The sequence below is a fragment of the Nocardia sp. NPDC058666 genome, from assembly GCF_042714895.1.
Classification (GTDB): Bacteria; Actinomycetota; Actinomycetes; order Mycobacteriales; family Mycobacteriaceae; genus Nocardia.
Genome location: NZ_JBHXRY010000015.1, coordinates 1 through 45,850 on the forward strand (window position 1 = coordinate 1; position 45,850 = coordinate 45,850).

Here is a 45,850-nt window from a genome sequence, read left to right on the forward strand (position 1 = left end):
GCAAAACGCTCGACTGGGATACCCCAGCCGAGCGTCTGCGTGATCTACTCACCGTCTAACACCAGCGGTGTTGCGACGACCCCTAGAAATCGCCGAAAACGGTACGGGCGGTTTTGTGTTGAAGGGGGGATCAGCCCAGGCGCTCCTTGAGGGCCTCGAACTCGTCGCGGACGCCCGAGGGGAGCTTGTCGCCGACGAACTCGAACCATTCCTCGATCGACGGGATCTCCTTGCGCCACTCGTCGGCGTTCACCGACAGGGCCTCGTCGACGTCGGCGGCGTTCACGTCGAGGCCGTCCAGGTCGAGGTCGGCGGCGGCGGGGACGTGGCCCACGGCGGTGGCGGCGGCGTTCGAGGTGCCCTCGATGCGGCCGACGATCCACTCCAGCACGCGGGAGTTCTCACCGAATCCGGGCCACAGGAAGCGGCCGTCGTCGCCACGACGGAACCAGTTGACGTAGAAGATCTTCGGCAGCTTGTTCGCGTCGGCGTTCTTGCCGAGGTCGATCCAGTGGTTGAGGTAGTCGCCCACGTGGTAGCCCAGGAACGGCAGCATGGCCATCGGGTCGCGACGGATGGTGCCGACGGTGCCCTCGGCGGCGGCGGTCTGCTCCGAGCCCATGGTGGCGCCCATGAACACGCCGTGCTCCCAGCCGAACGACTCGGTCACCAGCGGGACGGTGGTCTTGCGGCGGCCGCCGAACAGGATGGCCGAGATCGGCACGCCCTGCGGGTCGTCCCACTCGGGGGCCAGGGTCGGGCACTGCGACATCGGGGTGCAGTAGCGCGAGTTCGGGTGCGCGGCGTGCGTACCGGACTCGGGGGTCCAGTCGTTGCCCTTCCAGTCGATGAGGTGCTGGGGGTCGCCTTCGAGACCCTCCCACCACACATCGTTGTCGTCGGTGTTGGCGACGTTGGTGTAGACGGTGTTGCCCGCGTCGATGGTGGCCATCGCGTTGGGGTTGGAGCTGTGGTTGGTGCCGGGCGCGACGCCGAAGAAACCGAACTCCGGGTTCACGGCGTACAGCTGGCCGTCCTTGCCGAAACGCATCCAGGCGATGTCGTCGCCCAGGGTCTCCGCGCGCCAGCCGGGGATGGTCGGCTGGATCATCGCGAGGTTGGTCTTGCCACAGGCCGACGGGAACGCGGCGGCGATGTAGTAGTTCTTGTTCTCGGGCGAGATCAGCTTCAGGATCAGCATGTGCTCGGCCAGCCAGCCCTCGTCGTGCGCCATCGCCGAGGCGATCCGCAGCGAGTAGCACTTCTTGCCCAGCAGCGCGTTGCCGCCGTAACCCGAACCGAAGGACCAGATCTCACGATCCTCGGGGAAGTGGGTGATGTACTTGGTGTCGCTGCACGGCCACGGCACATCGGCCTGGCCCTCGGCCAGCGGCGCGCCCACGGAGTGCAGCGCCTTCACGAACGGGCGGTCGGTGCCCAGCTTCTCCAGCGCGGCGGCACCCATGCGGGTCATCACGCGCATCGAGACGACCACGTACTCGGAGTCGGTGAGCTCCACGCCAAGCTTGGGATCCTCGGCGCCGAGCGGGCCCATGCAGAACGGCACCACGTACATGGTGCGGCCCTTCATCGAGCCGCGGTACAGCTCGGTCATGGTGGCGCGCATCTCGGTGGGGTCGACCCAGTTGTTGGTCGGACCGGCGTCGGCCTCGGTCTTGGAGCAGATGTAGGTGCGCGATTCGACGCGGGCCACATCGGAGGGATCGGACAGCGCGAGGAAGGAGTTGGGCTTCTTCTCCTCGTTGAGCTGCTTGAACGTGCCCGCCTCGACCAGCTGCGTGGTCAGGCGATCCCATTCCGCGTCGGAGCCGTCTGCCCAGACCACGCGGTCGGGCTGAGTGAGCTCTGCGACTTCCTGTACCCAGGCGAGCAGTTCACTGTGCTCGGTCGGCGCCTTGCCGTCGGATCCACGAAGACCAGGAATGGTCGCTGAGGTCATGAAAACTCTCCTGAGATGGGCGGTTGTTCGATCCATCGATCGCCACCATGGGCGGGTTTAGGCGTCCGCAGTGACCAGCCGGCGCACAACCCCGATTTCACGGCTGAGGAAGGCCGCACACGGACATCAGGCCGCGCATCGACTGGCAAGAGCGGACGCCCAGGTTCCTACCCCAAGGTTAACGCGATATGACCACCGATACGGCATCGGGCTCCCTAATGGGTACCCACGAGTCAGTTGGCCAATCCCGCGCTCATCTCTGATCCAGCGTGGCGAGGTCGCGCTCGCACGCGGACAGCTGCGCCGGACGCTGGGCCACCAGGTTGCGAGTGAGCATGTCGAGCTCGGTGACGCGCTGGTCCACAGCCACCGCGCGGGCCGTCGATTCGCGCACCACGTGCTCGGCCAACTCAGCCTCCGCGTCCACCAATACCCCCGCGACACGCTGTTCCAGCTGGGCTTTGATGTTGACCAGCGCCTCGGACACCCACTGGGCCATGTGGTTGCGCTCGGCGAGTTGGCCGCGAGCGCGCACGACCCACGCGGCCGCGCCGGCGCCGAGCAGCAGGGTGACGGGGACGCTGGCCACGTCGAGCGCGGGCACCAGCGACAGCGGCGCCACGATCAGTCGACCGAGACCGACACCGGCCGAAGCACCGAGCGCGATCATGAGGTGATCTTCAACACCGCGGTGCCTTTTGTCCGGATCGGGACCGACTCGCGGGGCCGGATCGCGGCGCACGGTGGTCGGGGCGGCCGTGCCGATGCGGCGGGCGGCTTCGATCACCCGCTGGTCGATCACCGCATCAACCGAAACCGACAATTCGCCCGCCGCTTGCTGGAGACGCTGCGGGTAGGCGCGCAGCTCGGCCCGATCGCAGCGGTCGAGTTCGGCGCGCGAACGGGTGTGCAGCGCGCGGACCATCGAACCGACCTCGGTGGTCAGGTCAACGCGCGCGAGCTGGACCTGACTGCGCACCGCGGCCAGACCGGTCTGACGGCCGCCGTCGCGTTCGGCGAGCAGGCCGATGCGTTCCTCGCGCAGGCGGGCGGTGTCGGTGCCCGATCGCAGGGCGGTGATCTGTTCGTCGATCCTGGCCCTGGTGTCAGCGAGCACCCGCGCGCGCACGGCCGCTCGACGTTGCGAGCCGTCGACGGGTCCGTGCGCGGTGGCCGCGGCGAGGGCGGCGTGCAGGCCTGCCACGCCGGAGCGGTCGAGTAGGGCCGAGTCGTCGGCGGCGCGGGCGGCGGCGGCCATGCGGGCGGAGACGGCGACGATGTCGAGGTCGGTGATGCCGCGTGCGGCGAGGAGTTGGAGGTTGCGTTCGCGGGTTGTGCGCCAGTCTTGATAAGCGTGAAAGCCGTTCATGGCGAGCAGGATTGGTCGATTTGCGGTGCGGAGACGGTCGATCAGGACGAACATGTCGGCGCCGAGGACACTGCCCGCGTCGAACACGATCAGGGCCGCGGCGGGGTCGGTGGCGCGAGTTAGATCCGTGCCGCGCACGGGATCAGCGCCGCGCGTGGGGTCAGTGCCTCGGGTGGGATCGGACAGAACGATATGAGGTTCGAAGCGGGCGAGTTCCGTGCGAAGCAAGGTCGTGTTGGCGTCATCGGGGGCATAGAAATCGACGCTGGTCCCCGAACCCGCCGATGCCATCGCCCGAAGCAACGCCGCACCCTGCGGATTCCACCGATCGATCACGGCAGCTACGGCCGACGGAAGCGCCCCTGCGTCGTCGACTCGATCCGCCGGCGGGGCCCCCGCGATCCCATCGCCGGCACGCCCCCCACCAGCCGGAACCTCAGAGTCCCGCACTGCTCATCCGCTCCCAAGCCCGCACATAACCGTTGTGAACCCGCAGCGCCGCCCGCCGAGCAGCAGGCGGCATATCGCTGGACACCACGGCCCGCCACCGCGTCGCCCGCGACAACGCCTCATCGGCATCAGCAGGCGCGGGCGACGGATATCCTGCGGCCAGATGCGAAACCTGCGGGCACGCCAACCCCGCACACAACCCGGCCCACAACGCCTCGTCACCGGCCAGATACTGCTGGATCAGTTCGCGAGCGCGCCCACCGTCACCGGGCACCGCGCGAGCCGCCAATCGAACCAACTCGTCGAGCAGTTCACCCCCGCGCACAGCCTCCACCTGCTCATATCGCCGATGAACCAGCTTGTGCAGCGGATCGATCCCACTGGCGGAATGCAGAATCTGGATGATCGCCGAAGCGGGCAGGTCCGGATCGGCGCGCAACGCCGACAACGCGCAATCCACGCCGTACAGATCCCAGTGGGCGATCAACCGCCGCCGCGCGTCCTGGTCGGACCCACTGCCGATGAACAGGTCGGCCGCCAGCACCGACGGCACATCGGGGCCAACGGCGAGCCTGCGCAGATCGCTGAGATCGGCGGCATCCACCGCGCCCGCCCTGGTCCGCGCGGCCACCGACGCCACAATCGGCACCACCGGCATCCGCAATTCCTGCGCGAGTCGCTGCGCCGCGCCCACCGCTTCACTCCACCGCGCACCGACCGCGTCGGCCTTGTTCAACACCACGATCCCGCGCCCGGCGGGCACCGCGGCCAGCAATCGATGGTCCGCGGCCTGCGGCGAACCGGCCAGCACGTAGATCACCAGGTCACCGTCGAGAACGGGATCGGGCTGCTCGGGCTGGTCCACCGGCTCGGTCTCCTGCGCCGACAGCAACGCCAGCGCGTCCAACACGGTGGTTCGCCCGCTCAGCGCGCGCCCGGTGATCTGGATGTGCAGCTGACGACGGCGACGCGCGGCCGCCGCGGCCACCTGTGCGGCGATCGCGCGATCACCGCCGCGACCGGTACCGAGGCGCGAGATCAGCTCGTCGAGCTGGTCCGCGGGACGTGTGTGCGCGAAATCGGTGGCTGTCGACATTGTGCCCACCCCCTTGTCGTGAGGGCATTCTGTCAGACGGAAAGGGTCGCCGAACCTTCTGCCGACCTGCCCGATCAGCGGTGCGACCAACTCGCCTGTGGCGTAACTCCACGCATGCTGGACAATGGACGACGTGAACGACGCCCCCGACCACGCCGAGCCGACCAGCCACAAGCTGTCGGAGATGCCGCACGACGCGGGCCGACGCTCGCTCACCGGCTCCCGGCTGTATCCCCGCGTCACGAGCTTCCGCACGCGGCGGGGCGCGCTGACGCCGAACCAGCAGACTTCGTGGGACCGCACCTGGCCGGTGATCGGCCGCAACGTGTCCAACGAGCCCGTCGACGCCGACGCCTGGTTCGGGCGCGAAGCCCCACTGGTCATCGAGATCGGCACCGGCACCGGCACGGCCACCGCCGCGATGGCCAAGGCCGAACCGCACCTGAACCTGATCGGCATCGAGGTCTACGAACCGGGTCTGGCCCAGCTGGTGCAGCAGATCGAACGTGAAGACATCGACAACATCCGGTTGCTACGCGGCGACGCCGTGGACGTACTGGAGAATATGGTTGCTCCCGAGTCGCTGATCGGGGTTCGCGTGTTCTTCCCTGATCCGTGGCCCAAGGCACGTCACCACAAGCGCAGGCTGCTGCAAGCGCCGACATTCGCGCTGATCGCCAGCAGACTCAAGCCCGGCGGTGTGTTGCACGTGGCCACCGACCACGCGGATTACGCGGAGCACATTCTCGAAGTAGGCTCCAAGGAACCGCTGTTGACCGGCCTGAACGACACCACCGGTGGCGACAGCGCCGCCAACCGCACCACCGCGCCGATCGGTTTCGAACGGCCCGTCACCAAGTTCGAGGACAAAGGCCTGCGTGCCGGTAGTGCCATCAACGAGTTCATATGGGGGAAGATCGACAGATGAGCGTGAGTGAGATCGCCCCCGAGATGCCGGTGCCCGCCCAGGCAGGCTCCGGATCCGAGGCGCCCGGCGGTGCCGATGTGCGACGTGTCCTGCTGGTCTGGGACGCGCCGAACCTCGACATGGGCCTCGGCGCCATCCTCGGTGGACGTCCCACCGCCGCTTATCGCCCCCGTTTCGACGCGCTGGGCCGCTGGCTGCTGGCCCGCACGGCCGAGATCTCGGTCGGGACCAAGGGCCGCATCGAAGCCGAAGCCACGGTGTTCACCAATATCGCGCCCGGCACCGCCGACGTGGTCCGCCCGTGGGTGGAAGCGCTGCGCAATGTCGGTTTCGCAGTGTTCGCCAAGCCCAAGATCGACGAAGACTCCGATGTCGACGCCGACATGCTCGCCCACATCGCCGCGCGTCAACGCGACGGCGGGCTGGCCGGAATCATGGTCGCCTCGGCCGACGGTCAAGCCTTCCGCGAACCGCTCGAGGCCATCGCGGCCAAAGGAATCCCAGCTCAAGTGCTGGGTTTCCGTGAGCACGCGAGTTGGGCGGTCACTTCCGATACCCTCGGGTTCGTCGATCTCGAAGACATCCCGGGCGTATTCCGGGAACCGCTGCCGCGGGTGAGTCTCGAATCGCTGCCCGACGAGGGCGCATGGCTGCAGCCGTTCCGGCCGCTGTCCGCGCTACTCACTTCTCGCCCCGGTCAAGGAGTCGCTTAAGTGTTCACCCGCTGGGGCGATCTGGTCTATCGGTTCCGTTTCGCCGTCATCGTTGTTGTCGGTGGGGCGATGTTGGCGTTGGGCGCGTACGGCATGGGGCTGGGTCCCCGCCTCTCCCAGAGCGGTTGGTTCGATCCGGGCTCGGAGTCGGTGGTGGGCGCGCAGCTCGCCGATGGCTCCTACGGACGTGACCATCTGTCCGACGTGATCGTCATGTACAACGCCCCAGAGGGCAAAACGATCGACGACCCCGAGTTCAGCCAGAAGGTCGTCGGCAGTCTGACCACCGTCATGGCCGAGCATCCCCAGCAACTCGCCAAGATCAACGGCACCTACTGGAAGGTGGGTGACGCGGCCTCCGCGCCGTCGATCTTCGGGTCGAAGGACAAGAAGCACGCCTTCGCGTCGCTGGCCATCGCCGGTGACAACGACACCGTCATGATGGACAACTACCGCGCGTTGCAGGGCGTGTTCGACATTCCCGGCGTCGACGTGGAAGTTTCCGGCCTGCAGCCGCTCGCGGTCACTCTGACCGACACCCTCGCGCACGACTCCAAGCGGATGGAGGTGTTGGCCTTCCCCGCGGTGGCGGTCCTGCTGTTCTTCATCTTCGGTGGCATCGTCGCGGCCGCGCTGCCGCTGATCATCGGTGGTCTGACGATTCTCGGTGCCACCGGCATCGTGATGGCGCTGACCAACTTCACCGAGGTCAACTTCTTCGTCACCGGTGTCGTCTCGATGATCGGCCTCGGCCTGGCAATCGACTACGGGCTGTTCATCGTCAGCCGGTTCCGCGAGGAACTGGCCGAGGGCTACGACACCAGAGCCGCCGTCCGTCGATCGGTCATGACGGCCGGGCGAACAGTCGTGTTCTCCGCCACGATGATCATCGCCAGCGTCGGCGGCATCCTGATCTTCCCGCAGGCCTTCCTGCGGTCGGTCGCCTACGGCACCATCGCGGCGGTCTCCCTGGCGGCGCTGACCGCGATCACGATTCTGCCCGCGATGCTGGCCATCCTCGGCCCGCGCGTGGACAGCCTCGGTCTCAAGCGGTTCCGCAAGACCAAGACCGCGGAGCAGGTCGAGAACGGCTTCTGGGGCAACCTGACCCGCTGGGTCATGCGGCATCCGCTCAAGATCGCCATCCCGATCGTCATCGGCCTGCTGCTGCTGATCATCCCGGTTAAGGACCTGACCTTCGGCGGCATCAACGAGAAGTACCTGCCGCCCGACAACGAGACCCGTTCCGCGCTCGAACACTTCTACGAGGTCTTCCCGCAGAAGAAGACCGACCCGATCCAGCTGGTCTTCGTCTCGAGCGACACCAACGCCATCGGCAAGGTCTGGAAGGAAGCCAACCAGGCTCCCGGGCTGGTCAGCCCGTTCGAAGTGCCGGGCCGGTCGCCGACCAACCCTGAGGTGTTCCGCACCTCGGCGACCCTGGTCGACCCCACCAACAACGCCGAGCCCACGATCGACTACCTGCGCTCGATCGAAGTTCCCGACGGCGTCACGATGTACGTGACGGGTCAGCCCGCGCTCATGGCCGACAGCATCGACACGCTGATGGAACTGATGCCGTGGATGATCCTGCTCGTCCTGGCCACCACCACGATCCTGATGTTCTTGACGTTCGGTTCACTGGTGCTGCCGATCAAGGCCGCATTGATGAGCGCGCTGGGCCTCGGCTCGACGCTGGGCATCCTGACCTGGATCTTCGTCGACGGTCACGGCGCCGAGCTATTGAACTTCACACCACAGCCGATCAGCGCGCCCGTGCTGATGCTGATCATCGCGATCATCTACGGCTTGTCGACTGACTATGAGGTCTTCCTGCTGTCCCGGATGGTGGAAGCGCGCGCCCAAGGTGCGTCGACCACCGAAGCTGTGCGGATCGGTACCGCTCAAACCGGGCGGATCATCACCGCCGCCGCCCTGATCCTGCTGGTGGTGACCGGCGCGTTCGCGTTCTCCGACATGGTGATGATGCAGTACATCGCCTACGGCATGATCGCGGCGCTGGTGATCGACGCCACCGTGCTGCGCATGTTGCTGGTCCCCGCGATCATGAAGCTGCTCGGCGACGACTGCTGGTGGGCGCCGAAGTGGATGAAGCGCATCCAGGAGAAGATCGGCCTCGGCGAACCCATCCTCGATGACGAACGCCCCGGCAACAGCAGCGCGGTCGACCTGGTGAAGACCACGCCGATCACCGACCCGCCGACCATGCAGATGACCGCGGTCCCCGACTCCAAACTGGCCCGCACCCCCCGCAGGCCGCGCACGGTCGCCGAGATCGAGGCCGACGCCCCGACCCAGCGGATGGACAAGGTCGTCGACGCCGACAGCGCCGAACCGACCCGCCCCCGCCTGCCGAAATCCCCCGACCCGACGCGCCCCCGCGCCTCGATGCTGTCCTCGGGCGAACCGACCCGCGAACTGCCGGTGGTGAAGCCGGGCACAAAGCCCGACGACGCCCCCGCGAAGGACGCCGGCCTCGACCTGCCGAAGTACGACTCCGGCGAGGCAACCCAGATCCTCCCGATCGTCAAGGCCGATGCGGTGAATCCCACTGCGGGACAAGCCGATTCGCACGGTGGACATCGCGGCGATTCGCCCGCAGATACCTTCGGTGGATCCCATGGCGATTCGTCCGCTGACACATTCGGCGGGCCCGGCCGCGATTCATCCGCAGATACCTTCGGCGGGCCGCGCCGTGATCCTTCCGCTGAGACATTCGGCGGGTCCGGTAGCGATTCGACCTCGGACTCGTCGACGGACAACGACCGCGGCTACTCGGGCCCCAGCTTCGGCACACCCCCCGACCTGGGCGACCCCGAAACCGGCCCCGGTGGAGCCACCCGCCCCACCAACAGCGTCGGCCACTCGAGCGCGGGATTCAGCAACGGATCCCCTCTCGACGACACCCGCTTCGGCTCGTCGCGTGACAGCTCCGACGGTGCGACCCCGAACTCCCACGGGTACACCGACTTCGGAACCGCGGGCAACGCATCCGGCGTCACCGGACCGAGCTTCGGCACTGACCTCGGGAACTCGGACAACACACCCCGCGTATCCGGTCCGAGCTTCGGGACCGACGCCGGTTTCGGGAACTCCTCTGGCGTAACCGGGCCGAGCTTCGGAACGTCGGGCGATGCGCCTCGCACCTCGGGGGCGAGCTTCGGGACTCCTGCCGACACCGCGCCGAGTGCAGGCTTCGAAGCCCCTTCGATCTCCCGGCCCGCTCCGGCGGCAGACGGCGGATCCGGGCTCGATCTGTCCACCGGCATCCCCGGTGTCACGCCGCGCGGTTCCGAGCGGGTACAGCCCCCTTCGGGGTACACCCCCGGCGTGATCGGTGAGACGCCGCAGGTCTCGACGCCGCACGAGTCCGGTGATGACGCCGGATTCCGCGCGCCCGCAACGGATTTGCCGCAGCGACCCAGCATCGTGCCGCCCGCGCGACCGAGTTCGGCAACTCCGCCGCACGGCACCGTCACCCCGCCCGCGCCGAGCATCGTCAACCAGCAACCGAGCAGGCTGACCCCACCGCAGCCGGTCGATCCCCCTGCCGATGACGACACTCCGCCCAGCGGAACGTTCACCGGATTCAACCCCGTGACCGCGTCGAACTTCCGACCGATCGCACCGGCGTCCACCCCCGAGCCGACCACCCCCGCCGACTCGCACACCACGTCGCGGGACGTTTTCGGCACCTCGGTCCCCGTGGAACCGCAGCAACCGCCTGCCCCGTGGAACAACGGCATGACGGGCCCCGGCACCCCCCGCGGCTACACCACCCCCGAACCCGACGGCGGTGCACGGTTCGCCTCGACCACCGAGAACGGCCACGCCCGTCCCTCGGACGATCACCCGGTCGACATCGCCAGCGCACCGAATCCAGCTGTTCCCCAGTCGAATTCGCCCCGCGCGACGGAGGTGGCCCGCCCGCAGGTCGCGCCGACAGGATTCACCGCCGTCACCCCGAACGACAGCACGGATTCGGACGACACCGCAGCACAGGCATCCACCCGGATCCCTGCTTCGCGTCACTCGTCCGACCGTGACGAGCCGTTCACCGCGGATCAGGATGCGACCGAAACCCCCGGCCAGTGGCAGGCCCCCTCCGGCTTCACCGCCGTCCCCTCCCGGACCGCGTCGCCATCGGAGCCCACCGCTGCACCGTCGCAAGCACCGGAAACCCCTGCGGAATCCGCCACTGCGTCGACCGAATCCAGTTCCCCCGCACCCGAATCGGGCGAACCCGCAGCGGACACCCGCAACGAGATCGAGAACTGGATGGCCCAACTACGCTCCTCCCGCCGCGGCACCCCCGCCGACGAGGGCCGCCACCACGGTGGCGAGGGGCGCACGGTCAGCGTGAACGAACTCCTCCGCCGCCGCGAGGACAACACCGAATAATCCCAAAGCACCACGAACACAACGAAACCCACGGCCATCGAGTGCCGTGGGTTTCGTCGTTCGAGGATCCGTCTCGATCAGGCGCCGGGGCGCGGTGGCGCGGCGTCCGCGAAGGCGCGTGCGTAGCGAGTCCCGGTGAGCAGCAACAGGATTCCGACCACCAGGAACGCCGCCACGCGGACCAGCCCCGACAGTGTGGCGAGGTCGAACAGGAACAGTTTCGCCAGGGCCGCCGCGGCGACGAGCAACCCGGAAACCAGGCACACCTTCGCCACCGCGGGCGATGCGGACAGTCGCCGCAACCCGTAGAACAGCGACGCGGTAGCCACCACCATCCACACAATCGTCGCGATGCTGTGCCCGACCACGAATCCGTCTGCCCCACCGAGAGTTACACCCAGCGAAACCGCGGCGACCAGCACGTAATAAAGCCCCGCAACACTCACCGCGAACCACACTCCCGTGACCAGCACGGCATCATCGAACCGCGGCAACCGAGGCACAGTCCACGCCACCATCGCCGCCACACCCAACCCGACCACAGCAGCCACCGCCGTAGAAACATCGAGCTCCCGATCCGCAAACCTTTGCACCGCAAGCGTCTCCGGCGTAGCGATCGCCAACATCACCAACCCACCGAGCAACGCGAACGCCACCCCGATCCCAGCCGCCACCCGCGTACGACTGACCGCCCCCACCGCAAGAAACGCGAGCCCGACCACAAACAAGGCCGTCGGCAAAAACCGAGGACTACCACCGGTAGCAACAGTGCACGTCTGCAACAACGCCACAGCCCCGGTCAACCCCGCAACCAACGCCGTATGCCCCGCAATCCGCAACCGCCCCACGGTGCCGGCAGTCTCGGCAGTCCCCGAACCGGGGACTGCCATGCCTGCCCGACCGGGATCCGCCATGTTCACCGAACCGGGACCCGCGGTACTCGCCGGACCGGAGGCTGCCGTACTCGCAAAGCCGTGAGCTGCGGCGTTCGCACCGACATCCGTAATCGACGACGATGCCCCGCCATTCGTCGGTGAGTCCACGGGCGCCGCAGCACCAGGCCCCGCGGCTGCACCGAAGACCACTGCAACGTCTGTTGAACCGCCCATGCCGGCGTGCCGAGAGATCAAGGCGGTGGACGCGAGGCCGAGCAGGATGGCGGCGAGTACGCCGGTGATGGACGCACTTACCACACGGTCGAACAACATCGCGGCAGCGAGCACGGGAAGCGCCGTGAGCGCGATCGTGATGCTCGCGGTGATGTCACCGGGCCTGCAGCGCACCGACAGCAGTGCCCCGACCAACCCGACCACCGCGCACGCGATCGCCGCGACCAACAGCCCTCGCTGGTGCTGCGCCTGTTCCCCGGAGATCGCCCCTTCGATCCCGCTCAACGCCACGAACACCAGAATCGCGAGCACCACAGGCAAGGTCCGCGCGATGTGCAGCACCGGCCAGTTCCTGCGCATCTGCACCGGAACCCCCGCGGCCTGCAACACCACCAGGAACGCGACCAACATCAACTCGGTGGTCAACGCCGGCGACAACACCGCCGCCCCCACGACAACCCCCACGGCCAACGGCTGCGACTGCCACCGCAGAGCGATCCCCACCCCCACCAACGCAACCACCAGGGCCGCCGCAAGCCCCACCCCACCCGGAACCCACCGGTAATACCCCGTCACCGCAACAACATCCAGATACAGCCCAGCGATACCGGTGGCCACCAAGGCGATCCCACCGACCCGACCACCAGGCCGCCCGAACACCCGCCACCCAGCACCAACCAATCCCACCGAAAGCGCAGCCCCCGCAACAACTCTCGCCACCGGCCCGAAGAACCCAGCCTGCGCAGCCAACACCAAAAGCATCAACACCCCCACCAAGGTCACCCCCACCCCCGCCACCGCCAAAACCCGAGAAATCACCCCTTCCCGCTGCCACCACGGAGTCCGAACCCCCCGCCCCGGCCCGCGCCCAACCCCCACCGGCGGCACCGGCCTCATCGGCGGTACCGCCCCCATCTGCCCCATCGGCGTCACCGGCCGACCACCGGGGGCATACCCCCACCCCGACCCAACCGGCCGCCCTGCTGACATCCCCGCTGGCGCAGGGACCCCACCCAGCCCGTAACCCGGGGCCTGCCCACCAGACGCAGGCACCCCACCCGGCCCGTAACCCGGGCCCTGCCCACCAGGCACGGCCCAACCTCCCGGCCCATTCCCCGGAGCGAACCCAGGAACAGGCTGCCCCACCTCACCGCGTGCACCTACCGCCCAGCCGCCACGAGCCCCGCTAGGAGCTGGTTGGCCAACCCCGACCTGCCCACCGACCCCGGTCGCAGACGGTTCCGCAGGACCAGACACCGGCTGACCCATCGCAGAATCACCCTCTGCAGGCCGACGCCAACCGGATTCCGAGCCCGGATCAGAACCCTCGCCACTCGCAGACCCCTCCCCCGACGATTCAGCGCGGCCCCGCCCAGCCACCTCCCCCGACGACCCCACATCCCCAGCCCGCGACCCCACCTCCGCCCGCAACTGCGCGGCCAGCAGATCCAAATCGCCGCCCACCTGACTCATGTGCGCGCCGAGCGCGGTGAACTCTCCGGAGAGCCGCGCAACCAGCGCGGGATCGATGGCAGTACTCATAACTCCATAGTCGACCCCCACCCACCACCGAACATGAGTAGAAACCCCCGGTCGCGCCCAGTTCCTACCCGAATCCCGGCCTATCCCCCGAGAAACCGCCGCCACTGCACCATCAGCGGATACTTCGCCGTCACCGACCCGAACCGAATCCGCCCGTGCACCACCAGATGCAACGGCCCGATCGGCGGCCCCGTCCGCACCTTGTTGTTGACCGAGGACCCCACCAGATCGAGTCCGTTCAGATCAACAGTCGCCGCAGCGGGCACCAGCAAAGTCAGCCCGGTGCAGTAGTCGTCAACCTGGATCTCCACGATCTGCGTCTGCATCACCGCTTCGGTGAAATCCAGCGTCACCCCCGACATCAGGTTGTTCAGGTGCAGCACCGGCGGCACCTGCCACGGCCCACGGCGATGCACCCCCGATAACCGACTTCGAATCGCACCGGGATTACTCCCCCCGGACGGCACCGGAACGGGCCGAGGTCGAGGCATCGCGGCAGGCTGCGGCGCCCCCGCTACCCGCATTCCGGGCAGATCGACCAGCACCGCATTGAGCTCACCCCGGGTTTTGGCGGCGAGCGCGGTATCCATCCGCTCGGTGAACTCCCCGAGCGACAACATCCCGAGCCCGACGGCACGCTGCAGCAACTGCCCCACATGCTCACGCTCGGCGTCGGACACGCGTAACTCCCGGTCGCTGACGGGACCTGCCGCCGCGACACCGGGTTTGAAGAGGGATTCTGAACCGCCCATGCCATCGAGGGTAGCCACGAACAGCACCCCTGCACATCAGGGCAAACCCCTATTCCAGCCCCTGCTCGATCGCATACCGCGTCAACTCCACCCGATTGGCCAGCTGCAACTTCCGCAACGTCGCCTGCACGTGGTTCTCCACGGTCCGATGCGACAAACTCAACCGCGTAGCGATCTGCTTGGCCGATAACCCCTTGGCCACCATCCGCAACACCTCCGTCTCCCGCTCGGTCAACGAGGGCCGATGCGGCTGATCAGCGGCAACAGGCGCGGTCGCCATCCGCCGATACTCCCCGAGCACCAACCCGGCCAAACCGGGCGTGAACACCGGCTGACCTGCGGCAGTAGCGGTAACAGCATCGATCAACTCAGCCGCCGAAGCACTCTTGACCAGATACCCGCTGGCCCCGGCCTTGATCGCGTCGAGCACATCGTCCCGCTCGGCCGAAGCCGACAGCACCAGCACCCGACTCCCCGGCGAAACCCGCAACACCTCGGCGGTAGCCGCAGCCCCGTTCCCATCGGTGAGCTGCATATCCATCAACACCACATCCGGCTGCACCGCCGCCGCCCTGCGACCGGCCGTACCGACCCCATCAGCGGTAGCGAGCACCTCGAACCCCGCCTCGGCGAGATCGCGAGAAACACCCTCTCGCCACATCGGATGGTCGTCGACCACCATCACGGTAATCACCGGCATCGCCCAACTCCTCTGCTCAGCGCGCCGGTTGGCGCGGAATCCGGAATTCCCACTCGGTACCGTCCCCGTCGGTCAACAACTCGGCATTCCCCCCGAGCGCCGCGATCCGACCGACGATCGACCGCGAAACCCCCATCCGCCCTTCGGATTCCGCCGCCGCCAACCTTCCGGCCGCAATCCCCACCCCGTCATCGCGCACACTCACCACCAGCATGTCACCGGTATCCTCCAGCAGCACATAGGCTTTCGCGCCAACTCCCGCGTGCAACGCAACATTCGACAGTGCAGTAGTCACCGCCGCGGCGATCTCCTGCGCCACCACCCGCCCGACCAACACCGGATCACCCGGCGTAGCCACCGACACCGTAGGCGTAGCGCGAGCGGTCAACAAAGGCCGCAAATCCACTTCCCCCGACGAGGAATCGGAAACCTCCGCCTGCTCGGACAACAACACCCGCAACGCCACCTCCTGCTCCCCCGCCCGGTGCGCCAGTTCCATTGCGGGCCCGCCTATCTCCCCCCCACGCCGCTTGATGAACGCCAACACCTGCAACACCCCGTCGTGCACCTCGCGAGCCAACCGCTCCCGCTCCTGCGCCGCGGCGGTGATCCGCAAGGCATGTTCCAACTGCCCCTGCGCCCGCCGAGCCGTATTGGCGGCAAGCCCCAGCGCCAACCCCACCGAAACCAACACGGGCGCAGTCGCATCGCCCCACACGTCCTGCCCCCACTGACCCCGCACGGTCACCACCACGGCCGCCATCGCCAGTCCCGCAACAACTCCCGCGATAGGCCCGCGCAGAATCGCCATCGAGATCACCGAGTTCGCGATCCACAGGGTCGTGGGCAGTGTCTGATGCCCGTGATACCAATCGTAGTCAGCGACAAGGCGTGTCGAGGCTATCAACGCCACGGTCACCACCTGGTCCCCGAACACCACCCAGCCGCGAATCTTCCCGGTCGCCTCGGGAAAATACCACTGCGACAACAGCAATGCCGAAGTCCCGGACCAGATCGCCATCACCGCGATCAGCACCCAGCTCAGTCGCGGATGCTCGTAGTACGGCACCGACGCGATCTGCTGCCCGATCGCATACAGCAGCGTGACCAGCCGAAACGCCTGCGCGGCCCGCCACAGCGGCGCGGTCGCGGCGTCGGTGGTGCTCAACTCAGCTGTGTGGGTCCGCATCGCCGGGCTCGGTTTCCTCCTCGCGCAACCGCTTTCGCACGTCGAAGCGGTCCGCGGGTTCGGGTTTGTCGGGCTGCGCGGCGAACAGTTTTCGATCCTCGCCCGCGGCTATCTCGCCGTAGGCCTCCTCAGGACTGCCTGACAGCAGATAGCGAATCGCGGTGTTGCCCACCGCAATCAACGGAACAGCAAGCAGCGCGCCCGCGATCCCGCCGACAACCAACCCGGCGGTGATGGCCAACACCACCGCCAGCGGATGGATGCTCACCGCCCGACCGAGCAGAAGGGGTTGCAGCACATGCCCTTCCAGCTGCATGACTGCGATGATGATGCCCAACACGATCAGCGCGGTCACCAAACCCTTGGTGACCAAAGCGATGAACACCGCGACGAACCCGGCCACCACCGCGCCGATGATCGGAATGAACGCACTGATGAACACCAGCGAAGCCAACGGCAACGCGAGCGGCACATGCAGAATCGCCAACCCGGCACCTATGCCGATCGCATCCACGGCAGCGACCACCACGGTGGCACGCACGAACCCCACCAGCGTCCCGAACCCCAATTCACCAGCGGTGCGTACCTTTTCGCGATGCGCGGTAGGAATCACCCGAGTGACGAACCGCCAGATCTGATCCCCGCCGTAAAGGAAGAAGATCAGAATGAACAGGATCAGAAACGCCCCGGTGAGAATGTGTCCGATCACCGTGGCGGTAGTCAGCGCACCGCTGGTCAGACTCTCGCGGTTGTCCTGAATGGTGCGCACGATGGTGTCGCCCGCGTTGCGGATCTGCTGATCGCTCATGTGCGGCGGCCCGTTGATCAGCCAGTCCTGCACCTTGTGCACGCTGTTGGTGACCTCGTTCGACAGCCCCGGCACACCGTCGACGAACTGTTCCACGACAAAGGTCATCACCCCCGCCAGCAGCCCGATCGACCCGACCAGCGCCACGAACACCCCGAGCCACCGCGGGATCCCCACCCGCTGCAACCAATCCACCAGCGGCGCCAGCAGTGCGGCGGCCAGCAGCGCGATGGCCAACGGGATCACCACCGTGGCGAATTTCTGCACCAGCATGCCCACCGCGATCAGCGCGGCGAAGATGATCAGCAGCCGCCAACTCCAGGCCGCGGTCTTGCGAACCAGGGGATGTACAGAGTCGGCGTCCGAACGCCACGGCGAAGACGCGGGCCCCGAAACTACCTTCTGGTCGGTCACCCGAGAGAGCCTATCGGTCGCAACGCTAGATTGGTTGTCGTGTCGGCGCCTCTGGAAGCGGTCAAACAGACCATGCGAACGCGGTGGCCGCTGTATCTGACGTCGGTGCTGCTGGCCAACGTGTTCGGCTTCGTGCTGGTGTGGGCGTTCATCCAATACGGCCTGCCGGTTCCCGAAGGCGAAGCCGATGCGGTGCGCCAGACGGGTCTGCTCGCGCCGCTGTTGGTGTTCGGTGTCGCCGCGGTGCTGAGTATCTTCGCCGCCGCGCTGATGTTGCGGCCGGTGATGCGCTGGCAGATGCGGGGCGGGCCGCCCAGCAGACGTGAGCAGATGGCGGCGTTGCATGTGCCGCTGCGGCAGTCGATCGTGCACCTGATCCTGTGGATCATCGGCGGCGCGATCCTGGCCGTGTTGATCATCGCCGAGTCGCCGGAGCTGGCGGGCGCGGTGATCGTCACCGAATGTATGGCCGCGACCATCGTGTTCGGCTTCACCTACATGCTGGGCGAACGCATCCTGCGCCCGGTCGCCGCCGAGGCACTGACCGAGGGCACCTTCGACCACACGCTGACCCCCGGCGTGGGCACTCGCATGGCGATGACCTGGGGAATGGGCACGTTCGCGCCGACGATCGCGATCGTGCTGCTGTGCGTCACGCAGATCTCCTCGGACGTGAAGTTCTCGGCGAAATCGCTGGCCATTTCGATCCTGCTGCTGTGTGGCGTGGTGATCCTGCAGGCGCTGGCGTTGTCGATGCTGACCGGTTCGTCGATCTCCGACCCGGTGCGGCAGCTGTCGCAGGCCATCAACCGGGTGCAGGCGGGCGCGCGTGACGTGCAGGTGGAGGTCTACGACGGCAGCGAGATCGGGCTGCTGCAGGTGGGCTTCAACCGGATGATGGACGAGGCGGCCAAGCGCCGCAGGCTGCAGGAACTGTTCGGCCAGCACGTGGGCGAGGACGTGGCCCAGCGCGCGCTGGACTACGGCACCGAGCTGGGCGGTGAGACGCGGTTCGTGGCGGTGCTGTTCGTGGACATGGTCGGTTCCACCGCGGCCGCCGCCGAGCGCCCGCCCACCGAGGTGGTCAGCCTGCTCAACGAGTTCTTCCGGGTGGTGGTCGACGTGATCGACAGCCATCACGGCTTCGTCAACAAGTTCGTCGGCGATGCGGCGCTGGCGATCTTCGGTGCACCGCTGGACCGCCCCGACGCGCCCAGTGCCGCGCTGGCCGCCGCCCGTGATCTGCGCGAACGGCTGCGCGAGGTGACCAGTCTCGATATCGGCATCGGCGTGTCGGCGGGCCTGGCGGTCGCCGGAAACATCGGTGCGGCAAACCGTTTCGAATACACCGTGATCGGCGACCCCGTCAACGAGGCGTCGCGACTCACCGAATTGGCCAAAGATCATCCCGGCCGCGTTCTCGCTTCGGGCAGCGCGCTGTACTTCGCCGACGAAAGCGAGCAAGAACATTGGGTAACCGGAGACGAGGTCCAGTTGCGCGGCAGACGCCGAAAAACCCGGCTGGCCTGGCCGAAACCCTCCGCCGACGGGCCGAACGCGGACGAGGAAGAGCAACAACCTTCGTTAAGCTGAGACCGTGACGGCCGACGGCGACCTAGCAGGCGAAGTGGAGCACCCGCGCCGCCGATTCTGGTGGGTCAAGTGGCTGCTCGGCGTGGTGGTACTCGCGCTGCTCATCGGCGAAGGCATCTATCTCTGGCCCCGCCTGCACGAATCGTGGCGCACGCTCACCGAGATCCACTGGGGTTGGCTGGTGCTGTGCATCGTTCTCCAGGCCATTTCGATGAGCGGTTTCGGCCGCGTACAGAAACAACTGCTACACGCCGGTGGCGTCGACGTGAGCCAGGGCAAATCGGTCTCGGTGGTCTACGGCGCGACCGCGATGTCGCTGACGTTGCCCGCGGGCCAGGTGTTCTCCACCGCGTTCACCTACCGGCAGACCCGCCGCTGGGGCGCCAGCCCGATCGTGGCCTCCTGGCAACTGGTCTTCTCCGGCGTGGTCGCCGCCGCGGGCCTTGCGCTGATCGGCATCGGCGGCGCGGCGCTGGTCGGGCAGGGCATCGGGTTCAAATTCATCGGCTCGCTGGTGGTGCTGGGCCTGATCCTGTTCACCGGCAACTACCTCGCCCGACACCCCGGCACCCTCGAGGCGATCCTGCGACGGGTGCTCGCGCTGGTCAACCGGCTGCGGAAGAAGCCGGCCGATCACGGCATCGCCAAGCTGGCCGAATTCCGGGCGCAGCTCGAGTCGGTGGATCTGGGCAAGAAGGACGGGGCCCTGGTCGGGGTGTGGGCGCTGGTGCACCGGTTCGCCGATGTGGCGTGTCTTGGTGCGGCGTGTTTCGCGGTCGGCGCCGATCCGAAGTTGTCCGGGCTGCTCATCGCGTTCGCGGCGGGCAAGGCGGTGGGGTCGATTCCGTTCGCGCCCGGCGGCATCGTCTACGTGGACGCCACGCTGATCTACGGTCTCACCGCGGCTGCGGGCCTGCCGGCCTCGCACGCGGTCGCGGCCGCCTTCGTGTACCGGTTCGTCAGCTTCATCCTGGTGGCGATCGTGGGCTGGATCGTGTTCGCGTTCCTGTTCCGCAACCCCCATGCCGACGACGAGGAGTACGAGGAAGAGTTCAAGCAGCAGCGCCGAATCTGATCACCGCAGGGCGCGAATCGCGGCCCGCCAGCCGAGCAGGAACAGCGCGAGCACCGACGCCGCGACGATCACGAAACTCACCGCCACCCCCTGCCCGCTGACCGCGCGAAAGACCATCCCGCCCGCCAGTGTGCAGGCCCAGATCAGAATTCCGCTGGGCCACAACGCCGTTGCGTCGAACCGCGTGCTGCGCGCGACCAACACCGCCAGCGCCCACCCGAGAATCAGCCCTAATCCGAAGGGCCACACCGTTTTCAGCAGTCCGGCCAGCACGGCCTCATCGTGACTACGCCGACCGATCGCGCAGAAAACGACCACCAGCAGGGCATCGATACCGAACGGTGCGAACCTTTTCACGCACGTAGCGTAACCGGTCAAGATCGACTTCGAGACCGGTCAGCAACCACTGACCAGTGATAACTCAGGCCTCGGGCGTGGCCAACGACTTCAGCAGTACCGCGGCCAGACGCGAAGTGGCGTCACCACTGTCGGCATCGGCGATATGCACCGCGAACACCAGATCGCCCATCGTGGCCAGCAACCACCCGTCGGGTCCGCCCTTGGCGGCGAACGCGGTGATGTCGCGGAATCCGCGCAGCGCGGTGGTTTCCGGCTTGTCGATGCCCTCGTGCATCATCGCGCGCAACCGGTCGACCGCGGCCGGTGGCAGCGCGGGTGGCGGCGTATCGGTGGTGCTGGGACTGCCCGCCACGATCATCGGCGGCACCACCGAACCACGCGAGATCGCGGCCGCGGCAATGGCCATGCCGAACGGACTGACCTGCACCGCATCCGCCCCGGCACCTTGACGCACCTGCTCGGTGCTGCGGCCCGGCGCGCTGATCCGCCCGGTCACCTCGTCCAGTCCCGGCACCTTGAAGTCGACGCCGACGCCCAGCGCGGTGGCCGCCTCGGCCGCCTCCTGCACCGTGACATCCTGCGCCGGCTTGTTCTTGGTCGCCGCGGCGACAGCACGGAACAGCTCCATCGTGCCGCCGGCGGGGAACAGTCCGGTGAAGGCGATCGGACCCTTGTCGGTGGCGTAGGAGTTCTGCGCGACCGCGACCACCGCGCCGGTGGAGGGCTGCATGGCCACCACGGTCGCCGCGGTGCCCACACTCACCACCGCGTCCTCGGCGGCGCGCTGCAGGCGCTGGTCCATCGTGGCGGCGATGTCGGGACCGGCCGGGCCCTGGTAGCCGGCCACCTGGTTGACGAACTTGCCGTCGGCCTCGAAGATCTGCACACCCCAGCCCGCGGTGGCTTCCAGGCTGTCCTGCCACACCTTGCGCAACGCGTCCAGCATCGGCGACCGCGTGCGCCGGTCCGCGGAGATCAGCTTGGGCTGCTTCTCCATCACCACGCCGGGGATCTTGGCCATGCGCGGTTCCAGGATCGCGAAATCGCCGTCGCGCAGGTTCACCGCGACGATCGGCTGACCCTGCGACCCGGCCAGCTGCTGCATCAGCGACGGCCCGGTGATCAACGGCGCGACGGGTTCGATGGCGTCGGCCAGCGCGTTGGTGGTGCCCACGAGGTCGCCGGTGCGCGTGGGATCGATCTTGATGACGTTGAGTGTCTGCTCGGTCATGAGCACTTCGCCCGGCAGGTCGACGACCTTGGGCGGCGGCTTGGCCGTGGTGCGCACGAGCTTGACGGTGCGATTGTTGGCCAGCTGCGGCATCACCACCGCGGGCTCCCAGGAGATCCGCCAGCCGATGGCGAGCTTGCGGACGGTGCCCTGCAGTGTGTAGGTCCAGTCCTTCTTCTCGCCGAAGTTCCAGGCGACTTCCATCGCGAAGATCGCCGACTCGGAGTCGAGGTCGATCACCTGCGACGCCTCGTAGTCGACGGTGCCCGACTGCAGGCCCTCGAACATTTGCTTCATGGTTGCCGAAGCGGCGGCGGGGTAGGAGGTCAGGTCGGCTGCCTTGCCGTAGTCATGCTCGTCGAGGAGATCGGCGAACTGCGTGACCACCGTCTCCGACTCGCTCGACTTCCCACCCACTCCGCACGAGCACAACGCCATGGCGAGGGTCGCAACCCCTGCGATAGCCATTGCGCCCCGTACGCGAAAGCGGCGGGATCCCCACACATCCATATCGCCCACTCTTCACTCTTGCCACTCCGGTAACAAATCCACCGTACCGGAAGTTGACCCGTCTCCAATGCCCCGGCAAATCGGACATTGGCCCGACCTCGACACCTCGATTGTGCCGGAAGTCTCGCCCCGATGGGGGTCCGATTTCCAACCTCGCCCAGTAAGCGACAACAACTGCTGTGTCAACCGTACCGACCGCCACGCCGGGTAGTGCGGATCTCGCATTTGTCCGGCGATTCAAGGCGAGGGTACCCAAAGGCACCGACACCCAACCCCGCGGTATCCCCTTCTCACCTGCGGTGTGGGCCCGTTCACGCACAGCGGAATCCCGTGCGCGCATATCGGCGTAATCTTGTAATCACTGCAACATGCACTACACAGATAGCAGGTGATTTCCATGCGGAACGCTCATCGCGAACGCGGATTCGGCCGTCCCGGCGGCTGGCAGCAAGCCGACCTCCCCGACCCCGCCGACGCCGCCGACTGGTTCGCCGGACGATTGCCCGCCGACTGGTTCACCGGCGAAGTCGAGATCGAGATCGACCGGGACGAGATAGTCGTGGTCGGCGTACTGCCCGTCGCCGACGACGCGAGCACCGCGACAAAGGAAGGCGCGCTGGCCCGCTTCCGCGAGTCCACCCGCCCCGCGCGCATGCAGATCGCCGACGAGGCCCAACGCCGTTACGGCCGCAGCGTCGCCTGGGGTGTGCGATCGAACGGCGAACGAATCCTGTTCACCCACCTGGCCGTCCCGGTCATGACCCGCCTGCGCCAACCCGAACGCCAGGTCCTGGACACCCTCATCGACGCAGGCGTAGCCCGCTCCCGCGCCGACGCCCTCGCCTGGACCGTAAAACTCGCGGGCAAACACGCCGAAACCTGGCTGGCCGAACTCCGCGAAGCCATGCGCAAGGTCGACGACCTGCGCTCGGAGGGTCCTACGGGGCTGTGATTCTCGGCCGCCTCGATCTGGACTGACCAGAGGGTGCGACGAAGGAGTGCCCGGCGGGAGGGAAGATCGAGGGAACAGGCCGAGAATCTGCGGCACCAGCCGCTATATATACAGTGGCCTGCATGGAAAGCGTGCAGGCCACTGGTCCGATCCTGGTCATCAATGGACCGAACCTGAACATGCTCGGTACCCGGCAGCCCGAGATCTACGGCGCCGACACCCTCGATGACGTCATCGCCCTGTGCGAGAAAACCGCCGCCCGCTTCGATCGCACGGTCGTCGCCTTCCAGTCCAATCACGAAGGCGCCCTGATCGACCGGATCCAGCAGGCGCGCGGTGAGGTGTCGGCGATCGTGATCAATCCCGGCGGCCTCACCCACACCTCGGTGGCACTCCGGGACGCACTGGCCATCCCGGAGGTGCCGATCGTGGAAGTACACATCAGCAATGTCCATGCGCGCGAGGAGTTTCGGCACCATTCGTTCGTCTCGCCGATCGCGACCGCGGTGATCGCGGGTCTTGGCATCCAGGGTTACGCGGCCGCGATCGAGTTCTTGGCCAAGTCCTAGCCGAGCCGGAAAACGGGGAATCCCGGTGCGATAGCGGTCAATTCGGCATCGGTGGCGTCTTTGGTGACTCCTTCGAAGAACTTGCCGACCTCCCAGCCGAACTTCTCCAGGTACAACCGCAGCAGCGGCACCTTGTCGGCGTCGGGAACCTCTGTGGCACTGAAGGTTTCACTCTTTCGTCCCAGCCGCAGCTCGCCCTCGCCCGCCACGCGCAGGTTGCGCACCCACTGCGTGTGTCCGCGCGGCGCGACCAGATAACGCTGCCCGTCGGCGCCGGTCATCACGTTGACCATAGTGGTCCGCCATTCGCCGCTCTTGCGTCCGCGCACCGCGAGCAGTCGCGAACCCATGATGCTGATCCCGAGCTTGGGCAGCAGGTTGGCGATCTTGTTGAAGACCGCGTCGGCGCCGGCGGGGCTGAGGTAGCGGGTGGCGTTGTCCATGTCGTTCACTCCTTGAAACTGTGAGCACTGCTCTCTGTTGAGAACAATCATGCGCGCGCGACAGCCGGTAGTCAAGAGCAGTGCTCACACTTTCCGAATTGTCCAATTAGAGCGAAGTATTGCCGCAATGGAATGTAGTACGTATGCTACATTTCATCGAAGGTCGATGACTGGGAGGCACTCATGACTTCGAACGACGGCGTCGTACTCGACGTCAAGCAATTGCGGATGCGGTACGACGACACAGACGTGCTGCACGACGTGACATTCCAGGCCAGGCGCGGGGAAGTGCTCGTGATGCTGGGCCCCAACGGCGCGGGCAAAACCACCACGATCGAGATCCTCGAGGGGTTCCGCAGGAGGTCGGCCGGTCAGGTCGACGTGCTGGGGGCCGATCCCGAACACGGTGACGAACTCTGGCGCGCCCGCATCGGCGTGGTCCTGCAGTCCTGGCGCGACCACGCCAAATGGCGGGTGGCAGAACTGCTTCGACACCTGGGCACCTACTACGCACCGTATTCCACGGCTCACATCCAACGGCCCTGGGACACCGCCGAACTCATCGACCTGGTCGGGTTGACCGAACAGGCCGACGCCAAGATCTCGTCGCTGTCGGGCGGTCAGCGGCGCAGGTTGGATGTGGCGATCGGCATCGTCGGCAAGCCCGAACTGCTGTTCATGGACGAACCGACCGCCGGTTTCGACCCGGCCGCGCGCCGCGACTTCCACGACCTGGTGCACCGCCTGGCCGACCTGGAGGACACCACCGTGCTGCTGACCACGCACGACCTCGACGAGGCCGAGAAGCTGGCCGACCGGATCCTGATCCTGGCAGGCGGGCGCGTGATCGCCGACGGTTCCCCCGACGAACTGTCCCGTTCGATCGCCGGTGAAGCGCAGGTCAGCTGGACCGTCGACGGTCAGCGTTTCGTGCACACCACCACCGAGTCGACCAAGTACGTGCACGAACTGTTCAAACAACACGGCGACGCCATCGGCGACCTGGAGGTGCGCCGGGCCTCGCTCGAGGACACCTACATGACCCTGGTTCGCCGCGCGGAATCCGGCGAGGAAGTCGCCGCCGTGCACACCCTCACGGAGGTCACCCGATGATCCGCACCGGCATCAACCGCGGCCTGATCGAGTTGCGTCAGGCCTACAGCTCGCCCGTCGATCTGCTCGGGCAGTTCCTCACCCCCGCCATCACCCTGCTGGTGTTGTTCCTGCTGCGGAACACCATGTACGACGACTCCGGCCTGTCGGTCGCCGAGTTGGCCGTGCCCGGTCTGCTGTCCACGATCATCTCGTTCAACGGCATGTACGCCCTGCTCAACGTGCTGGTCCAGGATCGCGAAGACGGCACACTGTTGCGGGCCAAGGCCGTGCCCAAGGGCATGGTCGGCTACTTCGTGGGCAAGATCGTGACCACCACGGGCGCGGTGTTGGCGCAGCTGGCTATCGTGCTCGGCGTGAGCATGGTAATCATCGGCGGCTTCTCGATCAGCAGCCTCGGCGCGCTGGCGACCTTCACGTGGGTGGTCGTGCTCGGGCTGCTCGCGGTGTTGCCACTGGGCGCGATCCTGGGCAGCGTCCTCGACGCCCGGACCGGCTTCCTGCTGACCATGCCGCTGATGGCCGTGATCGCGATCTCGGGCATCTTCTACCCGATCACCGCGATGCCCGGCTGGCTGCAGGGCCTGGCACAGGTGTTTCCGATCTACTGGCTGGGTCTGGGTATGCGCTCGGCCCTGCTACCGGCCGACGCGGTCGCGATCGAACTCGACCAGTCGTGGCGTCACCTGGAAACCGTTGCGGTGCTGGGGATCTGGGCAGCCGTCGGCTTGCTGCTGGCCCCGATGGTGTTGCGCCGCATGGCCGGTCACGAATCCGGTTCCACGATGGCCGCGCGAAGGGACAAGGCGATGCAGCGTGCCTTCTGAAGTCATCTACAACCGCATCGCGATGCTGCGCGCCGAACGCGGCATCTCGCGACGCGAACTGGCCGAGGCGCTGGGTGTGCACTACCAAACCGTCGGCTACCTCGAACGCGGCGAATACAGCCCCAGCCTGCACCTGGCTTTACGGCTGGCCGCCTACTTCGAAGTGGCTGTGGAAGTGGTGTTCTCGACCGAGCCGTTCCCGAGGCTGGGCGCCGAGACCGCCTGAGCACGACCGAACCGTCCGGCAGCACCTGTGCCGGACGGTTTCGGTGTCATCGGCGAAGCAGCTGAAATGTCGAGGCCGACGTGCCGACGGCTCGGTCCCAGTAGGATGAAACCGATTCCGCCAGCACGGTATCCATGCCGACGGCGGTGCCGGTCTCCACGACATGCCGCGCACCGGCCGCCATCATCCGCAGGTAGGCCGCATCAGCGAGGCCGCCTTCCTCGGCCATCCCCGCCCACACGGCGTACAGGTCGCCGAGACTGCCCAGTGAGCGCTGGGCGTAGGGCAGGAACCGAGCGATCTCGGAGCCGGACCGCTCGATGATCGCCAGCGCCTGTTCGTAGCCGAGCAGCAGCGGCAGGAACAGGGCCAGCATCGCCTGGTAGTAGACCTGGGCCGCGCCGTCGTCGGCACCCAGATATTCCGCGGCCGCCAAGGGCCGCAACAACTCTCGCTGCGCGTCGAAGACTTCCGGGCGTCCGCTGTAGAAGATGTAAGCCGACGAGCCTGCGAGCTCTTCGGGCTGAGCCATCACCCCACCGGCGAGAAACTCACCGCCTCGGGCCCGGACGAACGCCGCGCCTTCCCTGGTGCGCTGTGGGGAATCCGAGGACAGGTTGACCACGACCTTGCCGGTCAGATCGACGGAATCGAGGACCGCGTCCATCGCGTCGTAGTGGGTCAGGCTGAGCACGATGAGCTCCGCCGCCGCCACCGCTTCGGCGATCGAGTCGGCGCGCGCGGCGCCGAGCCCGTCGGCCTTCTCGGGGGTGCGGTTCCAGACCGTCACTGCGACTCCGGCCGCGAGATAGGCGCGCACGATCTGCTGCCCCATCGGGCCGAGCCCGATCACGGTGACGGATCGGCCCGGCATCAGGAGGCCTTTCCCAGCATCAGCGCGTAGGTCGAAACCGGTTCGCCCGCAGCCGCACTCGCGGCGATGGCCTTGCGCCAGTACGACTGTGCGAGGTGGGAGAACCCCGCGTCGACGCCGACCTCCTCGCTGGCGTCGATGATGTGCTGGGCGCCCGCGTCCATCATCTTCAGGCTGGCCAGGTCGGCCCAGCCGCCGTTCTGGTTGGCCTTCGAGAATTCGTCCATGAAGTACGGGAACGCCTCGCTGGCACGGACCGCGAACGGTACGAATTGGGCGATGTCGTGGCCGGACTTCGCGATCACGGCGGTCGCCTGGTCGAAGGCGAGCAGCCAGGGGTGGAAAATCGTGAGTAGTGCCTGGTAGAAGACCTGGGCGAGGCCGTCGTCGGGGCCGAGGTATTCCTGGGGGCTCAGCGGGCGCAGGAGTTCGGCGTGCGCGTCGAACACCGACTTCGGGCCGCTGTAGAAGATGTAGGACGCGGGATGGGCGATATTGTCGCCCGCCGACATCACGCCGCCGGAGAAGAATTCGGCGCCGTGTTCGCGGACCCATTTCGCGCCTGCCCGCGCTTTCTCCGGTGAATCCGACGACAGGTTGGCGATCACCTTGCCCGGCAGGTGGTCGAGCGCCTGGCCGAGCACGTCGTACATGGCGTCGTAGTGGGTCAGGCTGAGCACGGAGACCTCGTTGGCGTCGAGCGCCTCGGCGGCGGTCTCGGCGCGCTTGGCGCCCAGCGCCACCATCGCGTCGACCTTGGCGGTGCTGCGATTCCACACCGTCACCTCGACGCCTGCCCCGAGGAAGGCCTTGACCATGGACTGGCCCATCGGGCCGAGGCCGAGCACGGAAACGGAAGCGGATTTCTCAGACATGGTGTGGCCCTTCAGTTCTCGGATACTGGGTGGTTCGGCGCCGCTTTCCATGGTGGTCGGCGCGAGTATCGTCGGGAAGACCGCACGTTGTGATGGGGTTGCTTACCTAGAGGTTCGAAATACGGTCAGAAGGGTGTGGCGGCGATGAGTAGTGACGCGGATCACGATGTGTGCGGTATGAGCCTGGCGATCGACGTCGTCGGCGGTAAATGGAAGCTGCACCTGATGTGGGTGCTGGGCGATGGGCCGCAGCGGTTCGGGCAGATCCGGCGGCTGCTGGACGGGGTGAGTGAGAAGGTGCTCGCCGAGAACCTGCGTCATCTGGAGAGCAGTGGGGTGGTGCATCGCGAGATCTTCCCCGAGATCCCGCCGCGCGTGGAGTACTCGCTCACCCCGCTCGGTGAAACCCTGCGCGAGGCACTGGCACCGCTCGAGGTCTGGGGCACCACGCATCGCACGGAGTTGACCGCCCCGGCCGGCCTTCGCGTGCCGGAAGTACCCGCCGCCGAAGTCGCGCTGTAACTGTCAGCAGCTCAGAATGTTTCGCGCCCACCAGGCTGCGTCGCCCTCACAGTCGCGGTAACGGCAAGTGGTTCATGGCGATTCGCTCGCCGATGCGTTCCAACAGTTCCGCCGCGGCGATGATCGACCGCGCGGGATCCGGCTCTAGATCGCTGAGCGGATAGCAAGCAGCGAACCCGGCCGCCCGAATCTCCCCCAGCGACAACATCATTCGCCCCACCGCCGCAACCACCGGCACCCCCGCCGCCTTGGCCGCCGCCGCCACCCCCACGGGCGCCTTCCCGTGCATACTCTGATGGTCCAGCGACCCCTCCCCGGTCACCACCAGCGTCGCCTCCCCCACCAGCGTGGTGAATTCCAGCAGCTCGAGCACCACATCGATCCCGCTGCGCACCTGCGCCCCCAACACCGCAAGCACCCCGAACCCGGTACCGCCCGCCGCCCCCGCCCCCCCGATCTCCGCATACCCCGTGCCCAGCACAGCAGCCCAATTGGTCAGCCCCGCTTCGAGTTTCACCATCTGCCGAACATTGGCCCCCTTCTGCGGCGCATACACCGCCACGGCCCCAGCAGGGCCGAGCAGCGGATTGTCCACATCGCAGGCCAACGTGAACCGCGCCGTGGAAACAGCGGGATGCAACCCGCTGCGATCCACCGCGATCACCTGTCCGAGCATCGCGGCCACGTCCCCCGCGACCTCCAACTCCACCCCGTCGCGGTCCAGCAACCGCAACCCCAACGCCCGCAACAACCCGGCCCCACCATCGCTGGAAGCGCTGCCGCCGAGCCCCAACACGATGTCGCGCGCCCCCGCGTCCAGCGCGTGCGCGATCACCACCCCCAACCCGAAAGTGCTGGCCTGCAACGGTGCCAACCGTCCACCCGGCAGTTTCACCAACCCCACCGCAGCCGCCAACTCCACCACCGCGGTCTCTCCCCGCACCGCGTAGACAGCGGTCGAAGATTCCCCGGTGGGCCCCGGTGCGTCGACCTCGACCCGCGTCCACCCCGCCGCCGCGAACGCGTCGACCATCCCGTCGCCACCATCGGCCACCGGCACACACCGCACGTCGGCCCCCGGCATCCGCCGAGAAATTCCCCTGGCCAACGCGCGAGCTACCTCAGGCGCACTCAGCGACCCCTTGAACTTGTCGGGAGCAAGCACAACCAGTGGTCGGTGAGTCATCGGTTCCGCCTCTCCCCGCGAATTCGGCCTGTAATCCACGGTAGCGTCAGCATATGTCGACGCAGGTCCGCAAGAACACCGCCATGGAGCGGTTCGAACTCACCAGCGACGGTCGCCCCGTCGGCTACATCGAATACCAGGACACCGGCGACGAGCGAGCCATGGTCCACACCGAGATCTTCCCCGAGTTCGAAGGCCGCGGCTTCGCGAGCACGCTGATCGAATCCGCCCTGGACACCAGCCGCGAAGAAGGCTTCGCCATCCTGCCGATGTGTCCGGTGGTTCTGCATTTCATCACCACCCATCCCGAGTACATCGCGTTCGTCCCGCAACGATCCAGGGCGATCTTCGGCCTGCCTCAGTAGCGCGCGACAGCCCCATCGACAGCCAGTTGCAGTTCGTCTTTGACCAGCTTGGCGATATCTCCCGGACGTTGCGGCAGCTCGAGAATCGGCGCCCGGAAGTACGCGACCCCGGAAACCACCTCAGCGGCACTCGGCCCGACAGCAGACGGCGCATGTTGCCCGTAATTCATCCCGATGGCGACCAACGCGGGAGCGGCGTCCAACTTGGCCGCCCGGAACGCGATGTGCCCGATCCCGCTACCCACGGCCTGCACCTTCGTGTGGTCGACCTCGTTGCACGTGCCCTCGGGAAAGATCGCGAGGTGATCACCGGCGACCAGCCGCTGCGCGCACACATCCATCATCCGCTGACCCGCGGCATTGACCGCGCGGATCCCGTGGTCCTTGCCCCGGAACACCGGAATCCCGCCCATCATGTCGACCTTGCGCCGCTGTTCGGGCTCGACGAACAGCTCGTCTTTGGCCAGCACCCGCACCCGTCCGATCTTCGACCGCAACGGTGACCGCCAGGCCGTGGCCGCGACCGTGTACGGGTCGCTGGTGGACAGGTGGTTGATCGCGTAGATCACCGGCCGCCCGCTGCGGATCAACGCTGTCAGCTGCTGTTTCGCACCGTCGGCGAACATCACGCGCGGCCGGAAACGCCGGGCCAGCACCGCGTACGAGGCCAGCGCCTTCCACCTGTTCTGCTGATGACGCAGGTAGTAGTCGTACACGGCGTCGTTGTCATCGAGCAGGACTTCGGGCACAGGCATAGGGCGACCTTACCGGCGCGCTCGAAGGCCCGCGCGCGGAGAAATTCCGGTTTCGATCCGTTGCGTGGGAAGCGCGCGGGGCCGTGGCAATGCGATGATGGCAGCGTGGCAGGCGGAGACGACCCGGACGAGCGCCGGACTCGCGACGGGCACGGCGACGATCGGCGGCGCGGGCAGCCCGCGGTGGGAGTCCGCGCGGGCAACCTGCTGGTGTCGGCGATCGACCTGGTGGAACCGACGTTCCGGCGCACCGTGGTGTACGTGATCGAGCACAACGACGCGGGCAGTCTGGGCGTGGTGTTGAACCGGCCGAGCGAGACCCCGGTGGTCGATGTGCTGCCGGCCTGGGCGGATCTGGCCGCCAGCCCCGACGATCTGTATATCGGCGGCCCGGTCAAACGCGATGCGGCGCTGTGTCTGGCCGTGCTGCGCGAGGGTGTCGATATCAGCGAGGTGCGCGGGCTGCGCCGGGTGGACGGCCGGGTGGTGTTGGTGGATCTGGACGCCGATCCGGCCGAGATCCGCCCGCTCATCGAGCAGATCCGGGTGTTCGCCGGGTACGCGGGGTGGTCGATGGGCCAGCTCGACGGTGAGCTCGACAACGAGGACTGGATCGTGGTGTCGGCGCTGCCGTCGGACCCGGTCGCCACCGACCGCCACGACCTGTGGGCCGCGGTGTTGCGCCGTCAACCGCTGCCGCTGGCTCTGCTGGCGACCCACCCGATCGAACTCGAACGCAACTGATCCGGTCTCCACATGGGAGACCGGATCGTGTGCGCCGCAGCCTATTTCGCTTGCTTGCGGAAGATCGACTTCGACCAGAGGAACCCGCCGCCCGCGATCACCACGCACCAGGCCAGCGAGACCCAGCCGTTGATGCCGATCTCGGTACCCATCAGCAGCCCGCGCAGGGTTTCGGTGATGGGCGTGAAGGGCTGGTACTCGGCGAACTGACGCAAGCCCACCGGCATGGTGTCGGTGGCCACCAGACCACTGCCCAGAAACGGCATCATCACGATGGGAAACGGTGCGTTGCTGGCACTTTCGACGTTGGGCGAGATCAGACCCAGTGCGATGGCAAGCCAGGAGAACGCGAAGGTCACCAGCACGAGCAGACCGAGCGCGGCGATCCACTCGACGACGCCGGCCGAGGGCCGGAACCCGATCAGCAGGGCAACGCCGAGCATCATGGCGATGCCGCCGATCGCCTGCAGCAGCGAGCCGAGCACCTGCCCGGTGAGCATCGACGACTGCGAAATCGACATCACCCGAAAGCGATTCACGATGCCCTTGCTCGCGTCACTGGCGATCGACACCGCCACCGACACCGTCATATACGCGGGCAGCAGCAACAGCATGCCCGGTGCCAGATAGTCGATGTAGTTGCCGCCCGACGACTTCTCCAGCGCGCCGCCGAACACGAAGTTGAAGATCAGCATCAGCACGGTCGGCATGACGATGATGCTGAAGACCATGCTGGGGTAGCGCTTGGCGTGAATCATGTTGCGCCGCAACATCGTCATCGTGTCGGCGAACGCGTAGGACTTGGGCTTGGTCATGGTCTGGGTGGTCATCGCACTGACTCCTGCTCGGTGATGGTGGTGCGGCCGGTGAGGGTGAGGAAGACGTCGTCGAGATTGGGGGTGTGCACGGAAATGCCGCCCGCTTCGATGTTTTCGGCATCGAGCAGATCGAGCACCGCGCGCAGCGAGCGCACGCCACCGTCGCCGGGCACCGCGAGGGTGAGCCCGTCGCTGCCTTCCAACACCTGGGCGGTGGAGCCGAAGGCGTAGCGCGCGGCATCCAAGGCTGCTTGGTCGCCGAAATCGATGCGGATGTGGCCGCCGGGGATCAGCCGTTTCAGTTCTGCCGCAGTGCCTTCGGCGACGATGCGGCCGTTGTCCAATACCGCGATGCGGTCGGCCAGGTGGTCGGCCTCCTCGAGATACTGGGTGGTCAGGAACACCGTGACGCCGAGGTCGTCGACCAGCGCGCGGATGATGTCCCAGATGGCGCGGCGGCTGCGCGGGTCCAGACCGGTGGTCGGCTCATCGAGGAAGATCACCTGCGGGTTGCCCACCAGCGTCATCGCGAGGTCGAGCCTGCGGGTCATGCCGCCGGAGTAGGTGCTCGCCGGTTTGTCGGCGGCCTCGACCAGGTCGAAGCGTTCCAGCAGTTCCGTTGCCAGACTGCGGGTTTCGCGCTTGGGCAGATGGTTCAGGTCGCCCATCATCTGCAGGTTCTCGCGACCGGTCAGCAGTTCGTCGACCGCGGCGAACTGGCCGGTGACACCGATCATGGCGCGCACTCCGGCGGCATCGGTGGTCACGTCGTGGCCGCCGACCGTGATGTCGCCCGCGTCGGCGCCGATCAGCGTGGTGAGGATTTGCACGGTGGTGGTCTTGCCCGCGCCGTTGGGGCCCAGTAGCGAGAAGACGGTGCCCTGCGCGACGGTGAGGTCGATGCCGTCGAGCACTGTCTTGTCGCCGTAGGCCTTGCGCAGGCCGCGTGCGGTGATGGCCGAGTTGACCATGGTCGTCCCTTTCCAGAAAATTGCATTCATTGGTGCGAATAAGTGCATGTTTGATCCACACAGCCCCCAGGGGCTGCGGTGCTCGGGTTGGGTATGGGGTTGTCGCGGAAGGACTTAGATGTCGAGTTCCTCGATCTTGGGATGCGCGGTCATGTCCTCGACCTTGCGGTAGAGCTTGTCGGGAACGCGCCCCTTCAGATCGCTCAGGTCGTCCAGGATCTCGTACTCGTAGTCGCCCCAATCCCACGGTGCGGCGCCGATGCCGAACATGCGGCGCCAGTACTTCCATTCCTTCATGTCACCGGCGGCCTCACCGGTCGGGTAGTCCTCCCACTTGGCCGAGTGCGTGTAGAGCACGAGCTTGCCCTTGCGACTGCGGTACACCGCCTGGTGCAGCGCCTGCTTGTCGCCGGCATCGCGCACCTCGCCCAGCAGCGTGCCCTGAAAGCGCACCTGCCGGACTCCGTCGCGACCCACCTGCAGCGTGATCTCCTCGAAGCCGGCCTCGCGGCCTTCCTCCAGCTCGATGAGCCTGCGCAGCGCGGCGACCACCGTGCTGGAGAGGTTGCCGCCCACGAGCTCCTGCGCCCGCTGGAATACGGGGAGGTCGTCGTCGGAAACGTAGATCGTCTTGTTGGGCATGAACTCACTATACGTATAAGTGTACGTACACACAAGAGCGAGTTTTCAGCCCTCGATCCACGACCGTTTCAGCAGCTCCCGCCGCCGCCACCACCGCAACCGCCCCCGCCACCACAACTCCCGCCGCCATCACCACACCCACCCTCCGCGGTACCAGCGAACCCCGCACTGGCACTACCCGCCGCGACCCACCCCGCCTTGCCGCCCCCGCGCGGCTTCGGCGACAGCATGATCCGACTGATACCGAGGACGAACAACACCAGCGCCGCGAACAGAATCGCCGCGGCATACATCGACCCGAACGCCGCGAACACCACCCCGACCACGACCAACCCCACGGCCCCCACCAGAGACAACCTGCTCCCCCGCAGGTCGAAGCGCGTTGTTGCCATCGGAAACCTCCTGCGACTGTCGAGCATACGGGACGTCATTCCATGATCCCCCATAGAACGCGTCCCGTCTCGTGCCCTTCAGTCCCCGCCACCTCCACCGCAGCTACTGCAGCCGCTGGAACTCCCGCTGTCACTCCACGACCAATCACTACCGCTGGACCAATCGCCGCCGCCGGACCCGTCCTGGTCCGACCGGCGCCGACTGCGTGCCCGCTGGGCCTGAGTCGTCCTGGTCGTGCGCGGGCGCTGGCGAACAGCGGGTGCGCGCGGGACCGGCGTGTTGTTCGTGGACCTGTTACTGCGCGTGATGAGCGCGATCGGTACGCCGATGACCACGGCGACCACGACCAGCATGAAGAAAATCGCCGCCACTGTCATGAGAATTTCAGCGAGCACGGAACCCTCCTGTCTGGATCGATAAGGCGAGGTCAGCAGCCCCCGCCGCCACCGCCACCACCACAGCCGCCACCCCCGCCACAGCTACTGCTGCTTCCACCGCTGTCACCGCCGCCACTCCAGCCGGCTGTGCCCGCCGATCCACCGCTGCCCGCGGCCCAACCGGCACCACGGCCTCCCGCGCGTCCGGAGACGCGCGACAGGCGGACGCTGCCGGCCGTGATGAAGATGAACGCGGCCAAGATGACCGGCACGCCGAGCAATGGTACGAATGCCCCGACGGCCAATCCGAGAACCAACAGTCCCAACCCGACACCGAGTACCTTCATGACTCCCCCTCACGGGTTACGCGGCGATCCGCGTGTGTTTCGCGTCCACCCCGCCGGATCGGACGTCGAATCCCACGGTAACCGCGCCCCCTTGCAATTCCCTTGTGGCGCAACCGGCCTCGAGTACGGGCGTCACAGGAATGCCGCAACCAGGGGACATGGTGAATCCCCGTTCAGACCATGCTTGCGTCGTACCGGAAGGCAGTCGCCGCTACGGCAGTCAGTTGGCGGGTTCGCAGGTCTCGCGCAGCGAGCAGCCGCCGCACGAGGAGCCGCAGCCGCCGACGGGAGCGGGGGGCATGAGGGGTTCGACCGTGCGGGCTGCGGCGTTGGCGCCCGCGCCGAGGGTGAACACGGCGATTACAGCGACGATCGCGGCAACGGCCAGCCCCGCGAAACCACCGGCGACCAGCACGACCAGCCCACCGGCGAACAGCAGCGCGCCCGCGCCGACCGAGGTAGGGGCGGCGATGCGGTTGGCGATGCGGAAATTGTCGTCGCTGTGCAGCGCCGCTTCGGTGGTGACACCGAGGAAGCGGTTGCGGGGCAGTTTGCCCAGCAGTCCGAGCGCGCCGGTCACGATCGCGACCGCGGCCAGCGCGAACAACAGGGAAGCGACGACGACCATTCCTGCAGGCTAGCGCACCCGCGCCGGGGCCGATCGCGAGCTCCCCACCGAAGGTGACCGCCCACACACCGGCGCGGTTGGCTCAGCCCATACGTGAACCGGTGGCCGTCACGTTCTACGCTGTTAGACGATGTTTACCGGGGATCGGCGAGAACAAGAAGGCGGGACCGTGCAGGACACTCGTGCAACCGAGACTGACGTACCTCAGCACCGGTACAACGCCGAGCTGGCTGGGCGGATCGAGCGCCGCTGGCAGCGGAACTGGACCGAGCGCGGCACCTTCCAGGCGCCCAACCCGGTCGGCCCGCTGGCCGGTGAGACGCCGCCGGACAAGCTGTTCATCCAGGACATGTTCCCGTTCCCCTCGGGCGCGGGCCTGCACGTCGGCCATCCCCTGGGCTACATCGCCACCGACGTGTTCGGCCGCTACCACCGCATGCGTGGCCGCAACGTGCTGCACGCGCTGGGCTACGACGCGTTCGGCCTGCCCGCCGAGCAGTACGCCGTGCAGACCGGCGCGCACCCGCGCGTGACCACCGAGGCCAATATCGCCACGATGCAGCGTCAGCTCGACCGGCTCGGCCTTGGCCACGACCCGCGTCGTTCGTTCGCCACCACCGATCCCGAGTACTACCGGTGGACGCAGTGGATCTTCCTGCGCATCTACAACGCCTGGTACGACCAGGAAGCCGGCAAGGCCCGTCCGATCGCCGACCTGGAAGAGCAGTTCGCCACGGGCGCGCGTCCGGTTCCCGAGGGTGACTGGAACACCATGTCGGCCACCGAGCGTGGTGCGCTGATCGACTCGTATCGCCTTGTGTACCAGTCGGATTCGATCGTCAACTGGTGCCCTGGTCTCGGCACAGTGCTGTCGAACGAAGAGGTCACCGGCGACGGGCGCAGCGAGCGCGGCAACTTCCCGGTGTTCCGTAAGCGCATGTGGCAGTGGATGATGCGCATCACCTCCTACTCCGACCGCCTGGTCGACGACCTGGACACACTGGACTGGCCCGACAACGTGAAGTCCATGCAGCGCAACTGGATCGGACGCTCGCGCGGCGCCCAGGTTCGATTCGACGCGGCCGACGACACCATCGAGGTCTTCACCACCCGCCCCGACACCCTGTTCGGCGCAACGTATGTCGTACTGGCGCCCGAACACGAGCTGGTCGACAAGCTGACCGCCGCCACCTGGCCCGCCGCCACCGACGCCCGCTGGACCAACGACAGCGCCACCCCCGCCGAAGCCGTTGCCGCATACCGCAAGTCGATCGCGGCCAAGTCGGACCTGGAACGGCAGGAGAACAAGGAGAAGACCGGCGTCTTCCTCGGCTCCTACGCCACCAACCCCGCCAACGGCGCGCAGGTGCCGATCTTCATCGCCGACTACGTGCTCAGCGGCTACGGCACCGGCGCCATCATGGCGGTGCCCGGCCACGACAGCCGCGACTGGGACTTCGCGACCACGCTGGGCCTGCCGATCATCGAGGTGATCGCGGGCGGCGACGTGTCCGAAGCCGCCTACTCCGGCGACGGCGAACTGGTGAATTCCGGCTTCCTGAACGGACTTCCGGTCGACGAGGCCAAGGCGACCATGATCGGCCACCTCGAAGCCGAGGGTCACGGCACCGGCACGGTGCAGTACAAACTGCGCGACTGGCTGTTCGCACGCCAGCGGTACTGGGGCGAACCGTTCCCGATCGTCTACGACGCCGACGGTGTCGCGCACGCCCTGCCGGAATCCATGCTGCCCGTGGAACTTCCGGAGATGGAAGACTTCGCGCCGGTCACCTTCGACGCCGACGACGCCGACTCCGAACCGTCCCCGCCGCTGGCCAAGGCCACCGACTGGGTCAACGTCGAACTGGATCTGGGCGACGGGCCCAAGCAGTACCGTCGCGACACCAACGTGATGCCCAACTGGGCCGGATCCTCGTGGTACCAGCTGCGTTACGCCGATCCGACCAACACCGACACGTTCTGCGCGCCCGAGAACGAGAAGTACTGGCTGGGCCCGCAGCACGGCCCGAACGATCCCGGCGGTGTCGACCTGTACGTGGGCGGCGTGGAGCACGCGGTGCTGCACCTGCTGTACGCGCGGTTCTGGCAGAAAGTGCTGTTCGACCTGGGAGATGTGTCGGGCAGCGAGCCCTACCGCCGCCTGTACAACCAGGGTTACGTGCAGGCCTACGCCTACACCGACGAGCGTGGCGCGTACGTGCCCGCCGCGGAGATCGTCGAACGCGACGCGAAGTTCTTCTGGACCGGTCCCGACGGCGTCGAGATCGAGGTCTTCCAGGAGTACGGCAAGATCGGCAAGTCGCTGAAGAACGCCATCTCCCCCGACGAGATGTGCGACGCGTACGGCGCGGACACCTTCCGCTTCTACGAGATGTCGATGGGCCCGCTGGACACCTCACGTCCGTGGGCGACCAAGGACGTCGTTGGCGCGCACCGCTTCCTGCAGCGCGTGTGGCGCCTGGTCGTCGACGAGGAAACCGGCACGCTCAAGGCCACCGACACCCTGCCGTCCGACGAAACCCTGCGCCTGGTGCACCGCACCATCGCCGGCGTCGACGAGGACCTGGCCGCCCTGCGCGACAACACCGCCGGTGCCAAGCTGATCGAGCTCACCAACCACCTGACCAAGAACTACCCCACCGGCGCCCCCCGCGCCGCGGTAGAACCCCTGGTCCTGATGCTCGCCCCGCTGGCCCCGCACATCGCCGAAGAACTCTGGGAACGCCTGGGCCACACCACCTCCCTGGCCCACGGCCCCTTCCCGATCGCGGATCCGGCACTGCTGGTGGCGGATTCGGTGGAATACCCGATTCAGGTCAAGGGCAAGGTGCGCAGCCGAATTCAGGTTCCGGCCGACGCTGATGTCGCCACCATCGAAGCGGCGGCGCTGGCCGATGAAAAGGTGGTCGCTCTGCTCGAGGGTCAAGCGCCGCGCAAGATCATCGTCGTGCCCGGGAAAATGGTGAACATCGTTCCCTGAGTTCTACGACGGAATACCTTGACGGCAGGAAGCCCCGGCATTGATTGCCGGGGCTTTCTCCGTCAGACCTGAACCTGCAGAACGTCATTCAGCGTGACCAACGACAGGTTGCGTTCCCTGATGATGTCGACCAGTTGGCCGTAGCAATGGGTGACCGGGGGGAAGTTGGCGTGGCCGATGATGATCGATTGGGCGGCGAAGTATTTGTGCGCGCACTCGATCAGGTATTCCTCGGTGATCAGGCCCGAGTCGGACAGGGAGCCGTACCACATGGTGGGGACGGTGTAGCCGAGGTCGGCGGCCACCTTGTCGACGGTGGCGTTGTGATTGCCGAAGGGTGGACGGAAGAAGGGGGCACCGTCTACACCGAAGTTGTTGTGCAGGAATGTTTTTGTGCGTTCCAATTGTGAGGCGACCGCGCCGGCGCTGATCTTGGTGAGGTCGGGGTGATCCCAGCTGTGGTTGGCGAGCTGGATCTGGCCGGACTCCACCAGGGGGCGCATGGCGTCGCGGTGGATGGTCCACGATTCGTAGTAGCCGGTGACGAAGAAGGTAAAGCGGGCGCCGGTGTCCTTGGCCCATTTCACGTACGCGCCGACGACCTCGGGGCTCGCGCCGTCATCGACCGTCAACGCCATCGACATGCCCTGACCTGGCAGCGCGGTGATGGTCTTCGGGGGGATGATCGACTTGGGTCCGCCCGGCGGGGGCGGGAGCAGAGGCGGACGAGGAGCGGGCGGCGGCACGGGAATCTCGCCCCCACCGGAACCAGCCGCGACGGGCTCACCCTCGGCGGTCGCGCAGCCGGTCAACGCCACGGCCGTACCCGCAGCCAACAAAGCCAGCATTCGACGTCTATCCACTTTTCGAACCCCTACTCGAGTCAATTGCGTGCCGCGGAAAAGTACCCGGGGAATCCGTCGAGCAGGCGAACCCTCGGGCACATCGACGCGAACAGCATCGACCCCCTGGAAGGCTGTTCGCGCCTCGCGACAATACCCTTTGCGCCGGTGAGGATAGGTGCGACCGGCAAGGAGCGAAGGAACCCGACCGGCGAAATCGTACAATCGGCGGCCTCGAAGGCCCGTTTTCGGCCTGAAGTCGATCGAATTGGTCGATTACGCCGGGCGCAGGACGATCTCGGTGGGGTGGCAGTCGCGCGGAGTATCGACGGCGTTGCGGACCGCCAGTGCCACGGACTCGGCGGTGAGGAATTCCTCTGGCCGATACTCGCGACCCTCGTCGGCGACGATCGCCCGCTGCATATCGGTGTCGATGCGACCGGGGAAGATCGAGGTGACCCGCAGCGTGGGCTCCTCCTGACGCAGTGCGTCGGCGAAGGCGCGCAGGCCGAATTTGCTCGCCGCGTAGGAACCCCAGCCCGGATGCGCACGCATCCCCGCACCCGAATTGATCAGCACCACATGGCCGTTCGCGGCGCGCAGGGCGGGAAGTAGTACTCGCGTCAGCTCGGCGACGGCGATCAGGTTCACCTCGAGGGTTTCGCGCCACTGCTGCACCGAGGAGTCGGCGACGGTGCCCAGGTCGGCGATGCCCGCGTTGTGAACGAGGACGTCCAGGCGGGAGATCCGCTCGGCGGCCTCCGCGACGGCGGTGTAATCGGTGAGCGCCACCGGCCAACCCGTCGCGTCGGGCAGTTCGGTGAGAATCGGCTTCAACGCGTCGGCGGAACGAGCGCCCAGCAGCAGGTCGTGGGTGGGCGCGAGTTCGCGGGCGATCGCGGCGCCGAGACCACGGCTGGCGCCGGTGATGAGGGCGGTCGGGGCGGGCGTGCTTGTCACCGTCATGCGTTCACGGTAGGGCGTGACGCCACGATCTCGACACCGTGGCCGTTTCCGCGCGCGGATGTCCGCACCGACTAGTACCGTCGGACTATGACCGATCCCCGGTACAACTACGGCCAAGACAACCCGCAGTATCCCCAGCACCAGGGCCAGCCGCATGGTCAGCCACAGTATTCCCAGGGCGAGCCGGAGCCCAAGGTGAATGTGGGCAAGCTGTGGGCGGGCGGGATCGGCACGGCCGTGGTGGCCGCGTTGCTGGTGGTCGTCGCGATCATGTTGATCCGCGGGGTGCTGGGCATCGCGATCCTGTCGCCCGAGGGGGCAGGCACCTACGGCACGGTCTCCACCACGTCGTATGCCATCGCCGCCGCCGGTGCCGCGCTGCTGGCCACGGCGCTGCTGATGGTGTTGCTGCTGGCCATGCCGAGCCCGCTCACCTTCTTCACCTGGATCTGCCTGCTGCTCACGGCGGTGGCGGTGATTCTGCCGTTCACGCTGGTGGCCGACCTGGACGCCAAGATCGCGACCGCGGCGATCAACCTGCTGGTCGGGCTGTGTATCACCACGATGTTGAGTTCGGTGGGATCGGCCGCCCAGAACACGCCGCGTCAAGCCGGGTACTGACCGTCACACCGCTGCCGAGATGCCATAGCGGCCACTACGCCGCAAAATAGGGAGATGACCGACCCGGGTTTCACCCCCACGCAGCTCGCGGCCCGCGCCGCCTACCTCCTGCGCGGCAACGACCTGGGCACGATGACCAGCGCCGCGCCCCGCCTCTACCCGCACATGTGGAGCTGGGACGCGGCGTTCGTCGCGGTGGGGTTGGCGCCGTTGAGCGTGGAGCGGGCGGTGGTCGAGCTCGACACGTTGCTGTCGGCGCAGTGGAAGAACGGGATGATCCCGCACATCGTGTTCGCCAATGGGGTGGACGGGTATTTTCCTGGACCCGCGCGCTGGGAGTGTCGCAAGCTGGCCGCGAACGCACCCGACGGCCCCGACACCTCCGGCATCACCCAGCCGCCGGTGCACGCCATCGCCGTGCAGCGCATCCTCGACCATTCCCGCAGGCACGGCCGCTCCACCCGCGCGGTCGCCGAGGAGTTCCTGAACCGCCGCTGGCCGGACCTGGTGCGCTGGCACCGCTGGCTCGCGCACGCCCGCGACCCCAAGGAAACCGGGCGGATCACGCTGTACCACGGGTGGGAATCCGGGATGGACAACTCGCCGCGCTGGGATCGCGCCTACGCCAATGTTGTTCCCGGCCTGGATCTTCCGCCGTATCGGCGTGCGGATACCGCGATCATCTCCGACCTCTCGCAGCGGCCCAGCGACCGTGAGTACGACCGCTACCTGTGGTTGGTCGAGCAGATGCGGCGCGCGAATTACGATGACTACCAACTCACTTCGGTGATGAGTTTCGCCGTGGAGGACGTGTTCGTCTCGGCGATCTTCGCACTGGCCTGCGAGGTGCTGGCCGACATCGGCGAGGAGTACAAACAACCGCTGGCCGACGTGCGCGAACTGCACGGTTGGGCCGATCGTTTCCGCAAGGGTGTGGTCGCCACCGCCGACGAACGCAGCGGCGCCGCAAGGGATTACGACGTCCGCCTGCAACGCTGGATCAGCACCGACACCCTCGCGATGTTCGCGCCTTTGCTCTCCGGCGGCCTCCCCCGCCACGCCGAACGTGCCCTACTCAACACCTTCGAAGGCCCCCGCTTCTGCGGCCACCCCGACCTGCGCTACGCCCTACCGCCGTCAACCTCCCCCGTCGCGAAAGAGTTCCGCCCTCGCGAATACTGGCGCGGCCCGGTCTGGCCGGTCATGAGCTGGCTGTTCTCCTGGGCCTTCGCCCGTCGAGGGTGGGCCGAACGTTCCTACATGCTGCGCGCGGAAGGTTTGCGCCAGGCGTCGGACGGAAGTTTCGCCGAGTACTACGAACCGTTCACCGGTAAACCGCTCGGCAGTATGCAGCAATCCTGGACTGCGGCTTCGGTTCTCGATTGGCTCGGCTAGTGCTCACCGGCGTAGATCTGCCACTCGACAGTGATGCCGAGTTCACGCGCGAGCGTTGACGCCAATCCTTGTAAGTCACCACCTTGAATAGTGGCACCACGCAGTGCGGTGATGCCGTAGATGCCGGTCAGGTCGCAGTCTTCGAAGCGCAGGTTCTGCTGGATGCGGGCGCCCGCGAATCGGGCACCGACCAGGTTGCAGCGTTCGAAGCGAACATTGCGGAACTCAGTGCCCTGGAAGTCGGCTTGTCGCAGGTCGCAATCGCGGAATACCACTGTGCGCAACCGTGATTGGGCGAACGAGGACAGGTCGGCGCGGGTGGACTCGATCAACACATCACGGAGAACACCTGCGGTCCAGGACAATCCGGTGAGCCGCCCGTGTTCGATCAGAGATTCGATCATCGTGGAATCATCGGCCTGCACATTGGCCAGATCGCACACCCGCAACGTGGACTCGGCAATCGTGGTGTGCCGCAGCGTACTCGGGAACCGCACACCGTCGAACAGACACGCCTCGACACTCATGCCGGACACGTGACTCTCCGCGAAATCCACATCCCGATACTCGACATCGGTCACGGTCAACTCGTCAACCGGATCGTCACCAGGCGAAACGCCCGGACGCAACGCCCCCACCTTCGCCACCCCAGGCTCGAACCGCACCTCACCCTTACGCGCCATGCCCACTACTCCCGTCAGCCGATGTCCGCACCAACATACGGGCCCCGCCGGACACGCTCACCGCCCTGGACGTCCGTCTCGGTTCTCGACTGGCCGGGTTCGACATCGATCGGCGGCGGGAGTCAACCCTGGTCGAAGGGACATCTATCGGACGTGATCCGCTGAAAATGACGAAACCGCTACTCGCCCAGCCGAGTAGCGGTTTCGTCAGCGGATCGGGGGTCGGCTAGACGCCGATTCGTCCGCCGTTCTTCTTCCAGACGACCGCGATGGACGGACGGGGCTGGGAGTCGCCGCCGTCGGGCCAGTGGGACTGCGGGTTGTCGGGGGTGGCGTCGTCGGACTCGCCCGGGTGCTGGACGGCGACGATGACGTGGGTTTCGGTGACGATCGGGCCGCAGGTTTCCGCGCCCTTGGGCACGGTCAGGAACTGCTTGGTCTCACCACGGTTGGGGCCGTCCAGGATCACCGAGAACAGGCCGTCGTTGGTCTTGAGGGCGTTGCCGTCGGTGGAGATCCACAGGTTGCCGTGCGGGTCGAAGGCCAGGTTGTCCGGGCAGGAGATCGGGCTGACCTTGGTCTTGTCGAAGCCGGCGAAGTAGGTGTCGGCGGCGGCGGGGTCACCGCAGACCAGCAGCAGCGACCAGGTGAAGTCGGTGCCGGTGTGGTTGTCGGTGAGCTCGAGAACCTGGCCGTTCTTGTTCAGCTTGCGCGGGTTGGCCTCATCGACGCCGGGCTTGTCGTCCTTGGCGCGGTTGTCGTTGTTGGTCAGCGCCACGTAGACCTTGCCGGTGTACGGGTTGGCCTCGAAGTCCTCGGGGCGATCCATCTTGGTGGCGCCGACCTTGTCGCCGGCCAGGCGGGTGAACACCGCGACCTCGGCGGCGGTCATGCCGTCGACCAGGGACTTGCCCTTGCCGTCGTCGCCGGTCTCCAGGATCGGGATCCACTGGCCCTTGCCGGTGAAACCGCCGGTGGGGACCTTGCCGGAGCCGTCGATCTCGGCGGCGTGGTCGCCGGTGAGCTTGGCCACGTACAGGGTGCCCGCGTCCAGGATGGTCATGTTGTGCCGCATCGCGGAAGCGCCGGTGCCCGACTGGATCTTGCGCGAGGACACGAACTTGTACATGTAGTCGAACTTCTCGTCATCGCCGGTGTAGGAGATGACGTCACCCTTTTCGGTGACGTAGATCGACGCGCCCTCGTGCTTGAGACGACCCATGGCCGAGTGCTTGATCGGCGTGGAGGAGGCATCCCACGGGTTGACCTCGACGACGTAACCGAAACGGTTGGCCTCGTTGGGCTCGGAGCTCAGATCGAAACGCTTGTCGGTGCGCTCCCACTGGTTCGGCGTGCCGCCCTTGGGGAAGCCGTAGCGCTTGACGCGGCCCTTCGGGTCCGACGCCTTGTCGCCGTTGGCGAAGTAGCCGTTGAAGTTCTCTTCACCGGAAAGCACTGTGCCCCACGGGGTCACGCCACCGGCGCAGTTGGCGAAGGTGCCGAGCACCTTGGTGCCCGACGGGTCCGCGCTGGTCACGGTGAACGCGCTGCCCGCGGCCGGACCGGTGAGCAGGAACTCGGTGTCGGCGGTGATGCGGCGGTTGTTCTTGCCGAACACCGTGGTCAGCTTGCCCGAGCCGGCTTCACCCTTGAGCTCGACCACGGACATGCCGTGCGCGGCCTTGGTGATGGCGATCTGCTCGTCGGTGGGCTTGTCCTTGTCGTACCCGCGGAACATCATCGGGCCGGTGGTGTACTCGTGGTTGACCACGAGCAGGTAGCTGTTGGGCTGCCCCTCGATCGGCATCAACGCGGCGAAGTCGTTGTTGGCACCGAACTGCTTCAGCTGCGCGGCGACGGTCTGCTTGTCGAAGTCGAAAGCGGGCGCGTCGGCGAAAATCGGGTCGCCCCAGCGGATTACGACCTGCGACTCGTAGCCTTCCGGAATCGTCAGCGCGTCTTCCTTGTTCGGCGCGACGGCGGTGAAAGCTGTTCCGGTGCCAGGGGTTCCGACCGGCGTCGGCTTCGGGGTGCTGACCTCGGAGCTGTCGTCGCCGCAAGCGGCTAGAGCGCTCACCGCACCAACGGCCAGCACGGCGGCCGCGCCACCCTTGATCAGACCACGGCGGTTCAGGCCGCTGACGATGTCACCGAAGTAAGCACCCTCGGAGGTGTTCGGGGGCTCGTGGAAGCAGGCATTGCCACACTTGTATTCACAGGTCAAGGCGGCGCGTGCCGACTGACCGTCATGCTTGACGAACAGGGCGAGCGGTTTCGGACTCACGGTGACTCCTGAGTAGAACGGACTTCGGGCACCGTATGCAGTCCAAGCGAGCCGTCGGGAACGTGAAGATGAACGACTGACCAAAACTCGGCGCGGGGTGGGTCCCCGGCCAGGGGTGGGGGGGAGGGGGGCGGGGAAAAGTTTCGTCTGCCCTCTGCCCAAAGGGAGCGACCCCCCCCCCCCCCTCCCCTCCGCCCGGCTAGGCACCTC

The 45,850-nt window shown here is 66.9% G+C and carries 41 protein-coding genes; 16 read left to right on the forward strand and 25 right to left on the reverse strand.

Annotated elements, in window-relative coordinates; translation table 11 throughout:
• Positions 1–130 precede the first annotated feature (130 nt).
• The 3 genes from ACFWVD_RS24625 to ACFWVD_RS24635 all read right to left on the reverse strand — a co-directional run bounded on the left by ACFWVD_RS24625 (position 131) and on the right by ACFWVD_RS24635 (position 4,875).
• The gene (locus ACFWVD_RS24625; RefSeq protein ID WP_379246580.1) at positions 131–1,960 is read right to left on the reverse strand and encodes a phosphoenolpyruvate carboxykinase (GTP); all 1,830 of its coding nucleotides are present in this window, start codon (positions 1,958–1,960) and stop codon (positions 131–133) included.
• 253 nt (positions 1,961–2,213) lie between these two features.
• Positions 2,214–3,665: a hypothetical protein gene (locus tag ACFWVD_RS24630; protein ID WP_379246582.1), complete on the reverse strand. Its 1,452-nt coding sequence runs from the start codon at positions 3,663–3,665 to the stop codon at positions 2,214–2,216.
• Positions 3,666–3,765: 100 nt separating this feature from the next.
• Positions 3,766–4,875 carry a hypothetical protein gene (locus tag ACFWVD_RS24635; RefSeq protein ID WP_379246584.1) on the reverse strand — a complete coding sequence of 370 codons (1,110 nt, stop codon included), beginning with the start codon at positions 4,873–4,875 and terminating at the stop codon, positions 3,766–3,768.
• A 184-nt stretch (positions 4,876–5,059) separates the two neighbouring features.
• Here ACFWVD_RS24635 and trmB point away from each other — a divergent pair, with 184 nt between their 5' ends.
• The 3 genes from trmB to ACFWVD_RS24650 are packed head-to-tail and all read left to right on the forward strand — an operon-like array spanning position 5,060 to position 10,938.
• A complete protein-coding gene (gene trmB / locus ACFWVD_RS24640; RefSeq protein WP_379246750.1) occupies positions 5,060–5,803 on the forward strand; it encodes a tRNA (guanosine(46)-N7)-methyltransferase TrmB in 744 nt (247 codons plus the stop codon).
• Positions 5,800–6,516, forward strand: coding sequence for an NYN domain-containing protein (locus ACFWVD_RS24645; RefSeq protein ID WP_379246586.1), 717 nt, complete (start codon positions 5,800–5,802; stop codon positions 6,514–6,516). The genes trmB and ACFWVD_RS24645 overlap by 4 nt, the downstream gene beginning before the upstream one ends.
• Positions 6,517–10,938, forward strand: a complete 4,422-nt coding sequence (locus ACFWVD_RS24650) for an MMPL family transporter (RefSeq protein ID WP_379246588.1) — start codon at positions 6,517–6,519, stop codon at positions 10,936–10,938.
• Positions 10,939–11,015: 77 nt separating this feature from the next.
• On the opposite strand, the gene ACFWVD_RS24655 is transcribed toward ACFWVD_RS24650, so the two are convergent.
• From ACFWVD_RS24655 to ACFWVD_RS24675, 5 genes are all read right to left on the reverse strand, one after another.
• Positions 11,016–13,037, reverse strand: a complete 2,022-nt coding sequence (locus ACFWVD_RS24655) for a DUF2339 domain-containing protein (protein ID WP_379246590.1) — start codon at positions 13,035–13,037, stop codon at positions 11,016–11,018.
• A 632-nt stretch (positions 13,038–13,669) separates the two neighbouring features.
• The gene (locus ACFWVD_RS24660) at positions 13,670–14,341 is read right to left on the reverse strand and encodes a DUF1707 domain-containing protein (protein ID WP_379246592.1); all 672 of its coding nucleotides are present in this window, start codon (positions 14,339–14,341) and stop codon (positions 13,670–13,672) included.
• A gap of 49 nt (positions 14,342–14,390) precedes the next feature.
• Entirely contained in the window at positions 14,391–15,041 is a 651-nt protein-coding gene (locus ACFWVD_RS24665; protein WP_379246594.1) for a response regulator, read from the reverse strand.
• 16 nt (positions 15,042–15,057) lie between these two features.
• Positions 15,058–16,230, reverse strand: a complete 1,173-nt coding sequence (gene macS / locus ACFWVD_RS24670) for a MacS family sensor histidine kinase (protein ID WP_379246596.1) — start codon at positions 16,228–16,230, stop codon at positions 15,058–15,060.
• The gene (locus ACFWVD_RS24675) at positions 16,211–17,452 is read right to left on the reverse strand and encodes an AI-2E family transporter (protein WP_379246598.1); all 1,242 of its coding nucleotides are present in this window, start codon (positions 17,450–17,452) and stop codon (positions 16,211–16,213) included. Before ACFWVD_RS24675 ends, macS begins: the two co-directional genes overlap by 20 nt.
• Positions 17,453–17,524: 72 nt before the next feature.
• Here ACFWVD_RS24675 and ACFWVD_RS24680 point away from each other — a divergent pair, with 72 nt between their 5' ends.
• Complete coding sequence (locus ACFWVD_RS24680; RefSeq protein WP_379246752.1) at positions 17,525–19,045, forward strand: adenylate/guanylate cyclase domain-containing protein; 1,521 nt, start codon at positions 17,525–17,527, stop codon at positions 19,043–19,045.
• Between the two features lie 4 nt (positions 19,046–19,049).
• On the forward strand, positions 19,050–20,120 hold the full coding sequence (locus ACFWVD_RS24685) for a YbhN family protein (protein WP_379246600.1): 1,071 nt from the start codon (positions 19,050–19,052) through the stop codon (positions 20,118–20,120).
• Here the strand turns inward: ACFWVD_RS24685 and ACFWVD_RS24690 are convergent, their stop codons facing one another.
• Entirely contained in the window at positions 20,121–20,477 is a 357-nt protein-coding gene (locus ACFWVD_RS24690) for a DUF3054 domain-containing protein (protein WP_379246602.1), read from the reverse strand. It lies immediately after the preceding gene.
• A 64-nt stretch (positions 20,478–20,541) separates the two neighbouring features.
• On the reverse strand, positions 20,542–22,179 hold the full coding sequence (locus tag ACFWVD_RS24695; RefSeq protein ID WP_379246604.1) for an NTF2-like N-terminal transpeptidase domain-containing protein: 1,638 nt from the start codon (positions 22,177–22,179) through the stop codon (positions 20,542–20,544).
• Between the two features lie 439 nt (positions 22,180–22,618).
• Here ACFWVD_RS24695 and ACFWVD_RS24700 point away from each other — a divergent pair, with 439 nt between their 5' ends.
• On the forward strand, positions 22,619–23,173 hold the full coding sequence (locus ACFWVD_RS24700; RefSeq protein ID WP_379246606.1) for a hypothetical protein: 555 nt from the start codon (positions 22,619–22,621) through the stop codon (positions 23,171–23,173).
• Positions 23,174–23,295: 122 nt separating this feature from the next.
• The gene (aroQ, locus tag ACFWVD_RS24705; protein ID WP_379246608.1) at positions 23,296–23,742 is read left to right on the forward strand and encodes a type II 3-dehydroquinate dehydratase; all 447 of its coding nucleotides are present in this window, start codon (positions 23,296–23,298) and stop codon (positions 23,740–23,742) included.
• Here aroQ and ACFWVD_RS24710 read toward each other — a convergent pair.
• Entirely contained in the window at positions 23,739–24,185 is a 447-nt protein-coding gene (locus ACFWVD_RS24710) for a nitroreductase/quinone reductase family protein (RefSeq protein ID WP_379246610.1), read from the reverse strand. The genes aroQ and ACFWVD_RS24710 overlap by 4 nt on opposite strands.
• Positions 24,186–24,368: 183 nt before the next feature.
• Here ACFWVD_RS24710 and ACFWVD_RS24715 point away from each other — a divergent pair, with 183 nt between their 5' ends.
• From ACFWVD_RS24715 to ACFWVD_RS24725, 3 genes are read left to right on the forward strand one after another with little or no spacing between them, the layout of a single operon-like run.
• A complete protein-coding gene (locus ACFWVD_RS24715) occupies positions 24,369–25,298 on the forward strand; it encodes an ABC transporter ATP-binding protein (protein ID WP_379246612.1) in 930 nt (309 codons plus the stop codon).
• A complete protein-coding gene (locus ACFWVD_RS24720; protein WP_379246614.1) occupies positions 25,295–26,125 on the forward strand; it encodes an ABC transporter permease in 831 nt (276 codons plus the stop codon). Before ACFWVD_RS24715 ends, ACFWVD_RS24720 begins: the two co-directional genes overlap by 4 nt.
• Entirely contained in the window at positions 26,115–26,351 is a 237-nt protein-coding gene (locus ACFWVD_RS24725; RefSeq protein ID WP_379246616.1) for a helix-turn-helix transcriptional regulator, read from the forward strand. The genes ACFWVD_RS24720 and ACFWVD_RS24725 overlap by 11 nt, the downstream gene beginning before the upstream one ends.
• A 46-nt stretch (positions 26,352–26,397) precedes the next feature.
• Here ACFWVD_RS24725 and ACFWVD_RS24730 read toward each other — a convergent pair whose 3' ends face one another.
• Together ACFWVD_RS24730 and ACFWVD_RS24735 are read right to left on the reverse strand one after the other, a co-directional pair.
• The gene (locus ACFWVD_RS24730; protein WP_379246618.1) at positions 26,398–27,225 is read right to left on the reverse strand and encodes an NAD(P)-dependent oxidoreductase; all 828 of its coding nucleotides are present in this window, start codon (positions 27,223–27,225) and stop codon (positions 26,398–26,400) included.
• Positions 27,225–28,100, reverse strand: a complete 876-nt coding sequence (locus ACFWVD_RS24735; protein WP_379246620.1) for an NAD(P)-dependent oxidoreductase — start codon at positions 28,098–28,100, stop codon at positions 27,225–27,227. Before ACFWVD_RS24735 ends, ACFWVD_RS24730 begins: the two co-directional genes overlap by 1 nt.
• 144 nt (positions 28,101–28,244) lie before the next feature.
• Between ACFWVD_RS24735 and ACFWVD_RS24740 the strand changes: the two genes are divergently transcribed.
• Entirely contained in the window at positions 28,245–28,622 is a 378-nt protein-coding gene (locus tag ACFWVD_RS24740; RefSeq protein ID WP_379246622.1) for a winged helix-turn-helix transcriptional regulator, read from the forward strand.
• A 46-nt stretch (positions 28,623–28,668) separates the two neighbouring features.
• On the opposite strand, the gene ACFWVD_RS24745 is transcribed toward ACFWVD_RS24740, so the two are convergent.
• On the reverse strand, positions 28,669–29,808 hold the full coding sequence (locus ACFWVD_RS24745; protein WP_379246624.1) for a glycerate kinase: 1,140 nt from the start codon (positions 29,806–29,808) through the stop codon (positions 28,669–28,671).
• Positions 29,809–29,861: 53 nt separating this feature from the next.
• Here ACFWVD_RS24745 and ACFWVD_RS24750 point away from each other — a divergent pair, with 53 nt between their 5' ends.
• Complete coding sequence (locus tag ACFWVD_RS24750; protein WP_379246626.1) at positions 29,862–30,173, forward strand: GNAT family N-acetyltransferase; 312 nt, start codon at positions 29,862–29,864, stop codon at positions 30,171–30,173.
• Here ACFWVD_RS24750 and ACFWVD_RS24755 read toward each other — a convergent pair.
• Positions 30,167–30,928 (reverse strand): lysophospholipid acyltransferase family protein, encoded by a 762-nt coding sequence (locus ACFWVD_RS24755; RefSeq protein ID WP_379246628.1) that lies wholly within the window; start codon positions 30,926–30,928, stop codon positions 30,167–30,169. The genes ACFWVD_RS24750 and ACFWVD_RS24755 overlap by 7 nt on opposite strands.
• Positions 30,929–31,033: 105 nt before the next feature.
• On the opposite strand from ACFWVD_RS24755, the gene ACFWVD_RS24760 reads away from it, so the two are divergent.
• Positions 31,034–31,672 carry a YqgE/AlgH family protein gene (locus tag ACFWVD_RS24760; protein WP_379246630.1) on the forward strand — a complete coding sequence of 213 codons (639 nt, stop codon included), beginning with the start codon at positions 31,034–31,036 and terminating at the stop codon, positions 31,670–31,672.
• 41 nt (positions 31,673–31,713) lie between these two features.
• On the opposite strand, the gene ACFWVD_RS24765 is transcribed toward ACFWVD_RS24760, so the two are convergent.
• From ACFWVD_RS24765 to ACFWVD_RS24790, 6 genes are all read right to left on the reverse strand, one after another.
• Positions 31,714–32,502 carry an ABC transporter permease gene (locus ACFWVD_RS24765; RefSeq protein WP_379246632.1) on the reverse strand — a complete coding sequence of 263 codons (789 nt, stop codon included), beginning with the start codon at positions 32,500–32,502 and terminating at the stop codon, positions 31,714–31,716.
• Positions 32,499–33,461 (reverse strand): ATP-binding cassette domain-containing protein, encoded by a 963-nt coding sequence (locus ACFWVD_RS24770; protein WP_379246634.1) that lies wholly within the window; start codon positions 33,459–33,461, stop codon positions 32,499–32,501. Before ACFWVD_RS24770 ends, ACFWVD_RS24765 begins: the two co-directional genes overlap by 4 nt.
• Before the next feature lie 114 nt (positions 33,462–33,575).
• Positions 33,576–34,103 carry an EXLDI protein gene (locus ACFWVD_RS24775; protein WP_379246636.1) on the reverse strand — a complete coding sequence of 176 codons (528 nt, stop codon included), beginning with the start codon at positions 34,101–34,103 and terminating at the stop codon, positions 33,576–33,578.
• Between the two features lie 68 nt (positions 34,104–34,171).
• On the reverse strand, positions 34,172–34,495 hold the full coding sequence (locus tag ACFWVD_RS24780; protein WP_379246638.1) for a hypothetical protein: 324 nt from the start codon (positions 34,493–34,495) through the stop codon (positions 34,172–34,174).
• 428 nt (positions 34,496–34,923) lie between these two features.
• Positions 34,924–35,220 carry a hypothetical protein gene (locus ACFWVD_RS24785; protein ID WP_379246640.1) on the reverse strand — a complete coding sequence of 99 codons (297 nt, stop codon included), beginning with the start codon at positions 35,218–35,220 and terminating at the stop codon, positions 34,924–34,926.
• A 220-nt stretch (positions 35,221–35,440) separates the two neighbouring features.
• Positions 35,441–35,848 carry an SdpI family protein gene (locus ACFWVD_RS24790; protein ID WP_379246642.1) on the reverse strand — a complete coding sequence of 136 codons (408 nt, stop codon included), beginning with the start codon at positions 35,846–35,848 and terminating at the stop codon, positions 35,441–35,443.
• A gap of 130 nt (positions 35,849–35,978) precedes the next feature.
• On the opposite strand from ACFWVD_RS24790, the gene leuS reads away from it, so the two are divergent.
• On the forward strand, positions 35,979–38,849 hold the full coding sequence (gene leuS, locus ACFWVD_RS24795; protein WP_379246644.1) for a leucine--tRNA ligase: 2,871 nt from the start codon (positions 35,979–35,981) through the stop codon (positions 38,847–38,849).
• Between the two features lie 62 nt (positions 38,850–38,911).
• On the opposite strand, the gene ACFWVD_RS24800 is transcribed toward leuS, so the two are convergent.
• Positions 38,912–39,697: a polysaccharide deacetylase family protein gene (locus tag ACFWVD_RS24800; protein WP_379246754.1), complete on the reverse strand. Its 786-nt coding sequence runs from the start codon at positions 39,695–39,697 to the stop codon at positions 38,912–38,914.
• 270 nt (positions 39,698–39,967) lie between these two features.
• Positions 39,968–40,657 (reverse strand): SDR family oxidoreductase, encoded by a 690-nt coding sequence (locus ACFWVD_RS24805; RefSeq protein ID WP_379246646.1) that lies wholly within the window; start codon positions 40,655–40,657, stop codon positions 39,968–39,970.
• Between the two features lie 87 nt (positions 40,658–40,744).
• On the opposite strand from ACFWVD_RS24805, the gene ACFWVD_RS24810 reads away from it, so the two are divergent.
• Positions 40,745–41,278, forward strand: a complete 534-nt coding sequence (locus ACFWVD_RS24810) for a DUF6069 family protein (protein ID WP_379246648.1) — start codon at positions 40,745–40,747, stop codon at positions 41,276–41,278.
• Positions 41,279–41,332: 54 nt separating this feature from the next.
• Positions 41,333–42,673: an amylo-alpha-1,6-glucosidase gene (locus ACFWVD_RS24815; RefSeq protein ID WP_379246650.1), complete on the forward strand. Its 1,341-nt coding sequence runs from the start codon at positions 41,333–41,335 to the stop codon at positions 42,671–42,673.
• Here the strand turns inward: ACFWVD_RS24815 and ACFWVD_RS24820 are convergent.
• Positions 42,670–43,356 carry a pentapeptide repeat-containing protein gene (locus ACFWVD_RS24820; protein ID WP_379246652.1) on the reverse strand — a complete coding sequence of 229 codons (687 nt, stop codon included), beginning with the start codon at positions 43,354–43,356 and terminating at the stop codon, positions 42,670–42,672. The two genes, ACFWVD_RS24815 and ACFWVD_RS24820, sit on opposite strands and share 4 nt — an antisense overlap.
• Positions 43,357–43,582: 226 nt before the next feature.
• Positions 43,583–45,640 carry a PhoX family protein gene (locus tag ACFWVD_RS24825; RefSeq protein WP_379246654.1) on the reverse strand — a complete coding sequence of 686 codons (2,058 nt, stop codon included), beginning with the start codon at positions 45,638–45,640 and terminating at the stop codon, positions 43,583–43,585.
• Positions 45,641–45,850: the final 210 nt, after the last annotated feature.

Bases quoted from the DNA above. Each gene is read 5' to 3' on its own strand.
- ACFWVD_RS24700 (WP_379246606.1), top strand. From the start codon at position 22,619: ATGCGGAACGCTCATCGCGAACGCGGATTCGGCCGTCCCGGCGGCTGG.
- ACFWVD_RS24785 (WP_379246640.1), bottom strand. From the start codon at position 35,220: ATGAAGGTACTCGGTGTCGGGTTGGGACTGTTGGTTCTCGGATTGGCC.
- ACFWVD_RS24645 (WP_379246586.1), top strand. From the start codon at position 5,800: ATGAGCGTGAGTGAGATCGCCCCCGAGATGCCGGTGCCCGCCCAGGCA.
- ACFWVD_RS24800 (WP_379246754.1), bottom strand. From the start codon at position 39,697: ATGCTGGCTTTGTTGGCTGCGGGTACGGCCGTGGCGTTGACCGGCTGC.
- ACFWVD_RS24820 (WP_379246652.1), bottom strand. From the start codon at position 43,356: ATGGCGCGTAAGGGTGAGGTGCGGTTCGAGCCTGGGGTGGCGAAGGTG.
- ACFWVD_RS24745 (WP_379246624.1), bottom strand. From the start codon at position 29,808: ATGACTCACCGACCACTGGTTGTGCTTGCTCCCGACAAGTTCAAGGGG.
- ACFWVD_RS24635 (WP_379246584.1), bottom strand. From the start codon at position 4,875: ATGTCGACAGCCACCGATTTCGCGCACACACGTCCCGCGGACCAGCTC.
- ACFWVD_RS24740 (WP_379246622.1), top strand. From the start codon at position 28,245: ATGAGTAGTGACGCGGATCACGATGTGTGCGGTATGAGCCTGGCGATC.
- ACFWVD_RS24710 (WP_379246610.1), bottom strand. From the start codon at position 24,185: ATGGACAACGCCACCCGCTACCTCAGCCCCGCCGGCGCCGACGCGGTC.
- ACFWVD_RS24735 (WP_379246620.1), bottom strand. From the start codon at position 28,100: ATGTCTGAGAAATCCGCTTCCGTTTCCGTGCTCGGCCTCGGCCCGATG.
- ACFWVD_RS24750 (WP_379246626.1), top strand. From the start codon at position 29,862: ATGTCGACGCAGGTCCGCAAGAACACCGCCATGGAGCGGTTCGAACTC.
- macS (WP_379246596.1), bottom strand. From the start codon at position 16,230: ATGCGGACCCACACAGCTGAGTTGAGCACCACCGACGCCGCGACCGCG.
- trmB (WP_379246750.1), top strand. From the start codon at position 5,060: ATGCCGCACGACGCGGGCCGACGCTCGCTCACCGGCTCCCGGCTGTAT.
- ACFWVD_RS24765 (WP_379246632.1), bottom strand. From the start codon at position 32,502: ATGACCACCCAGACCATGACCAAGCCCAAGTCCTACGCGTTCGCCGAC.
- ACFWVD_RS24720 (WP_379246614.1), top strand. From the start codon at position 25,295: ATGATCCGCACCGGCATCAACCGCGGCCTGATCGAGTTGCGTCAGGCC.
- ACFWVD_RS24730 (WP_379246618.1), bottom strand. From the start codon at position 27,225: ATGCCGGGCCGATCCGTCACCGTGATCGGGCTCGGCCCGATGGGGCAG.
- ACFWVD_RS24660 (WP_379246592.1), bottom strand. From the start codon at position 14,341: ATGGGCGGTTCAGAATCCCTCTTCAAACCCGGTGTCGCGGCGGCAGGT.
- ACFWVD_RS24780 (WP_379246638.1), bottom strand. From the start codon at position 34,495: ATGGCAACAACGCGCTTCGACCTGCGGGGGAGCAGGTTGTCTCTGGTG.
- ACFWVD_RS24790 (WP_379246642.1), bottom strand. From the start codon at position 35,848: ATGGTCGTCGTCGCTTCCCTGTTGTTCGCGCTGGCCGCGGTCGCGATC.
- ACFWVD_RS24775 (WP_379246636.1), bottom strand. From the start codon at position 34,103: ATGCCCAACAAGACGATCTACGTTTCCGACGACGACCTCCCCGTATTC.
- aroQ (WP_379246608.1), top strand. From the start codon at position 23,296: ATGGAAAGCGTGCAGGCCACTGGTCCGATCCTGGTCATCAATGGACCG.
- ACFWVD_RS24815 (WP_379246650.1), top strand. From the start codon at position 41,333: ATGACCGACCCGGGTTTCACCCCCACGCAGCTCGCGGCCCGCGCCGCC.
- ACFWVD_RS24665 (WP_379246594.1), bottom strand. From the start codon at position 15,041: ATGCCGGTGATTACCGTGATGGTGGTCGACGACCATCCGATGTGGCGA.
- ACFWVD_RS24680 (WP_379246752.1), top strand. From the start codon at position 17,525: ATGCGAACGCGGTGGCCGCTGTATCTGACGTCGGTGCTGCTGGCCAAC.
- ACFWVD_RS24715 (WP_379246612.1), top strand. From the start codon at position 24,369: ATGACTTCGAACGACGGCGTCGTACTCGACGTCAAGCAATTGCGGATG.
- ACFWVD_RS24770 (WP_379246634.1), bottom strand. From the start codon at position 33,461: ATGGTCAACTCGGCCATCACCGCACGCGGCCTGCGCAAGGCCTACGGC.
- ACFWVD_RS24805 (WP_379246646.1), bottom strand. From the start codon at position 40,657: ATGACGGTGACAAGCACGCCCGCCCCGACCGCCCTCATCACCGGCGCC.
- ACFWVD_RS24655 (WP_379246590.1), bottom strand. From the start codon at position 13,037: ATGTCAGCAGGGCGGCCGGTTGGGTCGGGGTGGGGGTATGCCCCCGGT.
- leuS (WP_379246644.1), top strand. From the start codon at position 35,979: ATGTTTACCGGGGATCGGCGAGAACAAGAAGGCGGGACCGTGCAGGAC.
- ACFWVD_RS24755 (WP_379246628.1), bottom strand. From the start codon at position 30,928: ATGCCTGTGCCCGAAGTCCTGCTCGATGACAACGACGCCGTGTACGAC.
- ACFWVD_RS24810 (WP_379246648.1), top strand. From the start codon at position 40,745: ATGACCGATCCCCGGTACAACTACGGCCAAGACAACCCGCAGTATCCC.
- ACFWVD_RS24625 (WP_379246580.1), bottom strand. From the start codon at position 1,960: ATGACCTCAGCGACCATTCCTGGTCTTCGTGGATCCGACGGCAAGGCG.
- ACFWVD_RS24695 (WP_379246604.1), bottom strand. From the start codon at position 22,179: ATGGCTATCGCAGGGGTTGCGACCCTCGCCATGGCGTTGTGCTCGTGC.